A 57671-nucleotide genomic window follows, 5' to 3' on the forward strand; every position below is an offset into this window, starting at 1 on the left:
TGGTCGTTGTTCCCGGTCAGTGGAGGCGCATTATAGGGAGTTCCTGACAGCCTGCAACCCCTAAATTCAAAAAATTACTCAACCGTCTAAAATTTAATCCAGTTGATGCTAAAGCGGCAGTTTTTCGATGGTTTTAAAGCCATAACCGGCTAAAACAGGGCGTAAGGCCTCGGTTTCCGCTGAAATGCCCATACAGTATGCAATGTTTTTTTCTGTGGAAAGCGGCACATTTTCCTGATTTGCAATCAGCCAGGCGGTGCGGCGGGCGATGGCAGCCCCGGAATCCACCAGCCGGGTGCCTTCCGGCAGCACCTGCATTAATTCGTCAGCGACTAATGGAAAGTGCGTACAGCCCAGAACAACCGTATCAGGTGGCTCAGGCAGTTTCAGCCAGGGACGGACAATCTTTTGCAACGCCTCCAGCGAGACACCTTTACCGTGCAGCTTTGCCTCGGCTATCTCCACCAGCTCTGACGAGCCCAGCATCAGGATTTCGCAATCCGTGGCAAAGCGGGTCACCAAATCATGCGTATAAGGACGTTGTACGGTGGCGCGGGTAGCCAGCAGGCCCACAATGCCGTTACGCGTGAGTTTGGCCGCTGGTTTGATCGCCGGAACCACGCCGACGACCGGGCAGGTAAAGCGCTCACGCAGCGCCGGCAGGGTAACGGTACTGGCGGTGTTACAGGCGATGATAATGATGGCCAGCGGATGGCGCCGCGCCACGGCCTCGACAATCTGCACTACGCGTTCGACGATGAACTCTTCTGATTTCTCCCCATAAGGGAAAGCGACATTGTCAAAGGCGTAGATATAGTGGAGATCCGGCAACAACTGCCGGATCTCGTGATAAACCGAAAGCCCCCCGACACCGGAGTCAAAGACCAACGCGGTAGGCCGGGGAGTTAATGAAGGGTCAGAAGGTATAGCTGCCAGTGAGGTAGTATTCACGTCCTGGTGTTTCGTAGCCATAAACCGTCTCATAATCTTTATCAAACAGGTTGGCAATTCTACCACGAACGGTCAGGTGCGATGTAACCGGATAAGAGACCGCAAGATCCCACAGGCTGACGCCGCCCAGTTGCTTCCTTTCATTACTGTTGTAGTCGGTATCATAGCGCTGGCCGAGGTAGTGATAATTCACTGACCAGTCAAAGTCTGCCACCGCCCAGTCGAGCTGGTATTTCACCTGCTGCTTGGCACGGCGTACCAGGATTTCGTTAGTATCCGCATCACGTGGGTCGAGGTACTCCAGCGTAAGCTGATGTTGCAGCGGGCCGGTGGTCAGGGAGCCTGTCCACTCAACGCCTTTGATTCTGGCCTTGCCGATATTGTAGTAACGGCTGCTCGCTGTGTCGTAAGCAATCATCTGATCGATGTCATTACGGTAAGCGGTCAAGCGCCAGCTCAGCGGCCCGGTCAACCCTTCAACCCCGCCTTCCCATTGCTTGCTCTCTTCCGGATTTAAATCCGGGTTGCCGTAGTAACCGCTATAGAGCTGGCCAAGGTTCGGGGCTTTATAAGCGGTGCCATAGGAGCCCACCAGCCGATAGCCCTCAATGAACTCCCAGGCGGCGCTGGTTTGCCAGGTAGAGTGCCAGCCGAACTGTGAATTATCATCACCCCGGAGCGCCCCTTCCAGCGTAACGTCACTGATTTGTTGTTGCGCCGTCAGGTACATGCCGGTGTTACGCTGGGTATAGCCTTCATCCAGGTAGTTGGTTCCCGGCTCGGTGGCAAGTTTCTGCCAGTCCAGCCCGGCACTGACTGTCCCCTGCCCCAGCTGGAAGGTATTTCCCCACTGGAGATTATATTGTTCGGAATCATCCAGCGTGGCGGAATCTGAATAGCGCCCATAGCGGGGGTCATAATTATAGTCTTTGGCCTCGCTATAACTGGCGATTAACTGCGACGCATAGATACCCTGCCGGAATCGCAGGCCGGTGTCATAGGTGCGGCTATAAAGCTGGCGGGTGTCCGGCAAGGCGTCAGAGTGCGCCGGGTCGCTGTAACTGTACGTGCCGTCGTAGGCGCTGCGGTTATCATAGCCGTAAGCACGGGCAAAGCCGCTGAACTGGTCATTGAAATGATGCTCCAGCCCGGCCCACAGGCTTTTACTCATAAAGCCGTCACGATCGGGCTGGCGCGGGTCGCCGTAGTTATCCGGCATTGCCGCGACCACATCATAACCATGCGTATAGGTATAGTTACCCGCCAGCGTGACCACGGTATCTTCACCGAGTTTTTGCTGGGTCGCACCGTCATAGGTTTGATAGCCATACGATCCGACGCCGGCACTCAGGGTGGTACCGACGTTTTCGCGCGTCGTAATAATATTGATCACGCCGCCAATCGCATCCGAGCCATACACCGCAGAGCGTGGCCCACGGATGTATTCGATACGTTGAACCAGGGAGATCGGAATCTGGCTGAGATCGGAGCTGCCGGAAATCCCTGCCTGATTCAGCCGGATACCATCGATCAGCAATAACACATGGCTGGAACTGGTGCCGCGGATAAATAAAGAATTGCTTTGGCCCATCCCACCATTCTGGGCCATGTCCACGCCCGGTAAACGGCTCATCACTTCAGCAACGGATTTTACCTGCCAGCGATCAATCTCCTCTTTTGTCACGACGCTGACCGGGGCCAGCACAGAGGAAACAGGCTGAGGGAAACGGTTCGCCGTTACCACCACGCTATCATCATTGTTATCACCGGCAGCGGCGGCGTGCGCCCAGCCGGAAAAGGCCGTGGCAGAGAGCGCTGTCCACAGCAGGGATTTTTTCATTGTCATGCGAAACGCATCCACACTTAATTGGCAGGATGCCGCAGGCAGTCATCTTCGCAGTTCGCGGCGAAAATGAATAATGCGACGGGTTATCCCGGCAGGTCTTCGGACTTGGGAGCCGTGCCCTATCAGCACGCCGGGCGAAGACTTCCCACCCCTTGCGGAGCAGTGTCTGCAATTATGCGTTCGCCGTGACTTCCCCTTACCGCTGCGCGTCAGTTCCGGATTTACACCGGATTCCCTTTTAACTCATTGATAGAGGCCGGAGCGCAATGCTACGATCAACCCATATGGAAGTCTAGACTTCCACTGTTCCGGTGGGAAATTAACGTCACAAAACTGGACTTAGCCCTGACTTTCCCTACAATCCCCGCAAACCGACTCTTTTTCCCCAATCCAGACGAGACATTCCATGACGCCTGACACGCTGCCCATTGACCAATATGACGACCAGCTGGCGGAAAAAACCGCCCGTCTCAAGACGCTGATGTCGCCGTTTGCCGCGCCGGAGCCGGACGTCTTCCCCTCCCCGAAACAGCATTACCGTATGCGGGCAGAATTCCGGGTCTGGCATGATGAGGAAGATCTGTTCCATATCATCTTTGACCAGCAGACCAAAGCGCGCATCCGGGTCGACCAGTTCCCGGCGGCCAGTGAATTGATCAACCGCCTGATGACCGCGCTGATTGACGAACTGAAACCGCTGCCGGTACTGCGCCGCAAACTGTTCCAGATTGATTACCTCTCCACCCGGAGCGGCAAAATCATCGCCTCGCTGCTTTACCACCGCAAGCTGGATGAAGAGTGGCAACAGGCCGCCACTGCGCTGCGCGATCGCCTGCGGGCGCAGGGGTTTGACCTGCAACTGATCGGCCGCGCGACGAAAACCAAAATCATGCTGGATCAGGATTATGTGGATGAGTGCCTGCCGGTGGCCGGAAAAGAGATGATCTACCGCCAGGTGGAAAACAGCTTTACCCAGCCGAATGCGGCGGTGAACGTGAAGATGCTGGAGTGGGCGCTGGATGCCACCCACGGCTCGACCGGCGATCTGCTGGAGCTCTACTGCGGTAACGGCAACTTCTCACTGGCGCTGGCGCGTAACTTTAACCGCGTATTGGCGACGGAAATTGCCAAGCCGTCTGTGGCGGCGGCGCAATACAATATTGCCGCCAACCAGATCGACAATGTGCAGATCATCCGCATGGCGGCGGAAGATTTCACCCAGGCAATGAATGGCGTACGTGAATTTAACCGCCTGAAAGGCATTGATTTACGCAGCTACCAGTGCGAAACCATTTTTGTCGACCCACCGCGCAGCGGCCTGGACGACGACACCGTCGCGCTGGTGCAGGGTTACCCACGCATTCTTTATATCTCCTGCAACCCGGAGACGCTGTGTGAGAACCTGAAAACCCTGAGCCAGACGCACGACATCACGCGGCTGGCGCTGTTTGACCAGTTCCCCTATACGCACCATATGGAGTGCGGCGTCTTGCTGGTGAAGCGCGACGCCTGATGACAGCACAAAAAAGCCCTCAGTTGAGGGCTTTTTTTATGGGCTGCGCCGGGCTTACGCTTCCGGTTTTACCATGGTGTCACGGGCTTTGAGTTTCACGCCAATCCAGAATACCAGCGCCACTGCCAGAATCGCCGGCAGGAAGTTGGAGCCAATTTGCGGGTACTCCGCCCGGACAATCGCGCTATAGAGCAGCAGGCCCAGCATAAAGCAGGCGGCCGCCAGCGACGGCATACCTTGCGGCATCGCACGGTTCAGGTAACGCTGATGCAGGCAATACACCGCCAGCACCAAAGAAATCAATGGGAAGACGGAAAACGGCACCACCGAGCTGAACAGCGCGGCAAAAGAGCCATTAATCGATAATCCGGCAATCAGGGCAAGCAGCAGGGTGCCTTTCTCGCGGCGAGGGTGTTCTGTCATCTTTTTACCTATCTGTCGTGGGTTTGAAGGAAACATGGGTTGAAAGAAACATACCGGGCGGGAACCGGCGGGCAGTGGCATTACTCCTGCGACAACGCCGCCCTCTCCTGCTCGCGGCGGTACCAGTAATACGCGCCTTTTGAAATCATCCGCAGTTGCAGCACCAGCCGCTCTTCCAGCCGGCGACGCTGCTCAATATCCACATCCAGCGCCTCCGCACCGGCACTGAACACAATGGTGACCATCGCTTCAGCCTGGGCTTCGGTAAAGCTGCGCGGCATATGGTTTTCCAGCTCCAGGTAATCGGCCAGTTCAGCAATAAAGTGCTGAATCTCACGCGCCACGGCAGCACGAAACGCGGCAGACGTGCCGGAGCGTTCACGCAGCAGCAGGCGGAATGCGTTGGGGTTGTTGCCGATAAATTCCATAAAGGTGGACACTGACGTGCGGATCACGCTGCCGCCTTTGGCGATGCGCTGGCGCGCCTGGCGCATCAGCTGGCGCAGCATCAGGCCGCTTTCATCCACCATTGTCAGCCCGAGTTCATCCACATCGCGGAAGTGGCGGTAGAACGAGGTGGGGGCAATGCCCGCTTCGCGGGACACCTCACGCAGGCTCAGGCTGGCAAAACTGCGCTCGGCGCTGAGCTGGCTGAATGCCGCCTCGATCAATGAGCGCCGGGTGCGTTCTTTTTGTTGTGCTCTTACGCCCATAACCTTTTCCAGAGGAGTGTCCTGTCAACCGATGCGCCTGCCATGACCGCACTATATCAAACTTTTCAGACCCTACGCTTCTACAAACATGCAACAGTCAGTGACGGTGAAAAAATGGCAGCGCGCCCCACGAAAAGACTACGGTGGATTGGGGATTCAGGCCTATGATGTTACAATCTCGTTGTAAATTTGTATAAGAATAGGTGCCTCATACATGCAACAGCACTTCCAATTTGATGCGATCGTCATCGGCTCCGGCCCTGGCGGTGAAGGGGCCGCAATGGGCCTGGTGAAACAGGGCGCACGGGTTGCGGTGATTGAACGCTACAACAACGTGGGCGGCGGATGTACCCACTGGGGCACCATCCCCTCGAAAGCCCTCCGCCACGCTGTCAGCCGCATCATCGAATTCAACCAGAACCCGCTTTACAGTGACACCACCTCCCGCTCACTCAGCTCCAGTTTCCCTGATATTTTGCGCCATGCCGACTCGGTGATAAACCAGCAGACCCGCATGCGCCAGAGCTTCTATGAGCGCAACCAGTGCCAGCTTTTCTCCGGTGATGCCAGCTTTATTGACGCCAATACCATCAGTGTCCGCTACCCGGACGGCACGTCCGACCACCTGACCGCCGGGCAGATTGTGATCGCCTGCGGCTCGCGCCCGTACCACCCGGCAGAGGTCGATTTTGGCCACCCACGCATCTATGACAGCGACTCCATCCTGCAACTGAGCCATGAGCCGCGACACGTTATTATTTATGGTGCCGGGGTGATCGGCTGCGAATATGCGTCGATCTTCCGCGGTCTTGGGGTGAAAGTCGACCTGATCAACACCCGTGACCGCCTGCTGGCGTTCCTGGATCAGGAGATGTCAGACGCCCTCTCCTACCACTTCTGGAACAACGGCGTGGTGATCCGCCATAACGAAGAGTACGAGCGGATTGAAGGGGTCGAGGACGGGGTCATTGTGCACCTGAAATCGGGCAAGAAAGTCAAAGCAGACTGCCTGCTGTACGCCAACGGCCGCACCGGCAACACCGACAACCTGGGGCTGGAAACCATCGGCCTGCAGGCAGACAGCCGCGGCCTGCTGAAAGTCAACAGCATGTACCAGACGGCACTGTCGCATATTTATGCCGTGGGTGACGTGATTGGTTACCCGAGCCTGGCCTCAGCGGCGTATGACCAGGGGCGTATTGCCGCGCAGGCGATGATCCAGGGTGAAGCCAAAGTCCACCTGATTGAGAATATCCCAAGCGGGATTTACACCATCCCGGAGATCAGCTCCGTCGGCAAAACCGAGCAGGAACTCACGGCGATGAAAGTGCCGTATGAAGTCGGCCGGGCGCAGTTCAAGCACCTGGCACGGGCGCAAATTGCCGGGATGAATGTGGGCAGCCTGAAACTGCTGTTCCATCGCGAAACCAAGGAGATTCTGGGTATTCACTGCTTTGGCGAGCGTGCGGCGGAGATTATTCACATCGGCCAGGCCATCATGGAACAGAAAGGGGAAGGCAATACCATCGAGTATTTCGTCAATACCACCTTCAACTACCCCACGATGGCGGAAGCCTATCGCGTTGCCGCACTGAACGGGTTAAACCGCCTGTTTTAATGCGGTGTCAAACATCGGCTGCATATGCTCTTTGATGGCCTCTGCCAGCTGCTCATAGCGGCTGCGCAGGGGTGAGCCGGGGCGGTAGACCAGCGCAATGGTCCGCTTCGGCTCTGGTTTGCAGCACTGCATATAGCTTACGCCGTCACGCTGGCGCTCATTCGGCACTGCCAGGGCAGGCAACAGTGTAATGCCGCTGCCGGCCGCCACCATGTTGCGCAGTGTTTCCAGGCTGGTCGCGCGGAAGTGGGTGTCCTCGTCCGCCCCGGCCTGGAAGCAAAAGCCCATCGCCTGGTCGCGCAGGCAGTGGCCATCTTCCAGCATCAGCAGCTTCTCACCGGACAACTCCGCCATCGGCACCCGGTCGCGCCCCGCCCAGGGGTGATCGGTATACACGGCCAGTTTCAGCGGCTCATCAAACAGCGGCACTTCGATAAAGGATTCTGACTCTTTTACCAGCGCCAGGATCACGCAGTCGAGCTTGCCGCTGTCGAGCTGCGCCAGCAACTGGTGCGTCTGCGCTTCGTGCAGGTACATCTCCAGTTTCGGGAACGTCTGGTGCAGCATCGGGATAATATGCGGCAGCAGGTATGAGCCAAGCGTCGGGATCAGGCCAATATGCAACGGGCCGGACATGGTCTCCCCCTGCTGGCTTGCCATCTCCTTGAGCACTTTCACCTCACGCAGTACAGTGCGCGCCTGTTCCACCAGCAACAGCCCGGCCTGGGTGAACAACACCTTACGGCTGGTGCGCTCCAGCAGCATCACCCCCAGTTCATCTTCCAGCTTGCGGATCTGGCCGCTCAGGGTGGGCTGGCTGACGTGGCAGGCATCCGCCGCACGCCGGAAATGGCGGAATTCCGCCAGCGAAACCAAATACTCTAAATCGCGAATGTTCATTTTTTCCTCCGACCCATGATAGCTCATGGCAATGAATAAGATAGCAATCAACGATTAGATCTATCAACCCCCTGCGTGAATAATGTACCCCAACGAAGCAAGACACATGCAGCAATAAGAAATTCATCCGTTATTTTAAGAGGTTATCGATGTTTTCAAGCCAAGAAGGTAAGCAAGTCCCACAGGTTGTGTTTCATACCCGTCAGGGCGACCAGTGGGTTGATGTCACAACCGACGACCTGTTCAAAAATAAAACGGTTATCGTCTTTTCACTGCCGGGTGCCTTTACCCCGACCTGTTCTTCCAGCCACCTGCCGCGTTACAACGAACTGGCCGGTGTGTTCCGTCAGCATGGCGTAGACAGCATTCTGTGTGTTTCCGTGAACGATACGTTCGTGATGAACGCGTGGAAAAACGATCAGCACGCTGAAAACATCACTTTCATCCCGGACGGTAACGGCGAGTTCACCAAAGGTATGGAAATGCTGGTAGAGAAAGCGGATCTGGGCTTTGGCCCGCGCTCCTGGCGTTACTCCATGCTGGTACGCAACGGCGTGGTAGAAAAAATGTTCGTTGAGCCGAACAAGCCGGGCGACCCGTTTGAAGTGTCTGACGCTGACACCATGCTGAAATACCTGGCGCCAGAGTTCAAAATCCAGGAATCCGTGTCCGTGTTCACCAAACCGGGCTGCCCGTTCTGCGCCAAAGCAAAACAGATGCTGCAAGAGCGCGGTATTCAGTACGAAGAAATCGTACTGGGCAAAGACGCGACCACCGTCAGCCTGCGTGCTGTATCTGGCCGCGCGACGGTTCCGCAAGTCTTCATCGGCGGCCGTCACATTGGTGGCAGCGACGATCTGGAAACCTTCCTGGCCGTATAACCTGACGTAAGAGATAAACCATCCCTACGTATTAACTATAAGAAACAGCCAACGTGAATTTTGGCGGGCTTTTAGCCCGCCTTTTTTATTCCCGTCCCCTTTTTTACACAGCAGAAAACCGAGGCATACCATGAAACAACTCAACGTCGACGTTGCCGTCATCGGCGGCGGCACCGCCGGCCTGGGCGCCTACCGCGCCGCGAAACTTTCCACGCCGAATGTGGTGATGATCGAGGGCGGCCCGTTTGGGACGACCTGCGCGCGCGTAGGGTGTATGCCTTCAAAACTGCTGATCGCGGCGGCAGAAGCCGTGCACCAGACGGAACGCGCCCACGGTTTCGGCATCCATCCCCAGGGTGAAATCCTGATCAACGGCCGTGAAGTCATGGACCGCGTCAAACGCGAGCGTGACCGGTTTGTCGGTTTTGTGCTTGAGGGCGTCGAGAATATCCCGGCGCGTGACAAAATCTCCGGCTATGCCCGCTTTATTGATGACAACACGCTGATGGTAGATGACCACACCCGCATTGTGGCGCAGCGCATCGTGATTGCCACCGGCTCACGCCCTGCCTGGCCTGCGGCCTGGGACGCCCTGGGCGACCGGCTGGTGATTAATGATGATGTCTTCAGCTGGGATGACCTGCCGGAGAGCGTCGCGGTATTCGGCCCCGGCGTGATTGGCCTGGAGCTGGGCCAGGCGCTGCATCGCCTGGGTGTTGAGGTGAAAGTCTTCGGCGTCGGCGGCGGTGTCGGCCCGCTCACTGACCCGCGTGTGCGTGAATATGCCGCGACTACCCTGAGCGATGAGTTTTACCTCGATGCGGATGCAAAAATCGAGATGATGCAGCGCGAAGGCGACCGCGTCTTCATCCGCTACCTGGACAAGCAGGGCAACCCGCAGGATCTGATGGTGGATTACGTGCTGGCAGCCACCGGCCGCCGCCCGAATGTGGATAAGCTCGGGCTGGAAAACACCTCCCTGGTGCTGGACGCGCGCGGTGTGCCGGCGGCCGACCGCCTGACCATGCAGACCAGCGTGCCGCACATTTTTATTGCCGGTGACGCCAGCAACCAGTTGCCGCTGCTGCATGAAGCCAGCGATCAGGCCCGTATCGCCGGGGATAACGCCGGGGCTTTCCCGGAAGTGAACCCCGGCCTGCGTCGCAGCGCGATCTCCGTGGTGTTCTCCGATCCGCAGATTGCGATGGTCGGTGCCACCTACCGCGAGCTGAACAGCGCGCTGGGTGCCTGTGGCTGCTTTGAAATCGGTGAAGTCTCCTTTGAGAACCAGGGCCGTTCACGCGTAATGCTGCGTAATAAAGGTGTGATGCGTGTGTATGGCGAACAAGGCACCGGGCGGTTCCTCGGCGCAGAGATGATCGGCCCGGATGTGGAGCATCTGGCACACTTGCTGGCGTGGGCACATCAGCAGAAAATGACGGTCAATCAGATGCTGGAGATGCCGTTCTACCATCCGGTGATTGAAGAGGGGTTGCGCACGGCCCTGCGCGATCTGCAAAGCAAACTGCGTCTCGGCAATGAAGAGGCAGAACGCTGCCAGCGCTGCCCAGGCGAGTAAATCGTCACATTTCTTTACTGGAAAACGGGCCGGACAGGCCCGTTTTTATTCCCCGGCACTCCCTCTGCTTTTATTTAACCTCGTTGAAACCTCGTTATTTAATAAGATAGAAAATAACGTTGATCTATTTAAATAAAGAACTGAAAAACAGTTAATCGCTGCTTCATTAATTATTAAATCCTTCGTGTAATTCGCTTTGGTAATATTCAGCCGCGTCTTTATTAGCACGCGTAACGTTTATTATTCAAAAGGAATGACGATGAAATTAACGCTTATTTCCAGGGCTTTACTTGCCGTTGGTTTGACCGCTGGGGCTGCAAGCGCGTTTGCATTAGAGGCCTGGAATGGCCAGGAGGGTGGCGACACCATGCAGGTGATTTTTGACGGCAACGTCTATCAAAACGCCTGGTGGGTAGGCGCCGACAACTGCCCGAAAGAGGCTGCTGCCGATGAAGCCAATAACCCGTGGCGTTATCTGCGCACGGCCACCAGCGCCGAAATGGCCGAGTACGGTAACCCGACCACCTGTGAGATTAACGGCGGCGGTACCCCGGTTGTGCATGATGCATTCAGCAGTGATAAAGCCTATCAGCAAGGCGATATCGTGAAATATCAGGAAAATACCTATAAAGCCAATGGTGCTGTTCCGGCGAACTCCTTTATTCCGGCACAAGGAAACCCGTGGCAGCGTTATATGCCGGTGGAAACCTGGAACGCCTCCAAAACCTATAATAAAGGGGATGTGGTTAAGGTTGACGGCCAGTCTTATGAAGCGTTGTTCTACACCATCGGGAATAACCCTGCTGACCCGGCCAACCAGAACCCACAAGGCAATAACGGCCGTCCGTGGAAACCGTTAGGCCCAACCGTGGAATACACGCCGGAACAACTGGCTGCCGCGCCGCAGTTCAACACCTCTGCCCTTTACCCGGCCGGGCAACTGGTACAGTTCCAGGGCCAGCCGTATGTGGCACAGACCAAAGTGCAGCACGCTTCCCCAACAGACATTAACCCGTGGGCCGTGTACATCGACTGGGCAGGCACCAAAGAGCGCGTCGGCACGCCGAAAAATCCGTGGCCGGCCCACGTCTATGCCCCGTATGTGGACTTCAGCCTGAATTCCATTCCGGATCTGGCGAAACTGGCAAAAGAGCAGAACGTTAACCACTTCACCATGGCGTTTGTGGTGGCGAAGAGCGGTGACCAGTGCCTGCCGACCTGGGGTACCGCCTACAACCTGCAGGATTACACCCAGTACAGCAAAATCAAGGCGCTGCGTGAAGCGGGCGGCGACATTATGGTGTCCATTGGGGGTGCCAATAATGCCCCGCTGGCCGCCGCCTGTAAAAACGACGCTGACCTGACCCAGCTCTACCATGACATCGTGGATAACCTGAACCTGAACGTGCTGGACTTTGACATCGAAGGCACCTGGGTGGCGGACCACGAGTCGATCCAGCGCCGTAACCGCGCCGTAAAAGCGGTACAGGCGAAATGGCAAGAGGAAGGCCGCAAGGTCGGCATCTGGTACACCCTGCCGATCCTGCCGACCGGCCTGACGGCTGAAGGGTTGTATGTGCTGGAAGATGCGCGTGATGCCGGTGTCGACCTGGCCGGGGTTAACGTGATGACCATGGACTACGGCAATGCCATCTGCCAGTCTGACGGTACCGAAGGCCAGAATATCCACGGCACCTGCGCCACCTCCGCCATCGAAAACATGTTCCACCAGCTGAAGAAAATCTGGCCGGCCAAGTCCGACAAAGAAATCAACGCCATGATGGGCACCACGCCGATGATCGGTTACAACGACGTGCAGGGCGAAGTCTTCTATCAGTCTGATGCGAAGCTGGTGATGGAAGATGCGGTGAAACGGGATCTCGGCATGGTAGGCATCTGGTCGATGGCGCGTGACCAGCCGGGCATTGCCAAACAGGTCAGCCCGGAGCATAGCGGCATGACTGAACAGCAGGCACCGATGTATGCCTACAGCAAGATTTTTGCACCGTTCACGCATGATGACGCAAAAACAAATTGCTGCCATCGCTGGGGTGAGAATGACCGTAAAGGTACCATAGGAGATATTTACCTCTCTGATGATTTTTATGGTCAGGGCAAAGCCTATTTCAACCTGATGGGCACCGGCAGCGATGGGAAATACTGGTACTACCCCGCAACGAAGTCCAATAACCGATACTGGATTTATCTGGGCGACACTGAAGAGCAAGCCATTGCGAATAATCAGGAATTGATGAAATACCATCGTTGGGGTGAAAATAGCGGCAAAGGCAAGATAGGTGACGTTTACCTGTCAAATCCGGACAGTACCCATCTGGCGTTATATAAGCTGATCGCACTTAATAGCGATCAAACATATGGCTATTACCCACGTTATAAAGAAAGTAATCAATATTGGGAATATGTGGGAGATGTGACGCTTAACCTGAAATAATCTATTGTTTTATAAAAAACAAAAATCCTGCGTAAGAAAAGGTCGCCATCCAGGCGACCTTTTTTTATGCTTTCTTCGGGTGCAGCTTAGGCCAACCGCTGTTTCGCCTCAGTGATGGCATTTGCCACCTGATGCGGCGACACCCCGCCTTTGGCGTCACGTTTATCCAGGCAGGATTGCAGTGACAGGATCGGGTAGACATCATCGCCGATCACGCTGCTGAACGTCTGCAACGTCGCCAGCGGCAACGCTTCCAGCGCGACGCCCTGAGAGATGGCCTCCACCACCGCCGCGCCGACAATGTGGTGCGCTTCGCGGAACGGGATACCTTTTGCCACCAGATAATCCGCCAGCTCCGTGGCATTGGCGTAGCCCTGCTCCGCCGCTTCCTGCGTACGGGCGCGTTTCACTTTGATGCCGTCCAGCACCAGCGCCGCCATGTTCAGGCAGTCGAACCAGGTTTCCAGCGCGTCAAACAGCCCTTCTTTATCTTCCTGGATGTCCTTGTTATAGGCCAGCGGCAGCCCTTTCATGGTCATCATCATGCCGGTCAGCGCGCCCTGTACCCGGCCGCTCTTGCCGCGGATCAGCTCCAGCGCATCGGGGTTTTTCTTTTGCGGCATCAGCGACGAACCCGAGGTCACGCGGTCAGACAGCTCCACAAAACCCGCTTCGCCGGTGTTGAAGAAGATCAGGTCTTCGGCAAAGCGTGACAGGTGCACCATGCTGATGGCCGCATTCGACAGCAGCTCGAGCACATGGTCACGGTCGGAGACGCTGTCCAGGCTGTTACGGGTCGCAGAGGCGAAACCGAGCCAGCCCGCCAGTTGCTCCCGGTCAATCGGGTAGGCGGTACCGGCCAGCGCGCCACAGCCCAGCGGGCTGACGTCCAGCCGCGTCAGGGTGTCACGCAGGCGGCTTTCATCCCGCGCCAGCATCTCGACATAGGCCATGCACCAATGGGCAAAGGTCACCGGCTGCGCACGTTGCAGGTGGGTATACCCCGGCATTACCGCATCCTGGTTGGCCTCGGCGGTCGCCACCAGCGCCTGTTGCAGGTTTTTCAGCGACAACAGCAATTCCGCGACCTGCTCCTTGCACCACAGTTTCAGGTCAGTCGCGACCTGATCGTTACGGCTGCGGCCGGTATGCAGTTTCTTGCCGAGGTCGCCCACTTTATCAATCAGCTTCTGCTCCACCCAGCTATGGATGTCTTCCGCATCGCTTTCGACAATGGCTTCCGGGTCGGCGCGCACCTCGCCCAGCAGAAACATCAGCGCTTCCTCCAGTCGCTGCTGCTCGTCCTGCGTCAGCACATTGACCGTGACCAGTGCCTTCGACCAGGCGACGGAGCCGACGATATCCTGTTCGGCCAGCCGGTAATCGAAACGCAGGGAGTCATTGAGTTGTTTGAAACGTTGGTCTGCTGCCTGGGTAAAACGCCCGCCCCAAAGTGCCATAGTGTGCGTCCTTCTGATAAATGCTGTAGCTGACAGGGCGCACTGCCGCGCCCTGATAAGAATGGGTGCCTGTCCGGGCCGCCGGGCGGCCCGTGGCGATTACTGCTTTTTCGCGTTCAGCGCACGGATGCGGGAAGAGAGCGAGAACAGGCGGATGAAGCCGCCGGCGTGGCTGTGGTCATACACTTCATCTTCACCAAAGGTCGCGAACTCTTCTGAGTAGAGGCTGTTGGCAGATTTTTTCTGGATCGCGGTGGCGGTGCCTTTGTAGAGTTTCACCACCACTTCACCGTTCACCTCTTCGGCCAGCGCTTCTGCCGCCGCCTGGATGGACTGGCGCAGCGGGGCGAACCAGCGGCCGTCATACACCACGTAGGACATCTCGTGGCCCAGTTGCTCACGCCATTTGAAGCTGTCACGGTCCAGCACCAGCTGTTCTACGCCACGCAGTGCCGCCATCATGATGGTGCCCCCTGGGGTTTCGTAGCAGCCGCGGGATTTAATCCCTACCAGACGGTTTTCCACGATGTCGATCCGGCCGACGCCATGTTTCACACCCAGTTTGTTCAGCGCTTCCAGGCACTGGTACGGGCTGAGCGCCTCGCCGTTGACCGCAACCACCCGGCCTTTTTCCACCGTGACCGTCACCAGCTCGGCCTCGTTGGGGGCCTCTTCCGGGTCAACCGTCCAGGCCCAGCAATCTTTGTTCGCGGCATTCCACGGGCTTTCCAGCACGCCACCTTCGGTGGAGATGTGCCAGGCGTTTTCATCACGGCTGTAGATCTTCTCCAGCGACGCCGTGGTCGGGATATCACGCTCTTTCAGGTAAGCCAGCAGCGCCTCACGGGAACGCAGGTCCCACTCACGCCACGGTGCCACCACTTTCAGCTCCGGGGCCAGGGCAGTGTAGGTGGTTTCGAAACGCACCTGATCGTTGCCTTTGCCGGTTGCGCCGTGGCACAGGGCATCCGCCCCCACTTTCAGCGCCAGTTCCACCTGTGCTTTCGCAATCAGCGGGCGCGCCATCGAGGTACCCAGCAGGTAGCTGCCTTCGTACAGCGCACCGGTTTGCAGCACCGGGTACACGTAGTCTTTGATGAATTCTTCACGCAGGTCAACCACATGGCACTCAGACGCACCGGTACGCAGCGCTTTCTGCTCAATCCCTTCCAGATCGCTGCGCTCCTGGCCGATATCGGCGACGAAAGCCACCACTTCGCAGTCATAGTTCTCTTTCAGCCACGGAATGATGGCTGAGGTGTCCAGACCGCCGGAGTAAGCCAGAACGATTTTCTTGATGCCTTTAGTTTGCATGATGATGTCCTTGATACAGATTCAGTAAATTCAGTAAAAACCCGGCGTTACGCCAGGATGCGTGTGCCGATGGCCACGCCGTTAAACAGTGCAGGTAATTTCTCTGCGTTACGCCAGCTGGCAATATCGACCGGGCGGCCGAGGGTGCGGGCGGCGTCCAGCGCGGCGTTGACTTTCACCACCATGCCGTCAGTGATGATGCCCTGCGCGATCAGTTGTTCCGCTTTCTCAGCCGTCATCTCCGCGATGCGCTGGCCTTTGCCGTCCAGAATGCCGCTGACGTCAGAAAGCAGGATCAGGTCTGCACCCAGGGTTTCTGCCAGCGCCGTGGCGGCCTGGTCTGCGTTGACGTTCATCAGCGCGCCCCCGGCTGTGATGCCGATGGAGCTGATGATCGGCAGGTAACCGGCACCCAGCAGGGTGTTCAGCAAATCGGCGGAACCGGGGGAGGCTTTGCCGACGTGGCCCAGCTCTTCATCAAACTGCGCCACGTTCACGGTGTTGCCGTCAGCCAGGCTCAGGCCCACGGCGTTAAGGTTGTTTTTAATCGCCCAGGCCAGCAGGGTTTTGTTGGCGGTGCCCGCCAGCGCCCCGGTAATGATGTCGATCTGGTCAGCGGGCGTGACGCGCAAGCCGTGCTTTTTCACCACCGGCAAGGAGAGCTTTCTCATCAGCTCGTCCACCAGGAAGCCGCCGCCATGCACAATGATCAGCGGGCGCTGGTGTTCCTGGCGGTAAGCCACCAGTGCGCCGAACAGGCGCTCCAGCGCCTCTTCGCTGTCGAGCAGCACGCCACCCAGTTTGATAATTAACGGATTCATCATGTTCACGCCTCACCCTGTTGAAATCTTGACTCAAATGTTTAGGCGCCGCCCTCCGGCCGCGCCGGAGAATTACAGCAGCGACTGGGTTTCCGGGAACCCGAAGCGCAAATTCAGGCACTGCACCGCCTGGGCGGAGGCCCCTTTCAGCAGGTTGTCCTCGGTGGCGACCACAATCAGGTGCTCGCCCTGCACGGCAAAGCCGATGTCACAGAACGGCAGACCGACCACATCTTTCAGCGCCGGGACGCCTTCACGGTAGAGCCGCACCAGCGGTTTGTCGTGGTAGGCGTTGTGGAACGCTTCCGCCACATCCTGCGCCGTCACCCCTGCGTTCAGGCGGCAGGTGATGGTTTCCAGAATGCCGCGCGGGAAATTCGCCAGATGCGGGGTGAAGATCACCGGCGTACCCAGGTGGGCGACAATTTCAGGGTGATGACGATGGTTAAAAATGCCGTAAGGCTGAAGGCTGGTTTCGCACACGCTGCTTTTCAGGCTGGCTTTCCGGCCGGCCCCGCTGACACCGCTGGTGGCGTTGATCACCGGCCACTGCGCAGGGTTCAGCAACCCGTTCTCCAGCAGCGGCTTCAGCGCCAGTTGGGCCGCCGTCGGGTAACAGCCCGGCACGGCGATCAGTTGCGCGTCGGCCAGGGCATCCGCCTGCCATTCGGCCAGCCCGTACACGGCTTTCTCCAGCCATTCCGGGTGCTGATGCTCAAAGCCGTAGAAATCGGTGTAGAAGGCGGCGTCACGCACCCGGAACGCGCCGGAGAGGTCAAACACCACGCACCCGGCCGCCAGGAATTGCGGGGCCAGATCGTGGCTGACAGCGTGGGCCGTCGCGAGGAACACCACATCAACGCCTTTGGCGGCCTCTGCCACATTCTCCAGCGGCAGCACCGGCAGATCGATAATCCCTTTCAGGTGGGGATGCAGCTCGGCGAGCTGTTTTCCTGCATCTGCACTTTGCGCTGAAACCATCAAACCGGTTATGTTCATATGCGGGTGGCGATTCAGGTAGGTCGCAAGTTCCGCACCGGCATAGCCGCTGGCTCCAACTATCAGCGTATTCAACATGGGTTCCGCTCACCTTCTTAGTGGATGACTGACGCACGCGTCAGGCGTAACAGGTTACCGGGCTCATCAGCATGCTTCGCCGTTCACCCACGGGACTGAGCAGTTCATTTTTCCGTCAGGGCCGCTGCCGGTTCCTTTCTGCTCCGCCTTACTGTATTTTTATTCAAAATAAATGCATGAATATTGATACTATCCTAACTAAGGGCTGTCAACAGTGAAGATGAAATTACCTCCTTTTATTGAGCTATACCGGGCGCTGATCGCCACGCCATCCATCAGCGCCACCGACAGCGCACTCGACCAGAGTAATGAAGGATTAATCACTCTGCTCGCCGGCTGGTTCCGCGATCTCGGCTTTGAGGTCGAGATGCAGCCGGTGCCGGGCACCCGTAATAAATTCAACATGTTGGCCAGCATCGGCAGCGGCAGCGGCGGCCTCTTGCTGGCCGGGCATACCGACACCGTGCCCTTTGATGACGGCCGCTGGACGCGCGACCCCTTTACGCTGACGGAGCATGAAAACCGGCTCTATGGGCTGGGCACGGCGGACATGAAAGGTTTCTTTGCCTTTATCCTTGATGCGCTGCGTGACATTGACCTCAGCAAACTGAATAAGCCGCTCTATATTCTGGCGACCGCCGATGAAGAGACATCCATGGCCGGGGCGAGCTATTTTGCGCGCTCCACCACGCTGCGGCCGGACTGCGCCATCATCGGCGAGCCGACCTCGCTGAAGCCGGTGCGGGCGCATAAAGGCCATATGTCGAATGCCATCCGCATCGAGGGCCAGTCGGGCCACTCCAGCGACCCGTCACGCGGCGTGAACGCGATTGAGCTGATGCATGAGTCGATCACCCAACTGATGGGCCTGCGCAACTCCCTGAAAGAGCGTTTCCACCATGACGGTTTCGTCATCCCTTACCCGACCATGAACTTCGGTGCCATCCACGGCGGCGATGCCTCCAACCGCATCTGCGCCTGTTGTGAATTGCATATGGATATCCGCCCGCTGCCGGGGCTGACGCTGACTGACCTGAATGAGATGCTGAACCTGGCGCTGGCCCCGGTGAGCGAGCGCTGGCCGGGGCGCGTGACCGTGACGGAGCTGCACCCGCCGGTGCCCGGCTATGAGTGCCCGGCGGATCACCATCTGGTGCAGGTGGTGGAGAAACTGCTCGGCACCAAAACCGAGATCGTGAATTACTGTACGGAAGCGCCGTTTATTCAGCAGCTCTGCCCGACGCTGGTGCTTGGCCCCGGCTCGATTGAGCAGGCCCACCAGCCGGACGAATATCTGGACATGGCATTTATCCAGCCGACGCGCGCCCTGATCACCCAGGTAGTGCATCATTTCTGCCACGCCTGAGGCGGCAGATCCCGCGTTGGCAGATTAGCCGGGCTGATACGCGGCAGCCTGTAATTAAATTTCAGTGCTCAGGCGGTTTTAGCAGTAAGAAAATCGCCGTTTTTGCGGTACATATAGAGTGAAGGGCCGTAAGGCCGGTAAGACGATGCATTAACAGGGCAGCGATGCCTTTCGGGTGAAAGTTATTTACAAAACATAAAATCACAAGAGAAACAGGTCAGGGTCTATGAACGAACAATATTCTGCAATGCGAAGTAATGTCAGTATGCTCGGCAAGCTGCTCGGTGAAACCATTAAGGAGACACTGGGCGAGCACATTTTGGATCGTGTTGAAACCATCCGTAAGTTATCCAAATCCTCCCGCGCCGGTAACGAGGCGCACCGCCAGCAACTGCTTTCCACACTGCAAAACCTGTCAAATGAGGAGCTGTTGCCGGTGGCTCGGGCGTTCAGCCAGTTCCTCAACCTGACCAATACCGCCGAGCAGTACCACAGCATCTCGCCGAACGGCGAAGCGGCCAGCAACCCGGAAGCGCTGGCGCACCTGATCGCCCGCCTGAAAGAGAACAAGGTCACAGACGACCAGCTGCGTGACTCGGTGGATAATCTCTCGATTGAACTGGTACTGACCGCGCACCCGACGGAAATCACCCGCCGCACCCTGATCCACAAAATGGTGGAGGTGAACACCTGCCTCAGCCAGCTCGACCATAACGATCTGGCCGACTACGAGCGCAATAAAATCATGCGCCGCCTGCGCCAGCTGATTGCCCAGTCCTGGCACACCGACGAGATCCGCAAGCATCGCCCCTCCCCGATTGACGAAGCCAAATGGGGCTTTGCGGTGGTGGAAAACAGCCTGTGGGAAGGGGTGCCCGCGTTCCTGCGTGAGCTTAATGAGCAACTGGAAAATTCCATTGATTACCGCCTGCCGGTAGACGCCACGCCTATCCGCTTCACCTCCTGGATGGGCGGCGACCGCGACGGCAACCCGAACGTCACTGCCGAAATCACCCGCCGCGCCCTGCTGCTGAGCCGTTGGAAAGCCACTGATCTGTTCCTGCGTGACATCGCGGTGCTGGTCTCTGAGCTGTCGATGTCCGACTGTACGCCGGAACTGCGCGCCCGTGCCGGGGGCGATGAGGTGCTGGAGCCGTACCGCGAAATCATCAAAGGGGTACGCAGCCAGCTGACCAAAACCCAGGCCTGGCTGGAAGCAAAACTGAAAGGCGAGCACGCCGTGCGCCCGGATGACCTGCTGGTGCAGAACGAGCAGCTCTGGGAGCCGCTCTACGCCTGTTATGAGTCATTGCAGGCCTGCGGCATGGGCATCATCGCCAATGGTCAGCTGCTTGACACCCTGCGCCGCATCCGCTGTTTCGGCGTGCCGCTGGTGCGCATCGACCTGCGCCAGGAGAGCAGCCGCCATACCGAGGCGATTGCTGAAATCACCCGCTATCTGGGGCTGGGCGATTATGAAAGCTGGTCAGAATCGGACAAACAGGCGTTCCTGATCCGCGAGCTTAACTCCAAGCGCCCGCTGGTGCCGCGCAACTGGGAACCGAGTGAAGAGACCCGCGAGGTGCTCGACACCTGCAAAGTGGCCGCAGAAGCGCCGGAAGGCTCGATTGCCGCCTACGTGATCTCGATGGCGCGCACGCCGTCTGACGTGCTGGCGGTGCACCTGCTGCTGAAAGAGGCGGGGTGCCCGTTCCCGATGCCGGTTGCCCCGCTGTTTGAAACGCTGGATGACCTGAACAACGCCGACAGCGTAATGACCCAATTGCTGAACATCGACTGGTACCGCGGCTATATCCAGGGCAAGCAGATGGTGATGATCGGCTATTCCGACTCGGCGAAAGATGCGGGTGTGATGGCCGCTTCCTGGGCGCAGTACCGTGCGCAGGACGCGCTGATCAAAACCTGCGAGAAATCCGGCGTGGCGCTGACGCTGTTCCACGGCCGCGGCGGCTCCATCGGCCGCGGGGGCGCACCGGCCCATGCGGCGCTGCTGTCACAACCGCCGGGCAGCCTGAAAGGCGGCCTGCGCGTCACCGAACAGGGCGAGATGATCCGCTTCAAATTCGGCCTGCCGGAAGTCACCATCAGCAGCCTGGCGCTCTATACCGGCGCGATCCTCGAAGCCAACCTGTTGCCGCCGCCGGAACCGAAACCGGAATGGCGCCGCATTATGGATCTGCTCTCTGACGTCTCCTGCACCATGTACCGCGGCTACGTGCGTGAAAACCCGGACTTCGTGCCCTACTTCCGCGCTGCCACGCCGGAGCTGGAGCTGGGCAAACTGCCGCTGGGCTCCCGCCCGGCCAAACGTCGCCCCAACGGCGGCGTCGAGTCGCTGCGCGCCATTCCCTGGATCTTCGCCTGGACGCAGAACCGCCTGATGCTGCCCGCCTGGCTGGGTGCCGGTGCCGCGCTGCAAAAAGCAGTGGAAGAAGGGAACCAGGACGAGCTGGAAACCATGTGCCGCGACTGGCCGTTCTTCTCCACCCGCATCGGGATGCTGGAGATGGTGTATGCCAAGGCCGACCTGTGGCTGGCCGAGTATTACGATCAGCGGCTGGTGGATAAATCGCTGTGGCCGCTGGGCAAACAACTGCGCGATCAGCTGGCCAGCGACATTAACGTGGTATTGCGGATCGCCAATGATGATCACCTGATGGCCGATCTGCCGTGGATTGCCGAATCCATTGCGCTGCGTAACGTCTACACCGACCCGCTGAACGTATTGCAGGCTGAATTGCTGCACCGTTCGCGCCAGCAGGAAGAGCCGGACCCGCAGGTGGAACAGGCGCTGATGGTCACCATCGCCGGGGTCGCCGCCGGAATGCGCAACACCGGCTGACGTCAACGACAAGCACAAGGGCACCCACGGGTGCCCTTTTTTATGGTGATCGTTGTGAGTGCGGAAAAGGCTTAAAAAAGGCCGCACCGGCGGCCTGGCAGAGGGCGGGAAAATCAGGCGTGAACCGGGGCCACGGCACCGGGGCGGACGCCCAGCGTATGGCAGATGGCGTAGCTCATCTCTGCCCGGTTCAGGGTGTAGAAGTGGAAATCTTTCACCCCTTCCCGGCTCAGGATTTTCACCATGTCCATCGCAATATTCGCCCCGACCAGCTTGCGCGTTTCGGCGTCGTCATCCAGCCCTTCAAACATGTGGGTCATCCACTGCGGCACCCGCACGTTAGTCAGGGCGGCAAAACGCTGCAACTGTTTGAAGTTGGAAACCGGCAGAATGCCCGGCACGATTTCCACGTCAATCCCGGCGGTTACGCAGCGGTCACGGAAGCGCAGGTAGCTCTCCACATCAAAGAAGAACTGGGTGATGGCGCGGTTGGCCCCGGCATCGATTTTACGCTTCAGGTTGATCAGGTCAGACTGCGCGCTTTTGGCTTCCGGGTGCACTTCCGGGTAGGCAGCGACTGAAATATCAAAGTCACCCACCTCTTTCAGTAATGCGACCAAATCGGTGGCGTACATCTCCGGCTTGCCGCTTTCCGGCGGCAGGTCGCCGCGCAACGCGACGATATGGCGGATGCCGCTGTGCCAGTAATCGAGGGCAATCTGGCGCAGTTCGTCACGCGTGGCGTCGATGCAGGTCAGGTGCGGGGCGGCTTCCAGCCCGGTGCGCTCTTTGATGCCTTTAATGATGCTGTGGGTACGGTCACGTTCGCCGGAGTTGGCACCGTAAGTCACGGAGACAAATTTCGGTTTCAGGCTGCTGAGGCGGTCAATGGAGCGCCACAGGGTATCTTCCATTTCGCTGGTACGCGGCGGGAAGAACTCAAAGGAGACATTAAACTGACCATGCAGTTCGGCCAGACTCTGGTTCAGCGCGTCCCGCTGGTTTGCGTGGAAAAAACTCATACCCTACCTCATCAGTCACTGCATCAAGTTATCGAACGTTGTTCTTCTTGTGACATCCGGTTTGCTTAGCATGATAAGCGTCTAGACGTCTAAACGTATGGATAGAAAATGACGGAGATTGGTCAAAGAGTCAACTGAATATTCTTTGCCAACGGTGAGTAATCTTCACCCAGAGTGAAGAAAATTCAAGCAGGAAATGCAACAGGCGGGAAACGCCTTCTGCCGGGGCGGCAGAAGGCATTGAAAGGATTAGAGAAGGCGGGCCAGGCGGTTAAGATCGGACTGAATCGCCCCGGCGGTGACGTCGCGCCCCGCGCCCGGCCCGCGGATCACCAGCGGGTTATCACGGTACCAGCGGCTCTCAATGGCGAAGACGTTATCGCACGGCAGTAACGCGGCCAGCGGATGCTCCGGGCGCACCGCTTCCACGCCGACCCGCGCCTTGCCGTTGGCATCGAAACGCGCCACATAACGCAGCACCAGCCCCATTTCGTTGGCGGCTTCCAGGCGCTGCACCATCTGCTCATTCAGCGCATCGCCGTCTTCAAAGAATTGATCGACGCTGCCCTGGATGCAGTGGGCCGGCACCAGTGACTCGACCCGCACCTGATTCGGCTCAATGTCATAGCCCGCTTCACGCGCCAGGATAACCAGCTTGCGCATCACATCCTGGCCTGCCAGATCCACGCGCGGGTCAGGCTCCGTCAGCCCCTGTTGCCAGGCCTGGTCGACCAGCTCGGTGAACGGCACCGTGCCGTCAAATTGCAGGAACAGCCAGGAGAGCGTGCCGGAGAAGATGCCGCTGATCGCCAGGATGGTATCGCCGCTGTCACGCAGGTCACGCACCGTGTGGTTGACCGGCAACCCCGCGCCGACGGTGGCGTTATAGAGCCAGTGGCTGCCGGTTTTGGCGAAGGCGTCACGGATCTGGCGATAGTTGTCGCCGGCGGAGGCACCGGCCAGTTTGTTGGCGCTGATGACGTGGAAACCGTAGCTGGCGAAATCCAGGTACTGTTCCGCCAGGCTTTCGCTGGCGGTCACGTCCAGCACCACCAAATCGTCAAACGGGTGGGCGCGCATCCACAGGAACAGCGACTCCTCATCCTGTTCGCGGGCTTCGTCGTCAAAGAAAGCCAGCGCCCGGCTGGCGTCCAGCCCGTCATAGCTCAGCAGGCTGCGGCGGCTGTCCACCACCCCGGCCAGCACGAACTCAAAGCCGCTGCGCGCCGAGAGGTTTTTCTGTTCGCGGGCGAACAGCTCCAGCCAGCGCGACCCAATATTGCCTTTGCCGAACAGCATCAGGCCGATGCGTTTCTCGGCGCGGAACAGCGACTGGTGCAGGCCCTGGATCAGGTGTTCCGTCGGGCCGACACGCAGCACCGCCACCAGGCTGATGCCGTCTTCCGCCTGCCAGATGAACTCTACCGGCTGGTCTTTCAGCTCCTGATAGAAGCGGTGGCTGTGCAGTGGGTTTTTGCATACCCCGGCACCCACCAGTGCCACCAGTGCCAGCTTTTCACGCAGGTGAAGCTGGCCCGGCAGCCCGGCATCTTCCAGCGCCTGCAGGGCACTGCCGGCGACTTCAGCGGTATAGCAGAGTTGCAGCAGGTTGCGGTCAGGGTGCACACCGGTCGCCAGCGGCCGGATCTGGGCGCGCTTCAGTACCCGGTCCACCTCTTTCTGCGCCAGCACAAAGTCATGCTGCGGCGGAATAGTAAACTCAATCAGGCAGATATCATCGTGGCTGGTGACGATTTTCGCACCGGTACCGGAGGCCAGCACGCGCTCAATACGCGTTGAGCCCTGTTCCGGCTGGTAACTGCAACGCAATTGCAGATCGATATCGCTGCCGGAAACCGGCTGCAATGTGCGGGCGTGCAGCACCGGTGCCGCCAGGCGGGCCAGCTCGCTGGCCTCATCCAGCCGCAGCAGCGGCAGCAGGCAGGCATCTTTCACCTTGCGCGGGTCAGCGCTGTAAACCCCGGCCACATCGCTCCAGATGGTGACGCGGCTGACACCGGCCAGCGCGCCAATCTGGGTGGCAGAGTAGTCACTGCCGTTACGGCCGAGCAGCACCGTTTCCCCGGCATCGTTGCGGGAGATAAAGCCGGTGACGACCAGATATTTATGCGGGTGCTGCGCCAGCAATTGTTGCAACAGCGGGTAGGAGCGGCCTTCGTCCACTTGCGGCTGGGCCGCACGCTCGGCACGCAGGAAATCGCGCGCATCAAGCCAGGCAGCCTGATAGTCGAGTTTATTGAGCACTGCCGCCATCAGGCGCGCAGACCAGATCTCACCGTGGCCGACCACTTCGGCATACACCGCATCCGTCAGCGGGGCATCCAGCAGCGCTGCCAGGCGTTCCAGATCGTGAATGAATTGGGTAATCAGCGGCTCAGCCAGTTCCGGCGGTAACAGCCCGGCGATCAGCTCGCTCTGGTAACGGCGCAACGTCTGCTGCACCTGATGCGCCGACAGGCGGTCGCTCTGGCTCAGCTTCAGCCAGCTGATCAGCTGGTTGGTGGTGCTGCCTGCCGCCGACACCACCATCATGTCGCCCGGCTTGCCGTACTCCGCCATGATCCCGGCGACACGCAGATAACACTTCACATCGGCCAGACTGCTGCCGCCAAATTTGTGCAACTGCCGGCTCCCCGCCGGCGCTGCTACCGCAATTGCATTCATGCTTACCTCGTTGCCGCCGCCTGGAAAGCCTGTTCCAGATCGGCAATCAAATCTTCACTGTCTTCCAGACCCACGGAAACCCGCAACAGGCTGTCGGAAATCCCGGCTGCCTTACGCGCTTCCGGTGCCATGCCCGCGTGGGTCATGGTCGCGGTATGGGAAATCAGGCTCTCTACCCCGCCCAGCGACTCCGCCAGCGTGAACAGCTTCAGCGCTTTCAGGAAGCGGCGCAGGGTCGGTTCATCGCCGTCCAGCTCAAAACTCAGCATCGCGCCGAAACCGGCCTGCTGGCGGCAGGCGATCTCATGGCCGGCATTGTCCGGCAGGGAAGGATGATACAGCTTTTTCACCTGCGGCTGCTGCGCTAAATACGCAACAATCGCCTGGGCATTGCTCTGCTGTTGCTTGATGCGCGGCGATAGGGTGCGCAGGCCGCGCAGCAGCAGGTAGCTGTCAAACGCCGCCCCGGTCACACCGATGTTATTCGCCCACCAGGCCAGCTCTGTCGCCAGCGCCGGGTCTTTGGCGATCACCGCGCCGGCCACCACGTCAGAGTGCCCGTTCAGGTATTTGGTACAGGAGTGCACCACCAGGTCCGCCCCCAGTGCCAGCGGCTGTTGCAGCGCCGGGCTGAGGAAGGTGTTGTCCACCACAGTGACCGCACCGGCCGCCCGTGATGCCTCACAAATGGCGGCGATGTCCACCACGCGCAACAGCGGGTTGCTCGGCGTTTCAATCAGAACCAGCTTAGGTTTTTCCTGCAACGCATCGGCCAGCGCGGCGGCGTCACCCTGGTCGACAAACCTCACACGGTATGCGCCGCGTTTGCTCAGGCTGTCGAACAGGCGGTAGCTGCCGCCATAGCAGTCATGTGGGGCCACCAGCAGATCACCGGGTTTCAGGAACACGGTACAGACCAGATGAATCGCTGACATCCCGCTGCTGGTCATCACCGCACCGGCACCGCCCTCCAGATCCGCCAGCGCGCGCTGCACCACATCACGCGACGGGTTGCCGCGGCGTGAATAGTCATGGGCGCGAGGTTCGTTGAAATCGGTGAAATTATACGTGCTGGACAAGTGGATGGGGGGAACAACACAGCCATACTGCTCATCATCATTCAGGCCGCTGCGTACGGCGATGGTTGCTTGCTTATGCGTCATGTGGTCTCTCCCTGACGGGATGCTGGGGGTTAGGGCCTAAAGATTAATCGCATCGATAATAGACGTCAATACATCTGGACATCTAAACTTCTTTGCGTATAGATTGAGCAGAGCCACAATACCCGCTAAAATTATAGCGTTTTCAAATGTGAGTAACATGTCAGGCAGGTTGCAGCCCCGTTGCGCGGCTGAAAGAAAGACTGTTGACCGGTTACAACGGCGTGTCAGTGAGGTTGCTCCGGTAACGGAGATTTTTATCAAGATTGGTTTAGTGAGAACAGTGAAGATCGGGCATAATCAGCCGGTTTTTAGAATTTTATATTTTTCCGACAAATTTAAGGTGTCCCATGGCTGAGTGGAACGGCGAATATGTCAGCCCATACGCTGAACACGGTAAAAAAAGCGAGCAAGTTAAAAAAATCACGGTGTCTATCCCGCTGAAAGTGCTCAAAATTCTGACGGATGAACGGACACGTCGCCAGGTGAACAACCTGCGCCATGCCACCAACAGCGAACTGTTGTGTGAGGCGTTCCTTCATGCCTTTACCGGCCAGCCGCTGCCGAATGATGCTGACCTGCGCAAAGAACGCAGTGATGAGATCCCGGAAGAAGCGAAAGTGATGATGCGCGAAATGGGTGTGGATCCCGATACCTGGGAATATTAAGCGGGGCGGTGGGCCGGTGCCCGCCGTGTTGCGGTGATTTTTCCAGACCTGGGAAAAAGCAGAAATGCCGGAACCAGAAATGCAAAAAGGCGCCTGAAGGCGCCTTTTTCGTCGTGCGGGCAGTAATTACTTCTTAGCGCCCGGTACGCTGAAACGCTTGTTGAAGCGGTCAACACGACCACCGGTAGCCACGTCACGTTGCTTACCAGTATAGAACGGGTGACATGCGCTGCACACGTCCAGGTTCAGATCGTGACCCATAGTAGAACGGGTTTTGATCACGTTACCGCAGGTGCAAGTGATGGTAACGAAATCGTATTTCGGGTGGATACCTTGTTTCATGGGAAAACCTCAGTTAAGGCCGCGTCGCTATCCAGCCCTGTTTTGCCAGACACCACGCGTAGTGGATAAAGTTAGGTTTTGATAACATCAAAATGTATCAAAGGCGGCGAATCATACAGAAACCCGCAGGCCGATGCAAACGCATCCACACATTTTGAGGCACACAGTGTACACTATTCCGACATTTTTTAACAGTCCGGACACCTGATGCCTGTCGTTCATACCGCCCTGCCCGTGCCCCTCAACCGTACTTTTGACTATCTGCTGCCTGACGGCCTGCCGCCGGTGGTGCCCGGCGCGCGCATCACCGTGCCGTTCGGCAAGCGTCAGGTGGTGGGCGTGGCGGTAGGGGTCAGTGAGCAGAGCGAACTGCCGCGTGACCAGCTCAAACCGGTGGACGGCGTGCTCGACAGCCACAGCCTGTTCAGCCCGCTGATGTGGCGGATGCTGCACTGGGCCGCCGGTTACTACCACTTCCCGCTGGGGGAGGTGCTGTTCCATGCGCTGCCGGTGCTGCTGCGCCAGGGCAAAATGGCTGAGCTGCCGCCGCGCTGGCAGTGGTTCGCCACCGAACAGGGGCGGGTGACGCCGCCCGACAGCCTGAAACGGGCGCGCAAGCAGCAGCAGGCGCTGGCCACGCTGTTACAGGGGCCGGTCTGGCGCGACGCAGTGGCTGACCTCGAACTGACCGAACCGGCACTTCAGGCGCTGCGTGCCAAAGGCCTGGCTGACCTGCGCGCGCAGGCGGCCGGGGTGGCGGACTGGCGGCCGGGCTTTGAGGTGCTCGGGGAGCGGTTGCGGCTCAACACCGAGCAGGCCACCGCGGTGGGCGCGATCCGCAGTGAGGATGACCATTTCGCCCCCTGGCTGCTGGCAGGCGTGACCGGCTCCGGTAAAACCGAAGTCTACCTCAGCGTTCTGGAGAATATCCTCGCCGCCGGTAAGCAGGCACTGGTGATGGTGCCGGAAATCGGCCTGACGCCGCAAACCATCGCCCGCTTCCGCGAGCGTTTCAATGCCCCGGTGGAGGTGCTGCACTCCGGCCTGAATGACAGCGAGCGGCTGGCCGTGTGGCTGCGGGCGCGTAACGGTGAGGCGGCGATCGTCATCGGCACGCGCTCCTCGCTGTTTACCCCGTTTGCGCGGCTCGGCGTCATCATCATCGATGAAGAGCATGACAGCTCCTATAAACAGCAGGAAGGCTGGCGTTACCATGCGCGCGACCTGGCGGTGTACCGCGCCCATGCGGAAGATGTGCCGATCGTCATGGGCTCGGCCACCCCGGCGCTGGAGACGCTGCACAATGTCCAGACCGGCAAATACCGCCAGCTCACGCTGGCGCGCCGCGCCGGTAACGCCCGCCCGGCTGCCCAGCACCTGCTGGACCTGAAAGGGCTGCCGCTGAAAGCGGGCCTTTCCCAGCCGCTCCTGAAACGGATGCGTGAACATCTGGCGGCAGACAACCAGGTGATGCTGTTCCTCAACCGGCGCGGTTACGCCCCGGCCCTGCTTTGCCATGAGTGCGGCTGGATCGCCGAATGCCAGCGCTGCGACCACTACTACACCCTGCACCAGCACCTGCGGCAGTTGCGCTGCCACCACTGTGACAGCCAGCGGCGCGTGCCGTACCAGTGCCCGCAATGCGGCTCCACGCAGCTGATGCCGGTGGGCGTTGGTACGGAGCAGCTGGAACATGAGCTGGCCCCGCTGTTCCCGGACACGCCGATCACCCGCATCGACCGCGACACCACCAGCCGTAAAGGCGCGCTGGAGCAACACCTGGCCGATGTTCACCGCGGCGGTGCGCGCATCCTGATCGGCACGCAGATGCTGGCGAAGGGCCACCACTTCCCGGATGTCACACTGGTTTCCCTGCTGGACGTGGACGGCGCGCTCTTTTCCGGCGATTTCCACTCGGCAGAACGCTTCGCCCAGCTCTACACCCAGGTTTCCGGCCGCGCCGGGCGGGCGGGCAAACAGGGTGAGGTGATTTTGCAAACCCACCACCCGGAGCACCCGCTGTTGCAGATTTTGCTGCGGGAAGGGTATGACGCCTTTGCCCGCCAGACGCTGGCCGAGCGCAAAAGCGTGTTTCTGCCGCCCTTTACCAGCCACATCCTGATCCGCGCGGAAGATCAGGATAACCAGCTGGCGGCCCAGTTCCTCCAGCAATTACGCACCCTGTTTGAGGCCAGCCCGCTGCGCGAGGAGTCGCTCTGGATCCTCGGCCCGGTGCCGGCGCTGCAACCCAAACGCGGCGGGCGTTTCCGCTGGCAGTTGCTGTTGCAGCACCCGGCGCGCCGCCTGCTCCAGCGCCTGATGACAGAGTCCCAGCCCCTGATTGCTGCCCTGCCGCTGTCACGCAAGGTCAAGTGGACAGTGGATGTTGACCCGATCGACGGCTGACCGGCAGAACGATAATCCCGCGCCGGAAAAAAGCCACCCTCGGGTGCCGGAGTTGCGCAGCACATCGAAAAAGTCTTCACTGCTCACACTTTTCATGCAAATTAGGTAACAAATCCTAACCACAATCTGTTTAGAATGTGGTTAGGTATGCACCCAAAACAGATACGCTGTCAGCCTCAGGGAACCAGGCATGTATGACAAAATGACACGTTGCCTGCCGTCAGTGGCTCAGCATCATGATTTTCCAGGTAGTGGCACCGGCCTGCCGCCTGTGCAAGGAGAGACGCGTTGGAATTAAAAAAAGAAATACCGATGGCGACCATGAAGGATGTTGCCGAGATGGCCGGGGTATCCACCGCCACTGTGTCGCGCGCCCTCATGAACCCCGAAAAAGTCTCCGCCCCAACCCGGCAAAAGGTTGAACAGGCGGTGCTGGCTGTCGGCTATTCTCCCCATGCCCTCTCCCGCAACATCAAACGCAGCGAATCCCGTACCATTCTGGTGATCGTCCCGGACATCAGCGACCCGTTCTTTGCCGATGTGATCCAGGGCGTTGAGCGCACCGCCGCGGAAAACGGCTACCTGGTGCTGATTGGTGACTGCGCCCAGCAACAGCAGGAAGAGCGTACCTTTATCAACCTGATTATCACCAAGCAGATTGACGGGATGCTGCTGCTCGGCTCGAACCTGCCGTTCGATGCCAGCAAAGAGGAGCAGCGCAACCTGCCGCCGATGGTCATGGCCAATGAGTTCGCGCCGGAGCTGGAGCTGCCGACCGTGCACATTGACAACCTGACCGCGGCCTTCGAAGCGGTACATTACCTGCACCGCCTCGGGCACCAGCGCATCGCCTGCATTGCCGGGCCGGAAAAAATGCCGCTGTGCCATTACCGGCTGCAGGGCTATATTCAGGCGCTGCGCCGCAATAACCTGCCGGTGGAGAGCCACTATATTGTGCGCGGGGACTTCAGCTACGAAGCCGGGGCGCAGGCGCTGGGCACGCTGATGTCGTTGCCGAAACCGCCGACCGCCATCTTCTGCCACAACGACATCATGGCGATGGGCGCGCTCTCCCAGGCGAAAAAACTGGGCCTGCGCGTGCCTTATGATGTGTCGCTGGTCGGCTTTGATGACATCAAACTCTGCCAGTACAGTGACCCGCCGATGACCACCGTCGCCCAGCCGCGGTTCCAGCTTGGCCGCCAGGCGATGCTGCTATTACTTGAACAGTTGCAGGGTCATGCGGTACAAAGCGGCTCACGGCTGCTCGAGAGTGAATTGGTGGTACGCGGCAGCACCGCAGCGCCTAAGCGCTAGTCAAACTTTTTAGGGTTCAGTAACATGACCGACTTCATTCTTCATCACGACACAGCGAAACGATAGTGGCACAGAGAGACTATGTAAGCCGTGGGCGCGCAGGAGCGCGGCGGAAAGCCCCCGGCCGGAAGAAAAAAAGCAGTTCTCCGGGTATCTCCAAAACGATGGTGGCACTGGCTGTCGCGGTTCTGGTGACATTTATCGGTGGCCTCTATTTCATCACGCACAATAAGTCAGAGGATGCGGAACCGCTGCTGCCGGCGCACCCTGCCCATCCGGGCAATGGGTTGCCGCCGAAGCCGGAGGAGCGCTGGCGTTACATCAAAGAGCTGGAAAACCGGCAGATAGGCGTGCAGACCCCGACGGAACCGACCGCCGGCGGTGAAGTGAAATCGCAGACGGAACTGACGCCGGAGCAGCGCCAGTTGCTGGAGCAGATGCAGGCCGACATGCGCCAGCAGCCGACGCAGCTCTCTGAAGTGCCGTATAACGATCCGTCACAGAGCACGCATACGCCGGCCACCACCCGGATGCCGCCGGTGACCAGCAGCCTGCCGCGCGAGCAGCCGGTACAGCCGCAGCCGCCGAAAACCGTGCCGCGGACCCAAACCACGCCATCGCAGCCTGCCGCGCCGGTCACGGCAGTGCAGCCGAAGGCGGAGAAACCGAAAGAAAAAGAGAAAGAGAAGCCCCAGCGCTGGATGGTGCAGTGCGGCTCCTTCCGCACCGGCGACCAGGCGGAGTCTATCCGTGCGCAGCTGGCCTTTGAGGGCATCGAAAGCCGCATCACCGCCAATGGCGGCTGGAACCGCGTGGTGCTTGGGCCTTACAGCTCCCGCGCCGCGGCAGATAAGTCTTTACAGCGCCTGCGCGGCGTCGGTATGTCCGGCTGCATTCCCCTTGCAGCCGGGGGTTGAAAAGCCACAATCCTCCCCCATCTCTATTCTCAATATGCCCCGGCCCGGTGTTGATGCCCCGGTCCGGGGGCCTTTTCTGACTGCAACGAGGGTTTGCTCGTGACAACAATTGTAAGTGTGCGCCGTAATGGCCAGGTCGTAATTGGTGGCGATGGCCAGGCAACCCTGGGAAATACCGTTATGAAGGGCAACGTGCGTAAAGTACGCCGTCTCTACAATGACAAAGTGATTGCCGGTTTTGCCGGCGGCACGGCCGACGCCTTCACCCTGTTTGAACTGTTTGAGCGCAAACTTGAAATGCACCAGGGCCATCTGGTCAAAGCGGCCGTGGAGCTGGCGAAAGACTGGCGTACCGACCGGATGCTGCGCCGCCTGGAAGCGCTGCTGGCGGTGGCTGACGAGAACGCGTCGCTGATCATCACCGGTAACGGTGACGTTATCCAGCCTGAAAATGATTTGATTGCCATTGGTTCCGGCGGCCCTTACGCCCAATCAGCGGCGCGCGCCCTGCTGGAAAACACTGAGCTGGGCGCCCGTGACATCGTGGAAAAATCCCTGGGTATTGCAGGCGATATCTGCATCTACACCAACCAATTCCATACTATTGAAGAACTGCCTTCTAAAGCGTAAGGACCGAATACTATGCCGTCTACTATGACCCAACGGTCTGAAATGACCCCGCGCGAGATTGTCAGCGAGCTGGACAGCTACATCATCGGCCAGGACAAAGCGAAGCGTGCCGTTGCCATTGCCCTGCGTAACCGCTGGCGCCGGATGCAGCTCGATGAAGCGCTGCGCCATGAAGTGACCCCAAAAAACATTCTGATGATCGGCCCGACCGGTGTGGGTAAAACCGAAATTGCCCGCCGCTTGGCGAAACTGGCGAACGCGCCGTTCATCAAGGTAGAAGCCACCAAGTTCACCGAAGTGGGCTATGTGGGTAAAGAAGTCGATTCCATCATCCGCGATCTGACGGATGCCGCCGTGAAAATGGTGCGCCTGCAATCGATCGACAAAAACCGCCACCGCGCGGAAGAAATGGCAGAAGACCGCATCCTGGATGTGCTGGTACCGCCGGCGAAAAACAACTGGGGCGTGCCGGATGAAAACCAGGAGCCGTCCGCTGCGCGTCAGGCATTCCGCAAGAAACTGCGTGAAGGCCAGCTTGACGACAAAGAGATCGAAATCGATCTGGCGGCGGCCCCGATGGGCGTTGAAATCATGGCGCCTCCGGGCATGGAAGAGATGACCAACCAGCTGCAGTCCATGTTCCAGAACCTGGCAGGGCAGAAGCAGAAACCGCGCAAAATCAAGATCAAAGAAGCGTTCAAGCTGTTGATCGAAGAGGAAGCGGCGAAACTGGTTAACCCGGAAGAGCTGAAAGAGCAGGCGATCGAAGCCGTTGAGCAGCACGGTATTGTGTTTATCGATGAGATCGACAAAATCTGTAAGCGCGGCGGCCAGGGCTCCGGCCCGGATGTCTCCCGCGAAGGCGTACAGCGTGACCTGCTGCCGCTGGTGGAAGGCTGCACCGTTTCTACCAAGCACGGCATGGTGAAAACTGACCACATCCTGTTCATCGCGTCCGGTGCCTTCCAGACGGCGAGCCCGGCTGACCTGATCCCGGAATTGCAGGGCCGCCTGCCAATCCGTGTGGAACTTCAGGCGCTGTCGACCAGCGATTTCGAACGCATCCTGACCGAGCCAAGTGCCTCGCTGACTGAGCAGTATAAAGCGCTGATGGCGACAGAAGGCGTGACGGTCTCCTTTACCGAAGACGGCATCCGCCGTATCGCAGAAGCAGCCTGGCAGGTGAACGAAACCACCGAAAACATCGGTGCCCGCCGCCTGCACACCGTGCTTGAGCGTCTGATGGAAGACATCTCTTATGACGCCAGCGAGAAAAGCGGTGAAACGTTCGCAATTGATGCGGACTACGTCGGGAAACACCTGGATCAGCTGGTGGCCGATGAAGATTTGAGCCGTTTTATCCTGTAATTCGCGTCCATAATCCCATACTATTTGCAGGGAGGCTTCGGCCTCCCTGTTTTTTTATGGCATTCCCCCCGGACAAAAGCGAATCATGAGCGAACAATGTTATACCTCGCCAGGCCGTGCCTGGCTGGAAAGCCTGCGGCCGCGCACCCTGCCGCTGGCTTTCGCCTCTATCGTGGCAGGCTCGGCGATAGCCGCCTGGCACCACAGTTTCCACCCGGTTATTGCCCTGCTGGCACTGCTGACCGCCGGCCTGCTGCAAATTCTGTCCAATCTGGCGAATGATTACGGCGACGCGCTGAAAGGCAGTGATACGCCTGACCGCCTCGGGCCGCTGCGCGGTATGCAGAAAGGCGTGATCAGCGCCGCACAGATGAAACGGGCGCTGATCATTTCCGTGCTGCTGACGTTGCTGTCCGGCATCGGGCTTATCGCCGTGGCCTGTGACACCCCGCAGGATGTGCTGGGCTTTGTGCTGCTTGGCCTGCTGTCGATTGCCGCCGCCATCACCTATACCGTGGGGTCAAAACCTTATGGCTACCGCGGCCTGGGGGACATTTCCGTATTGACGTTTTTCGGCTGGATCAGCGTTGCCGGCACCTATTACCTGCAAACCCACCGGCTTGACGGCGTAGTGTTCCTGCCCGCGACCGCCTGTGGCCTGCTGGCGGCGGCCGTGCTCAACATCAACAACCTGCGGGACATCGACAGCGACAGCGCCAACGGCAAAAATACCCTGGCGGTACGGCTGGGCGCACGTAAAGGGCGCTACTATCACGCCATGCTGCTGGCGGGCGCGGTGCTCTGTTTTACCCTGTTTGCGCTGTTGTACTTGCACAGCCCCTGGGGCTGGCTGTTTGTGCTGGCGCTGCCGGTGTTGCTGCGCCACGGGCGGTTTGTGGTACGGGAACAGCAAGCCTCGGCGATGCGGCCGATGCTGGAGCAGATGGTTAAAGCCGCGCTGTTAACCAACGTGTTGTTTGCGCTCGGTGTGGTGCTGAGCATCAGTTAATTCATTATGGCTGAAGGCAAAGTTAACAATTGATGATTTTGCCAACATCCGCCAGAAAGGGATATACTGGATATTCCTGCATCAACCAGACGTTAATCCTATGAAATACGATACTTCCGAACTGTGCGATATTTATCACGAAGAGGTGAACGTCGTTGAGCCTCTGTTCTCCAACTTTGGCGGGCGTACCTCATTTGGCGGACAGATCACTACCGTGAAATGTTTCGAAGATAACGGCCTGCTGTATGATCTGTTAGAAGAGAATGGCCGCGGCCGGGTGCTGCTGGTTGATGGTGGGGGGTCGGTGCGCCGGGCGTTAATCAATGCCGAGCTGGCGCGAATTGCCACGCAGAACGAGTGGGAAGGGCTGGTGGTTTACGGCGCGGTACGCCAGGTGGACGATCTGGCAGAGATGGACATCGGCATCCAGGCGATGGCCGCCATCCCGGCCGGGGCTGCCGGTGAAGGCATTGGCGAAAGTGATATCCGCGTCAATTTCGGCGGGGTGACGTTCTTCTCCGGCGATCATCTCTATGCAGACAACACCGGGATTATCCTGTCGGAAGATCCGCTCGACATCGAATAAGCCGCGTCCGGGGCAAGTTCGCCGGGCAACAAAAAGGCACTCTGCGGAGTGCCTTTTTCGTTCTGACTTTACACCCTTGCGGCGTGCGCCGGGTGCGAGGGAATCAGACCTCTTCCATTTTTCCCAGCAGGGCACGCAGACGATCCTGCCATACGTGCTGCTCTTGTTTCAGCTGCTCATTCTCACGCACCAGCATTTCGTGGTGGCTGCCGGCATTCTGAACTTCCTGAGAGAGCGTGTTGTTCTTCTCTTTCAGTTCTTCAATTTCCATTTGCAACAGGGTGATGGTGTCAATCGCCTGCTGAACTTTCGCTTCTAATCTCTCAAAAACTTCAAATGACATTCTTAATTCCTCTTATGTGCGTAAGGCGTACAGCTTGTTGTGTCGTCCGCTCCAGGGGAGGCAGAGGCAGCAAAACGGCTTAGTTTTGAAAACAAGCGCCCTTTTCGAAACGCTGCGGCTGAATCAGCTCGGCGCGCCGCTTGAACAAATCCGGTTGTATTTAATAAAGTCGATTGTATGTAGCCTGTCTGCCGCTGTCTAGCCACATCCCGGCGTTAACCGGGCTGAGTGCGCCATTTTATTCCCCTCATTTGCCGGCCCGGCAAAAAAGCGTGAACCACCACGCGCAGGCGCCTGACGCGAAACGGTAAGATGACCGGTTTACAGATGCGCGATTAGCGTAAATTGGCGAGAAAATAACGCGTATTCGCTCATTTTTATGACAGACCACACACATTTTAAGTTCGCTATTTCTCGTTTTTGCTCGTTAACGATAAATTCACATTGTGTTCTCATTTCTAAAATGAGCAATTAAGTGAATTAACCTTTGTTACATCACAGCGACCAACAATAACTTATGAACCTTACCGTCTGTAGGACTTCACTATGAGCCAATTAACCAGCACTACCCTGAAAGGCCAATGCATCGCCGAATTCCTGGGAACTGGTCTTATCATTTTCTTCGGCGCCGGTTGTGTGGCGGCCATGAAACTGGCGGGTGCCAGCTTCGGACAGTGGGAAATCAGCGTCATCTGGGGCCTGGGCGTGGCCATGGCGGTGTACATGACCGCCGCCATTTCAGGTGCCCACCTCAACCCGGCAATCACCATCGCGTTATGGCTGTTCGCCTGCTTTGACGGCCGTAAAGTCGCCCCGTACATCCTGGCGCAGTTCGCCGGGGCCTTCTGTGCCGCCGCCCTGGTCTACGGCCTCTATTACAATCTGTTCTTTGTGTATGAACAAGGCCACAATATGGTCCGCGGCAGCGTGGAAAGCCTTGACCTGGCGGGAATTTTCTCGACATACCCTAACCCGCACATCTCGATTTTGCAGGCATTTATTGTGGAAACCGTTATCACCGCTATTCTGGTCTGCCTGATTATGGCCCTGACCGATGACGGCAACGGTGTGCCGCGCGGCCCACTGGCCCCGCTGCTGATTGGTTTGCTGATTGCGGTGATCGGGGGGTCTATGGGCCCGCTGACCGGCTTCGCCCTGAACCCGGCGCGTGACTTCGGCCCGAAACTGTTCGCCTTCCTGGCGGGCTGGGGCAAAGTCGCCTTTACCGGCGGGCTGAGCATCCCTTATTTCCTGGTGCCGATCTTTGGCCCACTGGTGGGGGCGTCCCTCGGTGCCTTTGGCTACCGCGCCCTGATTGGCCGCCATCTGCCGTGCGAAGTGTGCGAGACAGACGAGAAAGCCAAAGCAGCCCCTCAGCCTACACAGCGCAAAGCGTAAGCAATAACGCGTTCCCGGTTAACTTTTTGCAGGATGATTATGATGACGCCAGAAAAAAAATACATTGTCGCGCTTGATCAGGGCACAACCAGTTCCCGCGCGGTAGTTCTCGATCACGATGCCAACATTGTGGCGGTTTCCCAACGTGAATTTACCCAGATCTACCCGAAAGCGGGCTGGGTTGAGCATGACCCGATGGACATCTGGGCCTCCCAAAGCTCAACACTGGTGGAAGTGCTGGCACATGCTGACATCCGTTCTGACCAGATCGCCGCGCTCGGGATTACCAACCAGCGTGAAACCGCGATTGTCTGGGATAAAGAGAGCGGCAAACCCATCTATAACGCCATCGTCTGGCAGGACCCGCGCACCGCGGACTACTGCGAGAAACTGAAAAAAGAGGGGCTGGAAGAGTACATCCAGCACACGACCGGGCTGGTGATTAACCCCTATTTCTCCGGCACCAAGGTGAAATGGATCCTCGACCACGTGGAGGGCGCCCGTGAGCGCGCCAAGCGCGGCGAACTGCTGTTCGGTACCGTGGACACCTGGCTGGTGTGGAAAATGACGCAGGGCCGCGTGCACATCACCGACTACACCAACGCCTCACGCACCATGCTGTTCAACATCCATAAACTGGAATGGGATCAGCGGATGCTGGAGATCCTGGACATCCCGCGGGAGATGCTGCCGGAGGTGAAATCCTCGTCAGAAATTTACGGCCAGACCAACATCGGCGGGAAGGGCGGCACGCGTATTCCTATCGCGGGTATCGCCGGTGACCAGCAGGCGGCGCTGTACGGCCAGCTCTGCGTAGAACCCGGCATGGCGAAAAACACTTACGGCACCGGCTGCTTTATGCTGATGAACACCGGCACCGAAGCCGTGACCTCGACCCACGGCCTGTTGACCACCATCGCCTGCGGCCCGCGCGGCGAAGTGAACTATGCGCTGGAAGGGGCCGTGTTCATCGGCGGCGCGGCGATCCAGTGGCTGCGTGATGAGATGAAACTGATCAGCGACGCGGCGGACTCCGAGTATTTCGCCCTGAAGGTCAAAGACTCCAACGGCGTGTATATGGTGCCGGCCTTTACCGGCCTCGGTGCCCCCTACTGGGACCCGTATGCCCGCGGCGCACTTTTCGGCCTGACCCGTGGCGCAAACGCCAACCATATTATCCGCGCCACACTGGAATCGGTGGCGTACCAGACGCGTGACGTGCTGGAAGCGATGCAAAACGATGCCGGCACCCGCCTGCAAACGCTGCGCGTGGATGGCGGCGCGGTGTCTAATAACTTCCTGATGCAGTTCCAGTCTGACATTCTCGGCACCCGCGTGGAGCGCCCGGAAGTCCGTGAAGTGACGGCGCTCGGGGCGGCCTACCTGGCCGGCCTGGCGGTGGGCTTCTGGAAAGATCTGGACGAAGTGCGCGCCAAAGCAGTGGTCGAGCGTGAATTCCGCCCGAGCATTGAAACCACAGAGCGTAACTACCGTTATGCCGGTTGGAAAAAAGCGGTTGCCCGCGCCCGCTCCTGGGAAGATCACGAAGAATAACCTGCCCCTTCAGGCTCCCCTTACCGGGGAGCCTGCTCTCCTGCCCGGTTCCCTGCCCCGCTTTCCCCTGTGTTACACTTCTGCGCATCTTCCTTACCGCAGACAGGTTTGCCATGAAACGTGAATTAGCCATCGAGTTTTCCCGTGTAACCGAAGCCGCCGCACTGGCGGGCTATAAATGGCTGGGCCGGGGCGATAAAAACGCCGCTGACGGCGCGGCTGTCCATGCCATGCGCATCATGTTGAATAACGTGGATATCGATGGCCGGATTGTGATTGGCGAAGGGGAGATTGATGAAGCGCCGATGCTCTACATCGGGGAGAAAGTCGGCACCGGAAAAGGGGACGCCGTCGACATCGCGGTGGATCCGATTGAAGGCACGCGCATGACGGCGATGGGCCAATCCAACGCCCTGGCGGTGCTGGCCGTGGGCGACCACGGCACCTTCCTGCACGCACCGGACATGTACATGGAAAAACTGGTGGTCGGCCCCGGTGCACACGGCAGTATTGACCTGACGCTGCCGCTGGAACAAAACCTGCGCAACGTCGCGGCCCGGCTCAACAAACCGCTGGCTGACCTCACGGTGATCATTCTGGCCAAGCCGCGCCACGACGCCACCATCAGGCAGCTGCAACAGCTCGGGGTGAAAGTCTTTGCCATCCCTGACGGTGACGTGGCCGCGTCTATCCTGACCTGCATGCCGGAAAGCGAAGTGGATGTGATGTACGGCATCGGCGGTGCGCCGGAGGGCGTCATCTCGGCGGCGGTGATCCGCGCACTGGACGGCGACATGCAGGCCCGGCTGTTGCCGCGCCATGAAGTCAAAGGGGAGAGTGAAGAGAACCGCCGCATCGGTGAGCAGGAGCTGGCACGCTGCAAAGCGATGGGCATTGAGGCCGGTCAGGTGCTGACGCTGGAACAGATGGCGCGCAATGACAATGTGATCTTCTCCGCGACAGGCATCACCAAAGGGGATCTGCTGGACGGCATCCGCCGTCAGGGCAATATGGCGACCACCGAAACCCTGTTGATCCGCGGTAAATCCCGCACCATCCGCCGCATCACCTCCACGCACTTCCTGGATCGCAAAGACGCGGCGCTGCACCCTTACATCCTGTAGCCACCGCGTCTGGGCATCTGCGCCCGGTGTCAGGCGGTGTCACCCGCTTCCTGATGCCGGGCCGCCATCGGCCACCAGCAGAGCAGCATCAGCACCGCCGTAGCGAACATCAGCAGCCCCAGGCTGAACTGGCCGGTTTGCGGCAGCATCGCTGAGAGCCAGGCCACCAGTCCCGACCCCATATTCTGCATCCCGCCGACCAGCGCCCCGGCCGCCCCCGCCAGATAGGGGAAGGGCTCCATCGCACCGGTCGTCGCCAGGGGAAACAGCATCCCCGCGCCAAAGAAAAACAGCGCCGCCGGGATAATCAGCGTCCAGATGGTCATGATGCCGAACCACCCCGGCACCCACATCATTAACCCGGCCAGCAGGCAACTCAGCACCGCGTACCACATCAGCTGGTGAAACGAGGCACCCGCCTTACCGGCAAACCAGGCGCCGAAAAAAGCCGCCGGCAGCGGCAGGATAAACAGGATACTCACCGTCAGGCTGCTCAGCCCCAGCACGCCGCCCATCAGCACGCCGCAACTCGCTTCAAACACCGCGATCCCTGCCAGCGCGCCCATCAGAATCACCAGGTAACGGCTGAAGTTGCCGTCGGCCAGCAACGGTTTAAAGCCGCTGAACAGCGCCCGCGGTGCCTGCCCCGCCGGGCGGGTTTCCGGCAGCCCACGATACATCGCTAACGCGACTCCGCTGCACAACAGCAGCAGAAAGGCGAAACAGGCGCGCCAGCCAAACCAGCCCGCCAGTGCACCGCCGATAAGAGGTGCCAGCAGCGGGCTGACCAGAATGCCCATATTCAGCAGGCTGTTCGCCTGACGCAGCGCACTGCCGGCGTAGAGGTCACGCGGCATGGTACGCGCCATCACCCCGGCAACACCGGTGCCCATGCCTTGCACCGCCCCGGCCACAATCAGCCCGTTCAGGCCGGTAGCCAGCAGCGCCCCGGCGGCACCCAGCAGGAAAATCAGCATCCCGGTAAAGATCACCGGCCGCCGCCCCACCCGGTCTGACACCGGGCCATACACCAGTTGGGAGAGGCCATACATCATCAGGTAGGCGGCCATTACCCGCTGCACTGCGCCGGGTTTAACGGCAAAGTCCTGCGCTATCTCAGCAATGGTCGGCACATAAATGGTCTGCGCCATCTGCCCGACGGCCACCAGCAGGATCAGCATGGCCATCAGGTGAAGGTTTTCAATTTTTTTCATGGTTTTCAGGGTAGTAAATCAAGCTGGGAGGCCGGCGCGCCCGCGGCCGGGAAAGTGGGCTGTACGCTACCAAAACTGCGGCTATTGTTAAAACTTTGCAGCGATCTGGTTTCAGGCGGGCTGGCAGGCGGCCGCTCCAGCGCTGTAAAGCGCGCTGTACGCCAGCCGGCCTTTCAGCACGCCAATCCCATTTAATCGATAATTGTTCACAGAAAGATCACCTACCATCGGGGTCACAGGATGCAGCGTGCCGCAACGCGGCCACCCGATAATCAACAGGAGCACTGACACTATGGCAGAGTGGGTAACAGGAAAGGTCACGCAGGTGGAACACTGGACAGACGGCCTCTTCAGCATCCAGGTCAATGCGCCGGTCGATCCTTTCACGGCCGGGCAATTCGCTAAGCTGGCGCTGGAGATAGAGGGCGAGCGCGTTCAGCGCGCCTACTCGTATGTCAATGCGCCCAGCGATAAGAATCTGGAGTTTTATCTGGTGACGGTGCCGGAGGGCAAGCTCAGCCCACGGCTTCATGCGTTACAGCCCGGTGATGAACTGATGGTCACGAAAGAGGCCGCCGGCTTTTTTGTGCTGGATGAAGTGCCGGAATGCCGGACGCTGTGGATGCTGGCCACCGGCACCGCCATTGGCCCTTACCTCTCTATTTTGCAGGAGGGCAAAGATCTGGCGCGTTTTGACCACATCGTGCTGGTACACGCCGCCCGTTATGCGCGCGATCTCAGCTACCTGCCGCTGATGCAACAGCTTCAGCAGCAACTGAACGGCAAGCTGAAAATCCAGACGGTAGTGAGCCGCGAAACCGTCCCCGGCTCCCTGACCGGGCGTGTCCCGGCGCTGATTGAGAGCGGGGAACTGGAAGCGGCGGTCGGCCTGCCGATGGAGGCGGAAACCAGCCACGTCATGCTGTGCGGCAACCCGCAGATGGTGCGCGACACGCAGCAGGTGCTGAAAGAGAGCCGCGAGATGCGCAAACACCTGCGCCGCAAACCGGGCCACATTACCAGCGAGCATTACTGGTAACCGGCCCCGTCCGCCCGGCTATAACCGGTAACGCACCGGTTCAGCCGGCGGGCCGAAGCGGTTTTTGTCCGGCGTGCCCGGCATAAAGCCGCACTCCACCAGCATCATGGCAAAAATCACTGACGGCAGCAGGCGGCCCAGCGCCCAGGACGCCGTTGACGGCAGCATCTGCCAGTTTCCGGCTGCCAGTACCCAGGCCAGAATCAATAAAAATGCCCACCCACCGGCGCGGTTGCGATCATGCAGGCGTTTCACCAGCACCGCCGAGGTGGGCCACAGCAGGAAAACAATCAGGAACGCGGCCGACTGAATCTCCACCCAGCGCCGGTCAGCGGCCAGGAACGCCGCGCCCATCACCACTAACCACACCACCAGCCATACCCAGAAATCCCGCCGCCCCAGACGGCCGCGAAAAGAAAATCCCCATGCCTGCAATGTCATTCACGCTTCTCCTTATCCGCACTGAGCGCCAGTGTACCTCACGCCCGCTCGCCCCGGCAGCGCAGTGCGGCTTTTTTGACTTTTACCCCTGAATGCCGTTTTAATCGGACACAGATTCCCGCGATATATACGACATGATGAAAAGATCCCTGATTCCAATATTGGCCGCCCTGCTGGCCGTCAGTGCCCTGCCCCGCGCGGTGGCCGATCCGCCCGATGCCGGGCATAGCGCCCTGGGCAATGAGATGCCCAAAGCGCCTTATCTGTTGAATGGCGCCCCCACGTTTGACATGACGGTGGTGAAATTCCGTGAAACCTATAACGGCCAGAACCCCTCCCTGCCGATTAACGAGTTTCGCTCGATTCCGGACACCGAACCCCATGCCGTCCTGACGCGCGCCGCCAGCAAGATCAATGAAAATCTCTATGCGTCAACCGCGCTGGAGAAAGGCACCGGCAAAATCAAAACCATGCAGGTGACCTACCTGCCGATTCAGGGTAACGAGGAAAAAGCCGCGCGCGCCACCGCCATCAGTTATATGGCGGCGTTGATGCGTGAGTTCGAACCGGCGCTGAATGTCGAGCAGAGTACCGCCAGGGTGGCGGAACTGCTGGAAGCCGGTAAAGGCGCGCAATTTTATCAGCACCAGGTTGGTGCCATTCGCTATGTGGTGTCTGATAACGGGGAAAAGGGGCTGACGTTTGCCGTAGAACCGGTGAAACTGGCCCTTTCGGAGCCGTAAGAGCAGGGTTAACCATGACGAAAAGCAAAGCCTTTTGCAGCAATCCTCTCTATACTGGTCCGCAGGTAAATTGCCTGTAAGGCAGTCATTTTAGTCGAATCTCGTCTCTCAGCTTGGAGGATTTAACATGCGTCATCCCTTAGTAATGGGTAACTGGAAGCTTAATGGCAGTACCCATATGGTTAACGAACTGATCGCAGGCCTGCGTAACGAATTGAGCGCAGTCAACGGTTGCGGCGTAGCCATCGCACCTCCGGCACTCTATCTGGATCAGGCCCGCCACCAGCTGGCCGGCAGCCGCATTGCCCTGGGTGCCCAGGACGTAGGCGTTAACCTGTCAGGTGCATTTACCGGCGAAACTTCTGCCGAAATGCTGAAAGACATCGGCGCGCAATACATCATCATCGGCCACTCTGAGCGCCGCACCTATCACAAAGAAAGTGATGAGTTCATCGCCAAGAAATTTGGCGTGCTGAAAGACACCGGTCTGATCCCGGTGCTGTGCATCGGTGAAACCGAAGCGGAAAACGAAGCCGGCCAGACGGAAGCCGTGTGCGCCAAACAACTCGACGCCGTGCTGAACACCCTGGGCGCGAAAGCCTTCGAAAACACCGTGATTGCCTATGAACCGGTCTGGGCGATTGGTACCGGCAAATCTGCGACCCCGGCACAGGCACAGGCAGTGCACAAATTCATTCGTGACCACATTGCCAAACAGGATGCTGACGTCGCTGAGAAAGTGATCATCCAGTACGGCGGTTCCGTGAACGCCGGTAACGCGGCTGAACTCTTCACCCAGCCGGACATCGACGGCGCGCTGGTGGGCGGTGCGTCCCTGAAAGCTGACGCGTTTGCCGTGATCGTGAAAGCGGCAGCAGAAGCCAAACGCGCGTAATTTCCCTGCCGTTGGCCCATAAAAAAACCCCGCCTGGCGGGGTTTTTTATTGCGCTGGACGCAGGGTTTCTCGTCCTGAAAAACTGATATCGCCCTTAAAACATTAGCGGCGGGTGATCTGGTCAAAGATGGCACCGGTGGCGAAGTGCGTTTTCTGCGCGTCAGCCCAACTGCCGGCGACGTCATCCACAGTAAACAGCTTCAGTTTCGGGAATTCGTTGGCAAATTTTGCCGCAACTGCCGGGTCACGCGGGCGGTAGTAGTTCTGCGCGGCAATCGTCTGGCCTTCCGGGCTATAGAGATATTTCAGGTAGCCTTCCGCCACTTCGCGGGTGTTGCGGCGGTCTACAATACGGTCCACCACAGACACCGTTGGCTCCGCCAGAATGGACTCGCTCGGCGTCACGATATCAAACTTATCTTTACCCACTTCTTTCACTGCCAGCTGGGCTTCGTTCTCCCAGGCGATCAGCACGTCACCCATACCACGTTCCACAAAGGTATTGGTGGCACCGCGGGCACCGGAATCCAGCACTTCCACGTTTTTATACAACGCCTTCACGAAATCCTGTGCTTTGGCCTGGTCGTTATTGTTGTGGTGCAGTGCGTAGCCCCAGGCAGCCAGGTAGTTCCAGCGTGCGCCGCCGGAGGTTTTCGGGTTCGGGGTAATCACCGACACGCCGGGCTTCACCAAATCCGGCCAGTCGTGGATCTGTTTCGGGTTGCCTTTACGCACCAGGAAAACGATGGTGGAGGTGTACGGCGCGGAGTTATCCGGCAGGCGTTTGATCCAGGCTTTATCAATCCGGCCGCGTTCAGCGATAGCGTCCACATCATAGGCCAGCGCCAGCGTGACGACGTCTGCATCAATACCGTTGATCACAGAGGTCGCCTGCTTGCCGGAGCCGCCATGTGACTGGCGAATCGTGACATGATCGCCGGTTTTCGCTTGCCAGTATTTGGTAAACGCCTGGTTATACTCCTGGTAGAGCTCCCGCGTTGGGTCGTAAGAAACGTTAAGCAATTGAATATCTTTTGCCAAAGTGCCTGTTGCGGCCAGCATCAGTGCCAGTCCTACTCCCCATTTACGCATCGTTATGCTCTCCCGGTGTCGATCATTGCAAAGTGGTTTATGGCTTTCAGCCTGCCAGAAACCCCGGCAAGGATTAAAGAATAAAAAGATAGCGACTATGTTTTTTTGGAATAAGCATTTGAAGGCGAAAAAAAACCTCCCGGCGGGAGGTTTTTTGAAAACAGGGGATCAGTAGAGCTTTTTCGCGGTATCCAGCCAGTCAGACTTGAACGGCCGCTTCATGTTTTCGATGGCATCAATGATGTCATGGTGAACCAGCTTCTCGTTCTGAATACCGACACAACGGCCGCCGTAACCCTGGAGCAGCAACTCGATGGAGTATGCGCCCATGCGGGACGCCAGGATACGGTCGTAGGCGACCGGCGCACCGCCGCGCTGGATGTGGCCCAGCACCGTGGCGCGGGTTTCGCGCTTGGTTTCGCTCTCAATGTGGCGCGCCAGCTCGTCGATGTCACAGATGTGTTCGGTGATCGCCACAATCGCGTGTTTTTTCCCTTTGGCGATACCGGCTTTAATCTCTTCGACCAGATCGTCACGGGTAAACTCAACTTCCGGCAGGACGATGAACTCACAGCCACCGGCAATGGCCGCGGCCAGGGTCAGGTCACCACAGTAACGCCCCATCACTTCAACAATCGAGATACGCTGGTGAGAAGAGGAGGTATCGCGCAGGCGGTCAATCGCTTCGACGACCGTTTCCAGCGCGGTGAAATAGCCGATGGTGTAGTCGGTACCGGCCACATCATTGTCGATGGTGCCCGGCAGGCCGATGCACGGGAAGCCCATTTCGGTCAGGCGTTTTGCCCCCATGTAGGAGCCGTCACCGCCGATAACCACTAACGCGTCGATGCCGCGTTTTTTCATGTTTTCAATAGCTTTGGCGCGAACCGCTTCATCACGGAATTCAGGGAAACGGGCAGAACCCAGGAAGGTACCGCCGCGGTTGATCATATCGGACACGCTGTAGCGGTCCAGTTTTTCCATGCGATCTTCGTACAAGCCGAGGTAGCCGTCATAGACACCGAAAACTTCCAGCCCTTCGGTCAATGCGGCACGCACAACACCGCGGATTGCAGCATTCATACCTGGGGCGTCACCGCCACTCGTCAGTACACCAATTTTTTTGATCATGACTACCTCTGAACTTGTAGATGCAATTTCTTAAAAATGCTTATTCCGCCGATTATACGTACGCCGCGCAGTATAGAAAATGAACCGGTCTTTGGGTCAGCGATAGTATAACAAAAAGCCCTGGCTGAATTGATTCAGGTCACTCTATCGCCGGGTAATCCACTGCTTGTTGCAAGGCTGTTCAATAATCGGCATCCAAAAACGTTTCCTGGTGAAAACTGGCCTGATGTTCTTATGTCCTTGCCGTTCCTGCGTTAACGACAGGCAGGTGTCCTGGGTAATGAAGCGTGCGTGCGCGTCTGAGCCGGCACGGAATACCAACACGCTGCGGGAGGTATCATACCTTTTTCTGCCGCACATTGATGCTATAAGAATAGCACTATTCCTAACCCCGTCAGAGGGATGAAAAGAGGCCATGTTTGCACGCTTATCACCGGAAGGGTGAACCGGCCGCAGGCCGGCGGAAGCATGATACAGCGTAAAACAGTCAGGCTACCGTGATAAGTCAGAAAGAATCTGCCTGCAAAAAAGTGCAAAAAAAACCCCACCTTTCGGTGGGGAAGACAGGGATGGTGTCTATGGCAAGGAAAAACAGGGTACTACTCTTTGGTACTCAGCTTCTGGGCAGAAGTCGGTTGCAACTCGTTCATGCGCTGCGCGTTTTGCTGTTGCACTTGTTGCATCCTCTGCAATTGGTCCATACGTTGCTGGTGTTTCTGTGCCAGCACGGTTTTCTGGTCATCGGTCAACAGGTTGTACATCAGGTTACGCACCCGGGCCATTTCAACCTGGCGGGCCACTTGCTCACGGGCCATCTTTTCGGCCTGGGCCTCAACCGCAGCCTGATCAAAGTTCTTCGCCGTGATCAGCCTATGCATGGTTTCCATTTCAGCTACATTGATACGGGGCATGTCACGACGTGCCTGGTGCATCAAGTCACGCATTTGCTGGCGTTGTTCTTCCGTGAGGCTGACGCCATCAAACATTAATTCATTGTTCGCGTAGCCATGCTTCAGCATGGATTCGTTATGGTGCCAGGCAGGTTCACTGGTCGTTGTCTCAGCAGCCTGTGCCATACCCGCAGAGAGCGGCAACAAGGTGGCCAACACTAACGCAGTTACCTTTTGCATCTAAAAACTCCTGGTGCCGTTCACGATTCGTTATTCAATGTGAACCAGTGTAGGGCAGCAGCTGCAAACATGCGTCAGTGCATGTAAAACTTCGTAAAGTCATGGAATGCCAACAATTGATGACGTATTTTGCGTCTAGAGGTAAAGACAATGAATAAAATCCTTTTAGTCGATGACGACCGTGAACTCACGTCGCTTTTGAAAGAACTGCTGGATATGGAAGGGTTTGACGTCGTGGTCGCCCATGACGGTGAACAGGCCCTGGAACAGCTGGACAGCAGTATTGACCTGCTGTTGCTGGACATCATGATGCCGAAGAAAAACGGCATTGATACCCTGAAAGAGCTGCGCCAGCACCACCAGACGCCGGTGATTATGCTGACCGCCCGCGGCAGCGAGCTGGACCGCGTGCTGGGGCTGGAACTGGGCGCAGATGACTACCTGCCGAAGCCGTTTAATGACCGGGAGCTGGTTGCCCGCATCCGCGCCATCCTGCGCCGTTCACACTGGAGCGAGCAGCAGCAGAATGGGGAAAGCGGCGCGCCGACCTTACAGGTGGATTGCCTCCAACTGAACCCAGGGCGACAGGAAGCCAGCTTTGAAAATCAGGTGCTGGATCTGACCGGCACGGAATTCACGTTGCTCTATCTGCTGGCGCAGCACCTGGGCCAGGTCGTGTCACGTGAGCATCTCAGCCAGGAAGTGCTGGGCAAACGCCTGACGCCGTTTGACCGCGCAATTGATATGCACATCTCCAACCTGCGCCGCAAACTGCCTGAACGCAAAGACGGGCACCCGTGGTTCAAAACCCTGCGCGGCCGTGGCTATCTGATGGTATCCGCAACATGATCAACAGTTTAACAGCACGAATCTTCGCCATTTTCTGGTTTACCCTGGCGCTGGTGCTGATGTTAGTGTTGATGGTACCTAAACTGGACTCCCGCCAGCTGACCCCGTTGCTCGAAAGTGAGCAGCGGCAGGGGCTGATGCTGGAACAGCATGTGGAAGCCGAGCTGGCCAGCGATCCGGCCAATGACCTGATGTGGTGGCGGCGTCTGTTCCGCGCCATCGACAAATGGGCGCCGCCGGGCCAGCGCCTGTTGCTGGTCACCAGTGAAGGGCGGGTGATTGGCGCGCAGCGCAACGAGATGCAGATCGTCCGTAACTTTATCGGCCAGTCGGATAACGCCGATCGGCCGAAAAAGAAAAAATATGGCCGGGTGGAAATGGTCGGCCCGTTCTCGATCCGTGATGGTGAAGACAACTACCAGCTCTACTTAATCCGCCCTGCCAACAGCCCGCAGTCTGACTTTATCAACCTGATGTTTGACCGGCCGCTGCTGCTGCTGATCGTCACCATGTTAATCAGCTCACCGCTGCTGTTGTGGCTGGCGTGGAGCCTGGCGAAACCGGCGCGCAAGCTGAAAAACGCCGCAGATGATGTGGCGCGCGGCAACCTGAAGCAGCATCCGGAACTGGAAGCCGGGCCGCAGGAATTCCTGGCGACCGGGGCGAGTTTCAACCAGATGGTGAGCGCGCTGGAAAGAATGGTCACCGCCCAGCAACGGCTGATTTCTGACATCTCCCACGAACTGCGCACCCCGCTGACGCGCCTGCAACTGGCTACGGCCCTGATGCGCCGGCGTCATGGCGAGGGTAAAGAGCTGGAGCGTATTGAAACCGAGGCGCACCGGCTGGACAGCATGATCAACGATCTGCTGGTGCTGTCCCGCAGCCAGCATAAAAACGAGCTGGCGCGCGAACCGCTGAAGGCCAATACCCTGTGGGCGGACGTGCTGGAAAATGCGCAATTTGAGGCGGAGCAAATGGGCAAAAAGCTGGAGATCACCTCTCCGCCGGGCCCGTGGACGCTGATTGGCAACCCTTCCGCCCTGGACAGCGCGCTGGAGAATATCGTGCGCAATGCGCTGCGTTATTCCCATCATCACATTGCCGTGGCCTTTGCCTGTGACGAGGAAGGCATCACCATTACGGTGGATGATGACGGCCCCGGCGTGTCACCGGCCGATCGGGAGCAGATTTTCCGGCCGTTCTACCGCACTGATGAAGCGCGCGATCGCGAATCCGGCGGCACAGGGCTGGGCCTGGCGATTGTCGAAACCGCCGTTTCCCAGCATCGCGGCTGGGTACGGGCCGATGACAGCCCGCTCGGCGGCTTGCGCCTGATTATCTGGCTGCCGCTGCACCTGCGTTAAGTTTCTGGTATTCTGCGCCCCTCAATTCTGGGGGGCGTATGCTGAATATCGTTTTATTTGAACCTGAAATCCCACCAAATACCGGCAATATCATCCGCTTATGTGCTAATACCGGTTTTCGTTTACACCTGATTGAGCCGCTGGGCTTTCCCTGGGACGACAAACGCCTGCGTCGCGCCGGGCTGGATTACCATGAATACGCGTCGATCCAAAAACACGCCGACTACGCCCGGTTTCTGGAACAGGAGCAGCCTGAGCGGCTGTTTGCGTTGACCACCAAAGGCACACCTGCTCACAGCGCAGTGAGTTACCAGGCTGGGGATTATCTGTTGTTCGGGCCGGAAAGCCGCGGTTTGCCTGCCGACATTCTGGATGCCCTGCCCACCGGGCAGAAAATCCGCATTCCGATGCAGCCCAACAGCCGCAGCATGAACCTGTCGAATGCGGTGTCCGTGGTGGTGTATGAGGCGTGGCGCCAGCTTGATTATGCCGGGGCGCTGGTGAAATCCTGATTAGTGCAGTGACAATAAAAAAAGCAGGCCGGGCCTGCTTTTTTTGTTTCTGCCGGAACGGGGCAACGGTTAAATCCCGTCACCATAGACGAAACCGTCGCCGTTAAAGTGTTGATCCATATCGAGTGACGGTTTCTCACTCTCCGGGCGGCCCACAATACGCGCCGGCACCCCGGCCGCCGTGGTATGCGCCGGTACGGAATGCAGCACCACGGAACCGGCACCAATTTTCGCGCCGCGCCCGACTTCAATATTGCCGAGAATTTTTGCGCCCGCGCCAATCATGACGCCTTCCCGGATTTTCGGGTGACGGTCGCCGCTGGTTTTCCCGGTCCCGCCCAGGGTCACGGATTGCAGAATCGAGACATCGTTTTCCACCACCGCCGTTTCCCCGATCACAATGCCGGTTGCGTGGTCGAGCATGATGCCGCAGCCGATTCTGGCCGCCGGGTGGATGTCCACGCCAAAGGTAACGGAGATCTGGTTCTGGAAATACACCGCCAGCGCCTGGCGGTTCTGCTTCCACAGCCAGTTGCCGATGCGGTACGCCTGAAGCGCATGGAAACCTTTCAGGTAAAGCAGCGGCGTGGAGTACTTGTCTACCGCCGGGTCGCGCAGCCGGACGGCCAGAATGTCCCTGGCGGCGGAGAGGGTCATCTGCGCATCAGAGCGGTACGCCTCTTCCACCACTTCACGGATGGCGATGGCCGGCATAATCGGGCTGCCCAGCTTGTTGGCCAGAATGTAACTGAGGGCGCCGCCGAGGTTTTCATGTTTAAGCAATGTTGCATGGAAGAAACTGGCCAGCATCGGTTCACAATCAGCCAGCGCCCGTGCTTCTGATTTGATGTAATTCCAGACCTGTTCTAACTCTTCAGACGACATTGCCTTTTCCCCTCTGCCTTACGTAAAGAAGCCACGCGACCGGCTTTAGCGGCCGCGTGGCTGGATAAAATCACCGGTCAGGCGCTCTGTTTTTCGTCTTTTCTGGTGCGACCCAGTAACGTTGTGGCGGCTTCCCGTGCATCTTTATTGCAATACAACACCTGATATATCTGTTCAGTAATCGGCATTTCAACCTGATGGCGTTGCGCCAGCGCCAATACCTCTTTGGTATTGCGATAGCCTTCTACCACCTGGCCTATCTCATCCTGCGCCTGCTGAACCGTTTTCCCCTGCCCCAGCATAATACCGAAACGCCGGTTACGGGATTGGTTATCTGTGCAGGTCAGCACCAGATCGCCCAGGCCGGCCATCCCCATAAAGGTGGTCGGGTCCGCGCCCAGCGCCGAGCCGAGGCGGCTCATCTCTGCCAGACCGCGGGTAATCAGCGCGGTACGGGCGTTGGCCCCAAACCCGATGCCGTCTGACATGCCGGCACCAATCGCGATTACGTTCTTCACCGCACCGCCCAGCTGCACACCGATAAAATCGGGGTTGCTGTAAACGCGGAAGCTTTTGCCGCAGTGCAACAGCACTTGCAGGTCATCCGCGAATTGCGCGTCAGTGGAGGCGAGCGCGATAGCCGTCGGCAAACCGGCCGCCAGCTCTTTAGCAAACGTCGGGCCGGAGAGCACTGCGAGCGGCATGGCATCACCCAGTGCCTCACGCGCCACATCCTGCAACAGGCGGCCGGTTTCTGCTTCCAGCCCTTTCGTCGCCCAGACAATTCTGGCATCCGCACGCAAATGCGGTTTCAGCTGGCGCAGGACATCCCCGAACACATGGCTCGGCACCACCACCAGCACATCGCGGCTGGCCGCCAGCGCACGGGCAAGGTCGGTTTCCAGCAACAGGGAATCAGGGAAAGGCACATCGGGCAGAAAAGCCTGGTTGCAGCGGGCTTGCTGCATGGCATTGATATGGTGTGGGTTGTGGCCCCACAACACGACGTGGTGGCCATTACGCGCGAGGGTAATGGCCAGAGCGGTGCCGTACGAGCCGGCACCGATCACTGTCATTGACGCATTGACACTATCCATCAGGCATCCTGATGTGGAGCAGCACCTTCGCCTTCAGACTGCTGTTGCAGGTAGTTCATGAACAGCGCATCAAAATTGACAGGGGCCAGGTTCAGTTGCGGGAAAGTACCGCGTGACACCAGGCTGGTGATGCACTCACGCGCATACGGGAACAGGATGTTCGGGCAGTATGCACCCAGGCAATGCGCCAGTTGCGTCCCTTCGATACCGGCGATAGAGAAAATCCCGCCCTGTTGTACTTCACACAGGAATGCGGTTTCTTCGCCCAGGGAGGCGGTCACGGTGACACGCAATACCACTTCATACACGTCGTCAGCCAGTTGGCTGGAGGCGGTATCAAGATCCAGTTTAACTTCCGGCTGCCACTCCTGCTGGAAAACCTGCGGAGCGTTCGGCGCTTCGAAAGAGATATCTTTAGTGTAGATACGTTGGATCTGGAAACCCATTTCTGTGTTGTTTTGCTCTGACATGTTAGTCATACCTTTTAGTTAAACGTCCTTATTGCACCCGCGGCGAACCGCGCCCGGCCTTAGAGTAATGGGTCCAGGCCACCGCGCGCCTCAAGCGCATGTAAATCATCACAACCGCCGATGTGCCGGCCATCGATGAAAATCTGGGGAACCGTCGTGCGGCCACTGCGGGTGATCATCTCTTCACGCTTTTCCGGGTGCGCATCAATCGCGACTTCAGAAAACGCGGCACCTTTCGCATTCAGCAGCGCCTTTGCGCGATGGCAAAAAGGACAGGTTGCTTTGGTGTACATCTCGATCTTAGCCATGACTAGCCTCCGGTTTCCGTAAATGGGATTATTTGCCGCGTGCCAGCGGCAGGTTGTCGCCGCTCCAGCCCGCAATGCCTTCTTTCATGACAGACACGTGCTCAAACCCGGCGGCGCTCAGTGCTTCCGCGGAGGCACGGGCGCTGGTGCCGTTGGCGCATACCACGATAACCGGTTGCGCTTTGTGTTTCGCCAGCTCGCCAATGTTGTTGTTTTTGATATCGGCGGCAATGACGTTGATTGAATTCGCGATATGGCCTTTGCGGAAATCATCACGCGGGCGGGTATCCACCACCACGGCATCTTCTTTATTAATCAGGCGTGTGGCTTCACCACGGGTAATTTCACGAACCTTGGAAAAACGGCTCTTGAAGGTCGTTACGATCACTGCAATCAGTAATGCAACCCAGGCCAGGCTCAGTACGAGATGATCTCTAACGAATTCCATAATGTCTTGCATGGGGTGTAGCAACTCCCGTCAGTTAGGGGATAAAAATAAGGCTTCAGAGTATACCTGCGCGTTGCCTCAAATACAGCCGGTAAGCCGGCATGAGTGAAGAAACTGCGGCGCAGCACGAAAATTAGCATTGTTGCCCGGCAAAAGTTAACTCTTATTGCGACGCATCTTTGATCTTCCTGCGCTATGGCGTTTTTTCAGTACGATAAAATCCGCTGCTCCTCAGGGCCGGGCACCACGCCGTTATGCCCTGCGATTTTCCTCTTTTCAGGTGAGTAAACACGCCATGTCGAGCAATAAGAAACCTACTGTGCTGGTCATTCTGGACGGCTACGGCCACCGCGGCAGCGCCCCGGATAACGCCATCCTCAACGCCCATACCCCGGTAATGGATAGCCTGTGGCAGAGCTGCCCGCATACGCTTATCGGCGCGTCCGGGCTGGACGTCGGCCTGCCGGACGGGCAGATGGGCAACTCCGAAGTCGGCCACGTCAACCTCGGCGCCGGGCGCATTGTCTACCAGGATCTGACCCGGCTGGACAAGGCGATAAGCGACGGCGATTTCTACCATAACCCCACGCTGACAGCGGCAGTCGACAAAGCGGCGCAGGCCGGGAAAGCGGTGCATATCATGGGCCTGCTGTCGGCCGGCGGCGTCCACAGCCATGAAGACCATATTCTGGCGATGATCGAACTGGCGGCCCGGCGCGGTGCCCGTGCAGTCTACCTGCACGCCTTCCTGGACGGCCGTGACACCCCGCCGCGCAGCGCACACGCCTCGCTGGCCCGTGCCGCTGAAACGTTCCGCACCCTGGGTTGCGGCCGCATTGCGTCCGTGGTAGGCCGTTATTATGCGATGGACCGCGACAACCGCTGGGATCGCGTGCAGCGGGCGTATGACCTGCTGACCGCTGCCAAAGGTGACTTCTGCGCCGCCACGGCCACGGCGGCGCTGGATGCCGCCTACGCGCGTGATGAGAATGACGAGTTCGTACAGCCTACCGTCATCCGGGCGGAGGGTGAGGAAGCCGTCACGATGGAACAGGGTGACACCCTGATCTTTATGAATTTCCGGGCTGACCGCGCGCGCCAGATTACCCGCGCTTTTGTGGAGCCGGATTTTGACGGCTTCGTGCGTGAAAAGGGGGTAGCGTTCGGCGAATTCGTCATGCTGACCGAATACGCGGCAGACATCACGGCGGCCTGCGCCTACCCGCCTGCGTCGCTTGACAATACACTGGGTGAATGGTTGATGAAGCAGGGCAAAACCCAGCTCCGTATTTCGGAGACTGAGAAATATGCCCACGTGACGTTCTTCTTTAACGGCGGCGTAGAAACCCCGTTCACCGGGGAGGATCGCATTCTGGTCAACTCGCCGAACGTCGCGACGTATGACCTGCAACCGGAGATGAGCGCGCCGGAACTCACGGATAAACTGCTTTCCGCCATCGGCAGCGGCCGTTATGACCTGATCATCTGTAACTACCCGAACGGTGATATGGTCGGCCATACCGGTGTGTACGAGGCGGCGGTGAAAGCGGTGGAAGCCCTGGATGGCTGCATCGCCCAGGTGGCCGGTGCCGTGAAAGCGGCAGGCGGCCAGTTACTGATCACCGCCGATCACGGCAACGCCGAGCAGATGCAGGACCTCACCACCGGGCAGGCCCATACGGCACACACCAGCCTGCCGGTGCCGCTGATTTATGTCGGCGGGCCGGCCAGGGCCATTGAGGGCGGCAAACTCTCTGACATCGCCCCGACGCTGCTCAGCCTGATAAACCTGCCGATTCCGCCGGAGATGACCGGCAAACCGCTGTTTACGCCTCTCTGACCTGCCACAGGCCGGTGCACAGCCGGCCACGCCCTCTGCGCCGCAGCATGACGCGGCGCCGTTTCCCCGGCCTTCCTGCTGGAAACAGCAAAAACGTTAACACTTCAGCAGTGGCAATTCCGGCTAAAAAAGAAATACTAAAGGGGCAGCCTGCGGCGGGTGCCTGCCTTTTGGCTGTGCATCCGGCGCGCGATCAGTGCTAGGATAACCTCCGGGATTTGCCCTGCCAGGACGAATCAGTTTTCACACAATGGACGACAGTTTGCGTAAATCTCCCCGCTCCAGCCAGCCTATTCTCCCGCGCCTTTGCCTGATGCAGAGCACGATTTCCTGCCCGCCCGATGCCCTTACCCTGCTGGCCCGCCCGGCCGGTTGCCTGCTGGCGGCCACGCTGTGGGCCGGTGCGCTGCTCAGCCCGCCCGCCCACGCGGAGGACAACAAACAGCAGCTGAAATCCCTGCAACAGGACATCGCCGAAAAAGAGAAAAGCGTCCAGTTACAGAAAGCGCAGCGCAGCGCCCTGCTTGACCAGCTGAAAGCGCAGGAGAAGATCATCGCCCAGGCCAGCCGCGAACTGCGTGATACCCAGAGCGGGCTGGCGTCGCTGGAGAAAGAGACAGGCGCGCTGACGGCGTCGATCCAGAAATTGCAGAAGCAGCAGTCCGCCCAACAAACCATTCTGGCTAAACAGTTGGATGCCGCGTTCCGCCTTGGGCAGCACAGCGGCCTGCAACTGGTGCTGAGCGGGGAAGAGAGCCAGCGCAGCGAACGGATTCTGGCCTATTTCGGCTACCTGAACGAGGCACGGCAGAAAACCATCAATACGCTGGCCGAAACCCGTACGGATTTGGCCGCCCAGCGTAAAGCGCTGAAAGCCAAGCAGGAGCAACAGGCGCAGTTGCTCACCCAGCAGCAGGCGCAACAAAAGACGCTCGAACAGGCCCGGGTAAACCGCCAGAAAACCCTGACCAGCCTGGAAGCCTCGCTGGAAAAAGATCAGGCGCGGCTGGTGGAGCTGCGGCAGAACGAAACGCGCCTGCGTGACCAGATCGCCAAAGCGGAACGTGAAGCGCGTGCCCGTGCCGAGCGTGAGGCGCGCGAGGCGGAAAAAGTACGCGCCAAAGAGCAGCAGGCGAAGAAACGCGGGTCGAGCTACAAACCGACCGAAAGCGAACGCTCGCTGATGTCACGCACCGGCGGGCTGGGGCGGCCGGGTGGCCAGGCGATCTGGCCGGTACGCGGCCGGACGATCCACCGTTTCGGCGAGCCGTTGCAGGGAGAGTTGCGCTGGAAAGGCATGGTCATCACCGCCGCAGAAGGCAGCGAAGTCAAAGCGATTGCGGACGGCCGCGTCCTGCTGGCCGACTGGCTGCAGGGCTATGGGCTGGTGGTGGTGGTCGAGCATGGTAAAGGTGACATGAGCCTTTATGGCTATAACCAGAGCGCGCTGGTCAATGTGGGCCAGCAGGTAAAAGCCGGGCAGCCGGTTGCACTGGTCGGGACCAGTGGAGGACAGGGCCAGCCTTCACTCTATTTTGAAATTCGTCGCCAGGGACAGGCCGTTAACCCACAGCCGTGGTTGGGAAGATAAGTCGTGTTACAACGAGTATGGAAGAAGCACTCTCACCTCGCCGCAGCGTTCAGTACCCTGCTGCTGGCATTCTCCGCACAGGCCGGTAAGCTCTCCATCGTCATCGATGATGTGGGCTACCGGCTGCATAATGAAAACCAGGTGTTGCAGATGCCGCTGCCGGTCACGGTGGCGATTCTGCCTAACGCCCCGCACTCCCATGAAATGGCCGTCAAAGCACATAATCAGGGGCGTGAAATCCTGATCCATATGCCGATGGCACCGCTGAGCAAACAGCCACTGGAGCGCGACACGCTGCACCCCGCCATGAGC

General features: G+C 58.6%; 51 protein-coding genes and 1 riboswitch (1 of these 52 running past the window's edge). Of the genes, 27 read left to right on the forward strand and 24 right to left on the reverse strand.

The window, feature by feature from the left end; translation table 11 throughout:
* Positions 1 to 108: 108 nt before the first annotated feature.
* Complete coding sequence (gene murI / locus JK232_RS19650; protein ID WP_101829021.1) at positions 109 to 972, reverse strand: glutamate racemase; 864 nt, start codon at positions 970 to 972, stop codon at positions 109 to 111.
* On the reverse strand, positions 917 to 2797 hold the full coding sequence (gene btuB, locus JK232_RS19655; RefSeq protein WP_101835274.1) for a TonB-dependent vitamin B12 receptor BtuB: 1881 nt from the start codon (positions 2795 to 2797) through the stop codon (positions 917 to 919). The genes murI and btuB overlap by 56 nt, the downstream gene beginning before the upstream one ends.
* 73 nt (positions 2798 to 2870) lie before the next feature.
* Positions 2871 to 3073, reverse strand: a riboswitch (cobalamin riboswitch).
* A 130-nt stretch (positions 3074 to 3203) separates the two neighbouring features.
* On the opposite strand from btuB, the gene trmA reads away from it, so the two are divergent.
* Positions 3204 to 4310, forward strand: coding sequence for a tRNA (uridine(54)-C5)-methyltransferase TrmA (trmA, locus tag JK232_RS19660; protein WP_101829023.1), 1107 nt, complete (start codon positions 3204 to 3206; stop codon positions 4308 to 4310).
* A gap of 54 nt (positions 4311 to 4364) precedes the next feature.
* Here trmA and JK232_RS19665 read toward each other — a convergent pair whose 3' ends face one another.
* The gene (locus JK232_RS19665; protein WP_072931635.1) at positions 4365 to 4733 is read right to left on the reverse strand and encodes a YijD family membrane protein; all 369 of its coding nucleotides are present in this window, start codon (positions 4731 to 4733) and stop codon (positions 4365 to 4367) included.
* Positions 4734 to 4813: 80 nt separating this feature from the next.
* The gene (gene fabR, locus JK232_RS19670; protein WP_072931633.1) at positions 4814 to 5446 is read right to left on the reverse strand and encodes an HTH-type transcriptional repressor FabR; all 633 of its coding nucleotides are present in this window, start codon (positions 5444 to 5446) and stop codon (positions 4814 to 4816) included.
* Positions 5447 to 5660: 214 nt separating this feature from the next.
* Here fabR and sthA point away from each other — a divergent pair, with 214 nt between their 5' ends.
* A complete protein-coding gene (sthA, locus tag JK232_RS19675; protein ID WP_072931632.1) occupies positions 5661 to 7064 on the forward strand; it encodes a Si-specific NAD(P)(+) transhydrogenase in 1404 nt (467 codons plus the stop codon).
* On the opposite strand, the gene oxyR is transcribed toward sthA, so the two are convergent.
* Positions 7047 to 7964, reverse strand: coding sequence for a DNA-binding transcriptional regulator OxyR (gene oxyR / locus JK232_RS19680; protein ID WP_072931630.1), 918 nt, complete (start codon positions 7962 to 7964; stop codon positions 7047 to 7049). The genes sthA and oxyR overlap by 18 nt on opposite strands.
* 149 nt (positions 7965 to 8113) lie before the next feature.
* Between oxyR and JK232_RS19685 the strand changes: the two genes are divergently transcribed.
* The 3 genes from JK232_RS19685 to JK232_RS19695 all read left to right on the forward strand — a co-directional run bounded on the left by JK232_RS19685 (position 8114) and on the right by JK232_RS19695 (position 12876).
* Entirely contained in the window at positions 8114 to 8845 is a 732-nt protein-coding gene (locus JK232_RS19685; RefSeq protein WP_072931628.1) for a glutathione peroxidase, read from the forward strand.
* A 130-nt stretch (positions 8846 to 8975) separates the two neighbouring features.
* On the forward strand, positions 8976 to 10424 hold the full coding sequence (locus JK232_RS19690) for a dihydrolipoyl dehydrogenase (RefSeq protein ID WP_072931626.1): 1449 nt from the start codon (positions 8976 to 8978) through the stop codon (positions 10422 to 10424).
* 259 nt (positions 10425 to 10683) lie between these two features.
* Positions 10684 to 12876: a glycosyl hydrolase family 18 protein gene (locus JK232_RS19695; RefSeq protein WP_212589611.1), complete on the forward strand. Its 2193-nt coding sequence runs from the start codon at positions 10684 to 10686 to the stop codon at positions 12874 to 12876.
* Positions 12877 to 12962: 86 nt separating this feature from the next.
* On the opposite strand, the gene argH is transcribed toward JK232_RS19695, so the two are convergent.
* The 4 genes from argH to argC form a co-directional block, all read right to left on the reverse strand.
* Positions 12963 to 14336, reverse strand: coding sequence for an argininosuccinate lyase (gene argH / locus JK232_RS19700; RefSeq protein WP_212589612.1), 1374 nt, complete (start codon positions 14334 to 14336; stop codon positions 12963 to 12965).
* Between the two features lie 99 nt (positions 14337 to 14435).
* A complete protein-coding gene (locus JK232_RS19705) occupies positions 14436 to 15650 on the reverse strand; it encodes an argininosuccinate synthase (RefSeq protein ID WP_072931622.1) in 1215 nt (404 codons plus the stop codon).
* 47 nt (positions 15651 to 15697) lie between these two features.
* A complete protein-coding gene (gene argB / locus JK232_RS19710; RefSeq protein ID WP_072931653.1) occupies positions 15698 to 16471 on the reverse strand; it encodes an acetylglutamate kinase in 774 nt (257 codons plus the stop codon).
* A 72-nt stretch (positions 16472 to 16543) separates the two neighbouring features.
* Positions 16544 to 17548 (reverse strand): N-acetyl-gamma-glutamyl-phosphate reductase, encoded by a 1005-nt coding sequence (argC, locus tag JK232_RS19715; RefSeq protein WP_072931620.1) that lies wholly within the window; start codon positions 17546 to 17548, stop codon positions 16544 to 16546.
* Between the two features lie 214 nt (positions 17549 to 17762).
* On the opposite strand from argC, the gene argE reads away from it, so the two are divergent.
* Both argE and ppc read left to right on the forward strand, forming a co-directional pair.
* Positions 17763 to 18914 carry an acetylornithine deacetylase gene (argE, locus tag JK232_RS19720; RefSeq protein ID WP_072931618.1) on the forward strand — a complete coding sequence of 384 codons (1152 nt, stop codon included), beginning with the start codon at positions 17763 to 17765 and terminating at the stop codon, positions 18912 to 18914.
* A gap of 226 nt (positions 18915 to 19140) precedes the next feature.
* A complete protein-coding gene (ppc, locus tag JK232_RS19725) occupies positions 19141 to 21777 on the forward strand; it encodes a phosphoenolpyruvate carboxylase (RefSeq protein ID WP_072931616.1) in 2637 nt (878 codons plus the stop codon).
* Positions 21778 to 21890: 113 nt separating this feature from the next.
* Here ppc and metF read toward each other — a convergent pair whose 3' ends face one another.
* The 3 genes from metF to metB form a co-directional block, all read right to left on the reverse strand.
* Positions 21891 to 22799, reverse strand: a complete 909-nt coding sequence (gene metF, locus JK232_RS19730; RefSeq protein ID WP_072931614.1) for a methylenetetrahydrofolate reductase — start codon at positions 22797 to 22799, stop codon at positions 21891 to 21893.
* A 249-nt stretch (positions 22800 to 23048) separates the two neighbouring features.
* Positions 23049 to 25484 carry a bifunctional aspartate kinase/homoserine dehydrogenase II gene (locus JK232_RS19735; protein ID WP_072931612.1) on the reverse strand — a complete coding sequence of 812 codons (2436 nt, stop codon included), beginning with the start codon at positions 25482 to 25484 and terminating at the stop codon, positions 23049 to 23051.
* A gap of 2 nt (positions 25485 to 25486) precedes the next feature.
* Entirely contained in the window at positions 25487 to 26647 is a 1161-nt protein-coding gene (metB, locus tag JK232_RS19740) for a cystathionine gamma-synthase (RefSeq protein ID WP_072931610.1), read from the reverse strand.
* A gap of 347 nt (positions 26648 to 26994) precedes the next feature.
* Here metB and metJ point away from each other — a divergent pair, with 347 nt between their 5' ends.
* Positions 26995 to 27312 carry a met regulon transcriptional regulator MetJ gene (gene metJ / locus JK232_RS19745; RefSeq protein ID WP_072931608.1) on the forward strand — a complete coding sequence of 106 codons (318 nt, stop codon included), beginning with the start codon at positions 26995 to 26997 and terminating at the stop codon, positions 27310 to 27312.
* Positions 27313 to 27438: 126 nt separating this feature from the next.
* Here the strand turns inward: metJ and rpmE are convergent, their stop codons facing one another.
* On the reverse strand, positions 27439 to 27654 hold the full coding sequence (rpmE, locus tag JK232_RS19750; RefSeq protein WP_072931606.1) for a 50S ribosomal protein L31: 216 nt from the start codon (positions 27652 to 27654) through the stop codon (positions 27439 to 27441).
* Positions 27655 to 27861: 207 nt separating this feature from the next.
* Between rpmE and priA the strand changes: the two genes are divergently transcribed.
* From priA to rraA, 7 genes are all read left to right on the forward strand, one after another.
* Positions 27862 to 30060: a primosomal protein N' gene (priA, locus tag JK232_RS19755; RefSeq protein ID WP_101829030.1), complete on the forward strand. Its 2199-nt coding sequence runs from the start codon at positions 27862 to 27864 to the stop codon at positions 30058 to 30060.
* 288 nt (positions 30061 to 30348) lie between these two features.
* Positions 30349 to 31377, forward strand: a complete 1029-nt coding sequence (gene cytR / locus JK232_RS19760) for a DNA-binding transcriptional regulator CytR (RefSeq protein WP_072931602.1) — start codon at positions 30349 to 30351, stop codon at positions 31375 to 31377.
* A 65-nt stretch (positions 31378 to 31442) separates the two neighbouring features.
* Positions 31443 to 32294: a cell division protein FtsN gene (ftsN, locus tag JK232_RS19765; protein ID WP_072931600.1), complete on the forward strand. Its 852-nt coding sequence runs from the start codon at positions 31443 to 31445 to the stop codon at positions 32292 to 32294.
* Between the two features lie 99 nt (positions 32295 to 32393).
* Positions 32394 to 32924: an ATP-dependent protease subunit HslV gene (gene hslV / locus JK232_RS19770; protein ID WP_072931598.1), complete on the forward strand. Its 531-nt coding sequence runs from the start codon at positions 32394 to 32396 to the stop codon at positions 32922 to 32924.
* A gap of 24 nt (positions 32925 to 32948) precedes the next feature.
* A complete protein-coding gene (hslU, locus tag JK232_RS19775; RefSeq protein WP_072931597.1) occupies positions 32949 to 34292 on the forward strand; it encodes an HslU--HslV peptidase ATPase subunit in 1344 nt (447 codons plus the stop codon).
* A gap of 85 nt (positions 34293 to 34377) precedes the next feature.
* On the forward strand, positions 34378 to 35301 hold the full coding sequence (locus tag JK232_RS19780; protein ID WP_072931595.1) for a 1,4-dihydroxy-2-naphthoate polyprenyltransferase: 924 nt from the start codon (positions 34378 to 34380) through the stop codon (positions 35299 to 35301).
* A gap of 100 nt (positions 35302 to 35401) precedes the next feature.
* A complete protein-coding gene (rraA, locus tag JK232_RS19785) occupies positions 35402 to 35887 on the forward strand; it encodes a ribonuclease E activity regulator RraA (RefSeq protein WP_072931593.1) in 486 nt (161 codons plus the stop codon).
* A 103-nt stretch (positions 35888 to 35990) separates the two neighbouring features.
* Here rraA and zapB read toward each other — a convergent pair whose 3' ends face one another.
* The gene (gene zapB / locus JK232_RS19790; RefSeq protein WP_072931591.1) at positions 35991 to 36230 is read right to left on the reverse strand and encodes a septal ring assembly protein ZapB; all 240 of its coding nucleotides are present in this window, start codon (positions 36228 to 36230) and stop codon (positions 35991 to 35993) included.
* Between the two features lie 546 nt (positions 36231 to 36776).
* Between zapB and JK232_RS19795 the strand changes: the two genes are divergently transcribed.
* The 3 genes from JK232_RS19795 (at position 36777) to glpX (ending at position 40306) form a co-directional block, all read left to right on the forward strand.
* On the forward strand, positions 36777 to 37628 hold the full coding sequence (locus JK232_RS19795) for an MIP/aquaporin family protein (RefSeq protein ID WP_072931589.1): 852 nt from the start codon (positions 36777 to 36779) through the stop codon (positions 37626 to 37628).
* Between the two features lie 39 nt (positions 37629 to 37667).
* Positions 37668 to 39182 (forward strand): glycerol kinase GlpK, encoded by a 1515-nt coding sequence (glpK, locus tag JK232_RS19800; protein ID WP_101829032.1) that lies wholly within the window; start codon positions 37668 to 37670, stop codon positions 39180 to 39182.
* Between the two features lie 113 nt (positions 39183 to 39295).
* Complete coding sequence (gene glpX / locus JK232_RS19805) at positions 39296 to 40306, forward strand: class II fructose-bisphosphatase (RefSeq protein ID WP_101835278.1); 1011 nt, start codon at positions 39296 to 39298, stop codon at positions 40304 to 40306.
* A 29-nt stretch (positions 40307 to 40335) separates the two neighbouring features.
* Here the strand turns inward: glpX and emrD are convergent, their stop codons facing one another.
* Positions 40336 to 41520, reverse strand: a complete 1185-nt coding sequence (emrD, locus tag JK232_RS19810) for a multidrug efflux MFS transporter EmrD (RefSeq protein WP_072931583.1) — start codon at positions 41518 to 41520, stop codon at positions 40336 to 40338.
* Between the two features lie 292 nt (positions 41521 to 41812).
* On the opposite strand from emrD, the gene fpr reads away from it, so the two are divergent.
* Entirely contained in the window at positions 41813 to 42559 is a 747-nt protein-coding gene (gene fpr, locus JK232_RS19815; RefSeq protein WP_212589613.1) for a ferredoxin--NADP(+) reductase, read from the forward strand.
* A gap of 18 nt (positions 42560 to 42577) precedes the next feature.
* On the opposite strand, the gene JK232_RS19820 is transcribed toward fpr, so the two are convergent.
* Entirely contained in the window at positions 42578 to 43000 is a 423-nt protein-coding gene (locus tag JK232_RS19820) for a DUF805 domain-containing protein (protein ID WP_101829035.1), read from the reverse strand.
* Between the two features lie 137 nt (positions 43001 to 43137).
* Between JK232_RS19820 and JK232_RS19825 the strand changes: the two genes are divergently transcribed.
* Together JK232_RS19825 and tpiA are read left to right on the forward strand one after the other, a co-directional pair.
* Positions 43138 to 43743, forward strand: coding sequence for a DUF1454 family protein (locus tag JK232_RS19825; protein WP_165698481.1), 606 nt, complete (start codon positions 43138 to 43140; stop codon positions 43741 to 43743).
* Positions 43744 to 43870: 127 nt separating this feature from the next.
* Positions 43871 to 44638 (forward strand): triose-phosphate isomerase, encoded by a 768-nt coding sequence (tpiA, locus tag JK232_RS19830; protein WP_072931577.1) that lies wholly within the window; start codon positions 43871 to 43873, stop codon positions 44636 to 44638.
* Between the two features lie 103 nt (positions 44639 to 44741).
* Here the strand turns inward: tpiA and JK232_RS19835 are convergent, their stop codons facing one another.
* From JK232_RS19835 to cpxP, 3 genes are all read right to left on the reverse strand, one after another.
* Positions 44742 to 45731 (reverse strand): sulfate ABC transporter substrate-binding protein, encoded by a 990-nt coding sequence (locus tag JK232_RS19835; RefSeq protein ID WP_072931575.1) that lies wholly within the window; start codon positions 45729 to 45731, stop codon positions 44742 to 44744.
* Between the two features lie 168 nt (positions 45732 to 45899).
* On the reverse strand, positions 45900 to 46862 hold the full coding sequence (gene pfkA / locus JK232_RS19840; RefSeq protein ID WP_072931573.1) for a 6-phosphofructokinase: 963 nt from the start codon (positions 46860 to 46862) through the stop codon (positions 45900 to 45902).
* A 599-nt stretch (positions 46863 to 47461) separates the two neighbouring features.
* Complete coding sequence (gene cpxP / locus JK232_RS19845; protein ID WP_072931571.1) at positions 47462 to 47992, reverse strand: cell-envelope stress modulator CpxP; 531 nt, start codon at positions 47990 to 47992, stop codon at positions 47462 to 47464.
* A gap of 150 nt (positions 47993 to 48142) precedes the next feature.
* Between cpxP and cpxR the strand changes: the two genes are divergently transcribed.
* The 3 genes from cpxR to trmL are packed head-to-tail and all read left to right on the forward strand — an operon-like array spanning position 48143 to position 50720.
* Positions 48143 to 48841 carry an envelope stress response regulator transcription factor CpxR gene (cpxR, locus tag JK232_RS19850; RefSeq protein ID WP_072931569.1) on the forward strand — a complete coding sequence of 233 codons (699 nt, stop codon included), beginning with the start codon at positions 48143 to 48145 and terminating at the stop codon, positions 48839 to 48841.
* The gene (cpxA, locus tag JK232_RS19855; protein WP_072931567.1) at positions 48838 to 50208 is read left to right on the forward strand and encodes an envelope stress sensor histidine kinase CpxA; all 1371 of its coding nucleotides are present in this window, start codon (positions 48838 to 48840) and stop codon (positions 50206 to 50208) included. Before cpxR ends, cpxA begins: the two co-directional genes overlap by 4 nt.
* A 38-nt stretch (positions 50209 to 50246) precedes the next feature.
* Entirely contained in the window at positions 50247 to 50720 is a 474-nt protein-coding gene (gene trmL / locus JK232_RS19860) for a tRNA (uridine(34)/cytosine(34)/5-carboxymethylaminomethyluridine(34)-2'-O)-methyltransferase TrmL (RefSeq protein WP_212589614.1), read from the forward strand.
* Between the two features lie 69 nt (positions 50721 to 50789).
* On the opposite strand, the gene cysE is transcribed toward trmL, so the two are convergent.
* From cysE to JK232_RS19885, 5 genes are all read right to left on the reverse strand, one after another.
* The gene (cysE, locus tag JK232_RS19865; protein ID WP_072931563.1) at positions 50790 to 51605 is read right to left on the reverse strand and encodes a serine O-acetyltransferase; all 816 of its coding nucleotides are present in this window, start codon (positions 51603 to 51605) and stop codon (positions 50790 to 50792) included.
* A 77-nt stretch (positions 51606 to 51682) separates the two neighbouring features.
* A complete protein-coding gene (gene gpsA, locus JK232_RS19870) occupies positions 51683 to 52702 on the reverse strand; it encodes an NAD(P)H-dependent glycerol-3-phosphate dehydrogenase (RefSeq protein WP_072931561.1) in 1020 nt (339 codons plus the stop codon).
* Entirely contained in the window at positions 52702 to 53172 is a 471-nt protein-coding gene (gene secB / locus JK232_RS19875; RefSeq protein WP_072931559.1) for a protein-export chaperone SecB, read from the reverse strand. Before secB ends, gpsA begins: the two co-directional genes overlap by 1 nt.
* A 59-nt stretch (positions 53173 to 53231) precedes the next feature.
* A complete protein-coding gene (grxC, locus tag JK232_RS19880) occupies positions 53232 to 53480 on the reverse strand; it encodes a glutaredoxin 3 (RefSeq protein ID WP_072931557.1) in 249 nt (82 codons plus the stop codon).
* 28 nt (positions 53481 to 53508) lie between these two features.
* Positions 53509 to 53940, reverse strand: coding sequence for a rhodanese-like domain-containing protein (locus JK232_RS19885; protein WP_072931555.1), 432 nt, complete (start codon positions 53938 to 53940; stop codon positions 53509 to 53511).
* 283 nt (positions 53941 to 54223) lie between these two features.
* Here JK232_RS19885 and gpmM point away from each other — a divergent pair, with 283 nt between their 5' ends.
* The 3 genes from gpmM to JK232_RS19900 form a co-directional block, all read left to right on the forward strand.
* Positions 54224 to 55768 (forward strand): 2,3-bisphosphoglycerate-independent phosphoglycerate mutase, encoded by a 1545-nt coding sequence (gene gpmM, locus JK232_RS19890; protein ID WP_212589615.1) that lies wholly within the window; start codon positions 54224 to 54226, stop codon positions 55766 to 55768.
* Between the two features lie 313 nt (positions 55769 to 56081).
* Positions 56082 to 57359: a murein hydrolase activator EnvC gene (envC, locus tag JK232_RS19895; RefSeq protein WP_212589625.1), complete on the forward strand. Its 1278-nt coding sequence runs from the start codon at positions 56082 to 56084 to the stop codon at positions 57357 to 57359.
* 3 nt (positions 57360 to 57362) lie between these two features.
* Positions 57363 to 57671 carry the 5' portion of a divergent polysaccharide deacetylase family protein gene (locus JK232_RS19900; RefSeq protein ID WP_079205290.1) on the forward strand. The gene runs 783 nt beyond the window's last position, so only the first 309 of its 1092 coding nucleotides appear in the window; the start codon lies at positions 57363 to 57365; the stop codon falls past the right edge of the window.

Source organism: Nissabacter archeti (genome assembly GCF_018257325.1).
Classification (GTDB): Bacteria; Pseudomonadota; Gammaproteobacteria; order Enterobacterales; family Enterobacteriaceae; genus Chimaeribacter; species Chimaeribacter arupi.

What these genes read in the sequence shown, in the direction of transcription:
- murI (WP_101829021.1), bottom strand. Translation starts at nt 972, where the DNA reads ATGGCTACGAAACACCAGGACGTGAATACTACCTCACTGGCAGCTATA.
- btuB (WP_101835274.1), bottom strand. Translation starts at nt 2,797, where the DNA reads ATGACAATGAAAAAATCCCTGCTGTGGACAGCGCTCTCTGCCACGGCC.
- trmA (WP_101829023.1), top strand. Translation starts at nt 3,204, where the DNA reads ATGACGCCTGACACGCTGCCCATTGACCAATATGACGACCAGCTGGCG.
- JK232_RS19665 (WP_072931635.1), bottom strand. Translation starts at nt 4,733, where the DNA reads ATGACAGAACACCCTCGCCGCGAGAAAGGCACCCTGCTGCTTGCCCTG.
- fabR (WP_072931633.1), bottom strand. Translation starts at nt 5,446, where the DNA reads ATGGGCGTAAGAGCACAACAAAAAGAACGCACCCGGCGCTCATTGATC.
- sthA (WP_072931632.1), top strand. Translation starts at nt 5,661, where the DNA reads ATGCAACAGCACTTCCAATTTGATGCGATCGTCATCGGCTCCGGCCCT.
- oxyR (WP_072931630.1), bottom strand. Translation starts at nt 7,964, where the DNA reads ATGAACATTCGCGATTTAGAGTATTTGGTTTCGCTGGCGGAATTCCGC.
- JK232_RS19685 (WP_072931628.1), top strand. Translation starts at nt 8,114, where the DNA reads ATGTTTTCAAGCCAAGAAGGTAAGCAAGTCCCACAGGTTGTGTTTCAT.
- JK232_RS19690 (WP_072931626.1), top strand. Translation starts at nt 8,976, where the DNA reads ATGAAACAACTCAACGTCGACGTTGCCGTCATCGGCGGCGGCACCGCC.
- JK232_RS19695 (WP_212589611.1), top strand. Translation starts at nt 10,684, where the DNA reads ATGAAATTAACGCTTATTTCCAGGGCTTTACTTGCCGTTGGTTTGACC.
- argH (WP_212589612.1), bottom strand. Translation starts at nt 14,336, where the DNA reads ATGGCACTTTGGGGCGGGCGTTTTACCCAGGCAGCAGACCAACGTTTC.
- JK232_RS19705 (WP_072931622.1), bottom strand. Translation starts at nt 15,650, where the DNA reads ATGCAAACTAAAGGCATCAAGAAAATCGTTCTGGCTTACTCCGGCGGT.
- argB (WP_072931653.1), bottom strand. Translation starts at nt 16,471, where the DNA reads ATGAATCCGTTAATTATCAAACTGGGTGGCGTGCTGCTCGACAGCGAA.
- argC (WP_072931620.1), bottom strand. Translation starts at nt 17,548, where the DNA reads ATGTTGAATACGCTGATAGTTGGAGCCAGCGGCTATGCCGGTGCGGAA.
- ppc (WP_072931616.1), top strand. Translation starts at nt 19,141, where the DNA reads ATGAACGAACAATATTCTGCAATGCGAAGTAATGTCAGTATGCTCGGC.
- metF (WP_072931614.1), bottom strand. Translation starts at nt 22,799, where the DNA reads ATGAGTTTTTTCCACGCAAACCAGCGGGACGCGCTGAACCAGAGTCTG.
- JK232_RS19735 (WP_072931612.1), bottom strand. Translation starts at nt 25,484, where the DNA reads ATGAATGCAATTGCGGTAGCAGCGCCGGCGGGGAGCCGGCAGTTGCAC.
- metB (WP_072931610.1), bottom strand. Translation starts at nt 26,647, where the DNA reads ATGACGCATAAGCAAGCAACCATCGCCGTACGCAGCGGCCTGAATGAT.
- metJ (WP_072931608.1), top strand. Translation starts at nt 26,995, where the DNA reads ATGGCTGAGTGGAACGGCGAATATGTCAGCCCATACGCTGAACACGGT.
- rpmE (WP_072931606.1), bottom strand. Translation starts at nt 27,654, where the DNA reads ATGAAACAAGGTATCCACCCGAAATACGATTTCGTTACCATCACTTGC.
- priA (WP_101829030.1), top strand. Translation starts at nt 27,862, where the DNA reads ATGCCTGTCGTTCATACCGCCCTGCCCGTGCCCCTCAACCGTACTTTT.
- hslU (WP_072931597.1), top strand. Translation starts at nt 32,949, where the DNA reads ATGACCCAACGGTCTGAAATGACCCCGCGCGAGATTGTCAGCGAGCTG.
- JK232_RS19780 (WP_072931595.1), top strand. Translation starts at nt 34,378, where the DNA reads ATGAGCGAACAATGTTATACCTCGCCAGGCCGTGCCTGGCTGGAAAGC.
- rraA (WP_072931593.1), top strand. Translation starts at nt 35,402, where the DNA reads ATGAAATACGATACTTCCGAACTGTGCGATATTTATCACGAAGAGGTG.
- zapB (WP_072931591.1), bottom strand. Translation starts at nt 36,230, where the DNA reads ATGTCATTTGAAGTTTTTGAGAGATTAGAAGCGAAAGTTCAGCAGGCG.
- JK232_RS19795 (WP_072931589.1), top strand. Translation starts at nt 36,777, where the DNA reads ATGAGCCAATTAACCAGCACTACCCTGAAAGGCCAATGCATCGCCGAA.
- glpK (WP_101829032.1), top strand. Translation starts at nt 37,668, where the DNA reads ATGATGACGCCAGAAAAAAAATACATTGTCGCGCTTGATCAGGGCACA.
- glpX (WP_101835278.1), top strand. Translation starts at nt 39,296, where the DNA reads ATGAAACGTGAATTAGCCATCGAGTTTTCCCGTGTAACCGAAGCCGCC.
- emrD (WP_072931583.1), bottom strand. Translation starts at nt 41,520, where the DNA reads ATGAAAAAAATTGAAAACCTTCACCTGATGGCCATGCTGATCCTGCTG.
- fpr (WP_212589613.1), top strand. Translation starts at nt 41,813, where the DNA reads ATGGCAGAGTGGGTAACAGGAAAGGTCACGCAGGTGGAACACTGGACA.
- JK232_RS19820 (WP_101829035.1), bottom strand. Translation starts at nt 43,000, where the DNA reads ATGACATTGCAGGCATGGGGATTTTCTTTTCGCGGCCGTCTGGGGCGG.
- JK232_RS19825 (WP_165698481.1), top strand. Translation starts at nt 43,138, where the DNA reads ATGAAAAGATCCCTGATTCCAATATTGGCCGCCCTGCTGGCCGTCAGT.
- tpiA (WP_072931577.1), top strand. Translation starts at nt 43,871, where the DNA reads ATGCGTCATCCCTTAGTAATGGGTAACTGGAAGCTTAATGGCAGTACC.
- JK232_RS19835 (WP_072931575.1), bottom strand. Translation starts at nt 45,731, where the DNA reads ATGCGTAAATGGGGAGTAGGACTGGCACTGATGCTGGCCGCAACAGGC.
- pfkA (WP_072931573.1), bottom strand. Translation starts at nt 46,862, where the DNA reads ATGATCAAAAAAATTGGTGTACTGACGAGTGGCGGTGACGCCCCAGGT.
- cpxP (WP_072931571.1), bottom strand. Translation starts at nt 47,992, where the DNA reads ATGCAAAAGGTAACTGCGTTAGTGTTGGCCACCTTGTTGCCGCTCTCT.
- cpxR (WP_072931569.1), top strand. Translation starts at nt 48,143, where the DNA reads ATGAATAAAATCCTTTTAGTCGATGACGACCGTGAACTCACGTCGCTT.
- cpxA (WP_072931567.1), top strand. Translation starts at nt 48,838, where the DNA reads ATGATCAACAGTTTAACAGCACGAATCTTCGCCATTTTCTGGTTTACC.
- trmL (WP_212589614.1), top strand. Translation starts at nt 50,247, where the DNA reads ATGCTGAATATCGTTTTATTTGAACCTGAAATCCCACCAAATACCGGC.
- cysE (WP_072931563.1), bottom strand. Translation starts at nt 51,605, where the DNA reads ATGTCGTCTGAAGAGTTAGAACAGGTCTGGAATTACATCAAATCAGAA.
- gpsA (WP_072931561.1), bottom strand. Translation starts at nt 52,702, where the DNA reads ATGGATAGTGTCAATGCGTCAATGACAGTGATCGGTGCCGGCTCGTAC.
- secB (WP_072931559.1), bottom strand. Translation starts at nt 53,172, where the DNA reads ATGTCAGAGCAAAACAACACAGAAATGGGTTTCCAGATCCAACGTATC.
- grxC (WP_072931557.1), bottom strand. Translation starts at nt 53,480, where the DNA reads ATGGCTAAGATCGAGATGTACACCAAAGCAACCTGTCCTTTTTGCCAT.
- JK232_RS19885 (WP_072931555.1), bottom strand. Translation starts at nt 53,940, where the DNA reads ATGCAAGACATTATGGAATTCGTTAGAGATCATCTCGTACTGAGCCTG.
- gpmM (WP_212589615.1), top strand. Translation starts at nt 54,224, where the DNA reads ATGTCGAGCAATAAGAAACCTACTGTGCTGGTCATTCTGGACGGCTAC.
- envC (WP_212589625.1), top strand. Translation starts at nt 56,082, where the DNA reads ATGCAGAGCACGATTTCCTGCCCGCCCGATGCCCTTACCCTGCTGGCC.